At 62.7% G+C, this 56,080-nt stretch carries 54 protein-coding genes (1 of these 54 cut by a window edge); 34 read left to right on the plus strand and 20 right to left on the minus strand.

The annotated features are described in order from the left end of the window. Positions 1-21 precede the first annotated feature (21 nt). The 3 genes from CKO42_RS15145 to CKO42_RS15155 all read left to right on the plus strand — a co-directional run bounded on the left by CKO42_RS15145 (position 22) and on the right by CKO42_RS15155 (position 4,066). A complete protein-coding gene (locus CKO42_RS15145) occupies positions 22-2,427 on the plus strand; it encodes a sucrose synthase (protein WP_200245778.1) in 2,406 nt (801 codons plus the stop codon). 103 nt (positions 2,428-2,530) lie between these two features. After that, positions 2,531-3,457 carry a Uma2 family endonuclease gene (locus CKO42_RS15150; protein WP_200245780.1) on the plus strand — a complete coding sequence of 309 codons (927 nt, stop codon included), beginning with the start codon at positions 2,531-2,533 and terminating at the stop codon, positions 3,455-3,457. Between the two features lie 66 nt (positions 3,458-3,523). Then, the gene (locus CKO42_RS15155; protein WP_200245782.1) at positions 3,524-4,066 is read left to right on the plus strand and encodes a hypothetical protein; all 543 of its coding nucleotides are present in this window, start codon (positions 3,524-3,526) and stop codon (positions 4,064-4,066) included. Positions 4,067-4,270: 204 nt separating this feature from the next. Here CKO42_RS15155 and tsaA read toward each other — a convergent pair whose 3' ends face one another. Then, entirely contained in the window at positions 4,271-4,993 is a 723-nt protein-coding gene (tsaA, locus tag CKO42_RS15160) for a tRNA (N6-threonylcarbamoyladenosine(37)-N6)-methyltransferase TrmO (protein WP_200245788.1), read from the minus strand. Between the two features lie 171 nt (positions 4,994-5,164). On the opposite strand from tsaA, the gene purL reads away from it, so the two are divergent. Next, on the plus strand, positions 5,165-9,448 hold the full coding sequence (gene purL / locus CKO42_RS15165) for a phosphoribosylformylglycinamidine synthase (protein ID WP_200245790.1): 4,284 nt from the start codon (positions 5,165-5,167) through the stop codon (positions 9,446-9,448). Between the two features lie 3 nt (positions 9,449-9,451). Here the strand turns inward: purL and nifA are convergent, their stop codons facing one another. Further along, positions 9,452-11,080 (minus strand): nif-specific transcriptional activator NifA, encoded by a 1,629-nt coding sequence (nifA, locus tag CKO42_RS15170; protein WP_338034929.1) that lies wholly within the window; start codon positions 11,078-11,080, stop codon positions 9,452-9,454. An 85-nt stretch (positions 11,081-11,165) separates the two neighbouring features. Then, positions 11,166-12,917, minus strand: a complete 1,752-nt coding sequence (nifL, locus tag CKO42_RS15175; protein ID WP_242479419.1) for a nitrogen fixation negative regulator NifL — start codon at positions 12,915-12,917, stop codon at positions 11,166-11,168. A 544-nt stretch (positions 12,918-13,461) separates the two neighbouring features. Here nifL and rsxA point away from each other — a divergent pair. The 7 genes from rsxA (at position 13,462) to CKO42_RS15210 (ending at position 19,493) form a co-directional block, all read left to right on the plus strand. Further along, a complete protein-coding gene (rsxA, locus tag CKO42_RS15180; RefSeq protein WP_200245794.1) occupies positions 13,462-14,037 on the plus strand; it encodes an electron transport complex subunit RsxA in 576 nt (191 codons plus the stop codon). Positions 14,038-14,160: 123 nt separating this feature from the next. Next, the gene (locus CKO42_RS15185) at positions 14,161-14,688 is read left to right on the plus strand and encodes an RnfABCDGE type electron transport complex subunit B (protein ID WP_200245802.1); all 528 of its coding nucleotides are present in this window, start codon (positions 14,161-14,163) and stop codon (positions 14,686-14,688) included. Positions 14,689-14,761: 73 nt separating this feature from the next. Beyond that, the gene (gene rsxC / locus CKO42_RS15190; protein ID WP_200245811.1) at positions 14,762-16,423 is read left to right on the plus strand and encodes an electron transport complex subunit RsxC; all 1,662 of its coding nucleotides are present in this window, start codon (positions 14,762-14,764) and stop codon (positions 16,421-16,423) included. Next, complete coding sequence (locus CKO42_RS15195; protein WP_200245813.1) at positions 16,417-17,514, plus strand: RnfABCDGE type electron transport complex subunit D; 1,098 nt, start codon at positions 16,417-16,419, stop codon at positions 17,512-17,514. The genes rsxC and CKO42_RS15195 overlap by 7 nt, the downstream gene beginning before the upstream one ends. Beyond that, complete coding sequence (locus tag CKO42_RS15200) at positions 17,511-18,209, plus strand: RnfABCDGE type electron transport complex subunit G (RefSeq protein ID WP_200245821.1); 699 nt, start codon at positions 17,511-17,513, stop codon at positions 18,207-18,209. The genes CKO42_RS15195 and CKO42_RS15200 overlap by 4 nt, the downstream gene beginning before the upstream one ends. 167 nt (positions 18,210-18,376) lie before the next feature. Continuing rightward, positions 18,377-19,087 carry an electron transport complex subunit E gene (locus CKO42_RS15205; protein WP_200245823.1) on the plus strand — a complete coding sequence of 237 codons (711 nt, stop codon included), beginning with the start codon at positions 18,377-18,379 and terminating at the stop codon, positions 19,085-19,087. A 145-nt stretch (positions 19,088-19,232) separates the two neighbouring features. After that, the gene (locus CKO42_RS15210) at positions 19,233-19,493 is read left to right on the plus strand and encodes an RnfH family protein (RefSeq protein ID WP_200245825.1); all 261 of its coding nucleotides are present in this window, start codon (positions 19,233-19,235) and stop codon (positions 19,491-19,493) included. Between the two features lie 157 nt (positions 19,494-19,650). Here CKO42_RS15210 and nifM read toward each other — a convergent pair whose 3' ends face one another. The 6 genes from nifM to CKO42_RS15240 form a co-directional block, all read right to left on the minus strand. Then, positions 19,651-20,574: a nitrogen fixation protein NifM gene (gene nifM / locus CKO42_RS15215; protein WP_200245827.1), complete on the minus strand. Its 924-nt coding sequence runs from the start codon at positions 20,572-20,574 to the stop codon at positions 19,651-19,653. Continuing rightward, the gene (locus tag CKO42_RS15220; RefSeq protein ID WP_200245829.1) at positions 20,571-21,113 is read right to left on the minus strand and encodes a nitrogen fixation protein NifZ; all 543 of its coding nucleotides are present in this window, start codon (positions 21,111-21,113) and stop codon (positions 20,571-20,573) included. The genes nifM and CKO42_RS15220 overlap by 4 nt, the downstream gene beginning before the upstream one ends. Further along, positions 21,113-21,508 (minus strand): nitrogenase-stabilizing/protective protein NifW, encoded by a 396-nt coding sequence (nifW, locus tag CKO42_RS15225; RefSeq protein WP_200246011.1) that lies wholly within the window; start codon positions 21,506-21,508, stop codon positions 21,113-21,115. Before nifW ends, CKO42_RS15220 begins: the two co-directional genes overlap by 1 nt. Before the next feature lie 166 nt (positions 21,509-21,674). Next, positions 21,675-22,265 carry a hypothetical protein gene (locus CKO42_RS15230; protein WP_200245831.1) on the minus strand — a complete coding sequence of 197 codons (591 nt, stop codon included), beginning with the start codon at positions 22,263-22,265 and terminating at the stop codon, positions 21,675-21,677. Between the two features lie 26 nt (positions 22,266-22,291). Beyond that, positions 22,292-23,467 (minus strand): homocitrate synthase, encoded by a 1,176-nt coding sequence (gene nifV / locus CKO42_RS15235; RefSeq protein ID WP_200245839.1) that lies wholly within the window; start codon positions 23,465-23,467, stop codon positions 22,292-22,294. A gap of 94 nt (positions 23,468-23,561) precedes the next feature. Next, positions 23,562-23,834: a hypothetical protein gene (locus CKO42_RS15240; RefSeq protein ID WP_200245841.1), complete on the minus strand. Its 273-nt coding sequence runs from the start codon at positions 23,832-23,834 to the stop codon at positions 23,562-23,564. Between the two features lie 152 nt (positions 23,835-23,986). On the opposite strand from CKO42_RS15240, the gene CKO42_RS15245 reads away from it, so the two are divergent. The 21 genes from CKO42_RS15245 (at position 23,987) to CKO42_RS15345 (ending at position 44,942) form a co-directional block, all read left to right on the plus strand. Beyond that, positions 23,987-24,574 carry a hypothetical protein gene (locus tag CKO42_RS15245; RefSeq protein ID WP_200245843.1) on the plus strand — a complete coding sequence of 196 codons (588 nt, stop codon included), beginning with the start codon at positions 23,987-23,989 and terminating at the stop codon, positions 24,572-24,574. After that, complete coding sequence (locus CKO42_RS15250; protein ID WP_200245845.1) at positions 24,571-26,034, plus strand: sigma-54-dependent transcriptional regulator; 1,464 nt, start codon at positions 24,571-24,573, stop codon at positions 26,032-26,034. Before CKO42_RS15245 ends, CKO42_RS15250 begins: the two co-directional genes overlap by 4 nt. Before the next feature lie 8 nt (positions 26,035-26,042). After that, positions 26,043-26,561 carry an Hsp20/alpha crystallin family protein gene (locus tag CKO42_RS15255; protein WP_200245853.1) on the plus strand — a complete coding sequence of 173 codons (519 nt, stop codon included), beginning with the start codon at positions 26,043-26,045 and terminating at the stop codon, positions 26,559-26,561. A 60-nt stretch (positions 26,562-26,621) separates the two neighbouring features. Then, complete coding sequence (locus tag CKO42_RS15260; RefSeq protein ID WP_200245855.1) at positions 26,622-28,757, plus strand: CDC48 family AAA ATPase; 2,136 nt, start codon at positions 26,622-26,624, stop codon at positions 28,755-28,757. Next, positions 28,757-29,557: a GvpL/GvpF family gas vesicle protein gene (locus tag CKO42_RS15265; RefSeq protein ID WP_200245857.1), complete on the plus strand. Its 801-nt coding sequence runs from the start codon at positions 28,757-28,759 to the stop codon at positions 29,555-29,557. Before CKO42_RS15260 ends, CKO42_RS15265 begins: the two co-directional genes overlap by 1 nt. Before the next feature lie 7 nt (positions 29,558-29,564). Then, a complete protein-coding gene (locus CKO42_RS15270; RefSeq protein WP_200245859.1) occupies positions 29,565-30,455 on the plus strand; it encodes a GvpL/GvpF family gas vesicle protein in 891 nt (296 codons plus the stop codon). Continuing rightward, on the plus strand, positions 30,448-31,905 hold the full coding sequence (locus CKO42_RS15275) for a PAS domain-containing sensor histidine kinase (protein ID WP_200245861.1): 1,458 nt from the start codon (positions 30,448-30,450) through the stop codon (positions 31,903-31,905). Before CKO42_RS15270 ends, CKO42_RS15275 begins: the two co-directional genes overlap by 8 nt. 23 nt (positions 31,906-31,928) lie before the next feature. Then, complete coding sequence (locus CKO42_RS15280) at positions 31,929-32,336, plus strand: response regulator (protein WP_200245863.1); 408 nt, start codon at positions 31,929-31,931, stop codon at positions 32,334-32,336. A 246-nt stretch (positions 32,337-32,582) separates the two neighbouring features. Further along, positions 32,583-32,801: a gas vesicle structural protein GvpA gene (gene gvpA, locus CKO42_RS15285; RefSeq protein WP_200245878.1), complete on the plus strand. Its 219-nt coding sequence runs from the start codon at positions 32,583-32,585 to the stop codon at positions 32,799-32,801. Positions 32,802-32,941: 140 nt separating this feature from the next. After that, positions 32,942-33,751: a hypothetical protein gene (locus CKO42_RS15290; protein ID WP_200245881.1), complete on the plus strand. Its 810-nt coding sequence runs from the start codon at positions 32,942-32,944 to the stop codon at positions 33,749-33,751. 132 nt (positions 33,752-33,883) lie between these two features. Then, complete coding sequence (gvpN, locus tag CKO42_RS15295; RefSeq protein ID WP_200245883.1) at positions 33,884-34,933, plus strand: gas vesicle protein GvpN; 1,050 nt, start codon at positions 33,884-33,886, stop codon at positions 34,931-34,933. 2 nt (positions 34,934-34,935) lie between these two features. Next, complete coding sequence (locus CKO42_RS15300) at positions 34,936-35,301, plus strand: hypothetical protein (protein WP_200245885.1); 366 nt, start codon at positions 34,936-34,938, stop codon at positions 35,299-35,301. A 42-nt stretch (positions 35,302-35,343) separates the two neighbouring features. Then, positions 35,344-36,135: a GvpL/GvpF family gas vesicle protein gene (locus tag CKO42_RS15305; protein ID WP_200245887.1), complete on the plus strand. Its 792-nt coding sequence runs from the start codon at positions 35,344-35,346 to the stop codon at positions 36,133-36,135. Positions 36,136-36,183: 48 nt separating this feature from the next. Next, the gene (locus CKO42_RS15310; RefSeq protein ID WP_200245895.1) at positions 36,184-36,576 is read left to right on the plus strand and encodes a gas vesicle protein GvpG; all 393 of its coding nucleotides are present in this window, start codon (positions 36,184-36,186) and stop codon (positions 36,574-36,576) included. After that, the gene (locus CKO42_RS15315) at positions 36,573-38,528 is read left to right on the plus strand and encodes an ArsA family ATPase (protein ID WP_200245896.1); all 1,956 of its coding nucleotides are present in this window, start codon (positions 36,573-36,575) and stop codon (positions 38,526-38,528) included. The genes CKO42_RS15310 and CKO42_RS15315 overlap by 4 nt, the downstream gene beginning before the upstream one ends. Beyond that, the gene (locus CKO42_RS15320; RefSeq protein ID WP_200245898.1) at positions 38,525-38,887 is read left to right on the plus strand and encodes a gas vesicle protein; all 363 of its coding nucleotides are present in this window, start codon (positions 38,525-38,527) and stop codon (positions 38,885-38,887) included. Before CKO42_RS15315 ends, CKO42_RS15320 begins: the two co-directional genes overlap by 4 nt. After that, positions 38,853-39,236, plus strand: coding sequence for a gas vesicle protein K (locus CKO42_RS15325; protein WP_200245905.1), 384 nt, complete (start codon positions 38,853-38,855; stop codon positions 39,234-39,236). Before CKO42_RS15320 ends, CKO42_RS15325 begins: the two co-directional genes overlap by 35 nt. 9 nt (positions 39,237-39,245) lie before the next feature. Then, positions 39,246-39,563, plus strand: coding sequence for a gas vesicle protein (locus tag CKO42_RS15330; protein WP_200245908.1), 318 nt, complete (start codon positions 39,246-39,248; stop codon positions 39,561-39,563). A gap of 65 nt (positions 39,564-39,628) precedes the next feature. Further along, complete coding sequence (locus CKO42_RS15335; RefSeq protein ID WP_200245910.1) at positions 39,629-43,162, plus strand: response regulator; 3,534 nt, start codon at positions 39,629-39,631, stop codon at positions 43,160-43,162. A 177-nt stretch (positions 43,163-43,339) separates the two neighbouring features. Beyond that, positions 43,340-44,485 carry a response regulator gene (locus CKO42_RS15340; RefSeq protein WP_200246013.1) on the plus strand — a complete coding sequence of 382 codons (1,146 nt, stop codon included), beginning with the start codon at positions 43,340-43,342 and terminating at the stop codon, positions 44,483-44,485. Between the two features lie 127 nt (positions 44,486-44,612). Beyond that, positions 44,613-44,942, plus strand: a complete 330-nt coding sequence (locus CKO42_RS15345) for a gas vesicle protein (RefSeq protein ID WP_200245912.1) — start codon at positions 44,613-44,615, stop codon at positions 44,940-44,942. 214 nt (positions 44,943-45,156) lie between these two features. Here the strand turns inward: CKO42_RS15345 and nifS are convergent, their stop codons facing one another. From nifS to CKO42_RS15380, 6 genes are all read right to left on the minus strand, one after another. Continuing rightward, entirely contained in the window at positions 45,157-46,392 is a 1,236-nt protein-coding gene (nifS, locus tag CKO42_RS15350) for a cysteine desulfurase NifS (RefSeq protein ID WP_200245930.1), read from the minus strand. A gap of 93 nt (positions 46,393-46,485) precedes the next feature. After that, complete coding sequence (nifU, locus tag CKO42_RS27350; protein ID WP_242479421.1) at positions 46,486-47,601, minus strand: Fe-S cluster assembly protein NifU; 1,116 nt, start codon at positions 47,599-47,601, stop codon at positions 46,486-46,488. Between the two features lie 240 nt (positions 47,602-47,841). After that, positions 47,842-48,237, minus strand: coding sequence for a type II toxin-antitoxin system RelE/ParE family toxin (locus tag CKO42_RS28560; RefSeq protein ID WP_420844318.1), 396 nt, complete (start codon positions 48,235-48,237; stop codon positions 47,842-47,844). Further along, positions 48,132-48,356 carry an addiction module protein gene (locus CKO42_RS15370; protein WP_200245934.1) on the minus strand — a complete coding sequence of 75 codons (225 nt, stop codon included), beginning with the start codon at positions 48,354-48,356 and terminating at the stop codon, positions 48,132-48,134. The genes CKO42_RS28560 and CKO42_RS15370 overlap by 106 nt, the downstream gene beginning before the upstream one ends. A 78-nt stretch (positions 48,357-48,434) precedes the next feature. Further along, positions 48,435-48,722 (minus strand): DUF6129 family protein, encoded by a 288-nt coding sequence (locus CKO42_RS15375; protein ID WP_200245936.1) that lies wholly within the window; start codon positions 48,720-48,722, stop codon positions 48,435-48,437. An 87-nt stretch (positions 48,723-48,809) separates the two neighbouring features. After that, on the minus strand, positions 48,810-49,523 hold the full coding sequence (locus CKO42_RS15380; protein ID WP_200245938.1) for a dinitrogenase iron-molybdenum cofactor biosynthesis protein: 714 nt from the start codon (positions 49,521-49,523) through the stop codon (positions 48,810-48,812). A 14-nt stretch (positions 49,524-49,537) separates the two neighbouring features. On the opposite strand from CKO42_RS15380, the gene CKO42_RS15385 reads away from it, so the two are divergent. Beyond that, positions 49,538-49,699: a hypothetical protein gene (locus CKO42_RS15385; RefSeq protein ID WP_200245940.1), complete on the plus strand. Its 162-nt coding sequence runs from the start codon at positions 49,538-49,540 to the stop codon at positions 49,697-49,699. A gap of 186 nt (positions 49,700-49,885) precedes the next feature. On the opposite strand, the gene CKO42_RS15390 is transcribed toward CKO42_RS15385, so the two are convergent. From CKO42_RS15390 to nifH, 5 genes are all read right to left on the minus strand, one after another. Continuing rightward, the gene (locus tag CKO42_RS15390; RefSeq protein ID WP_200245942.1) at positions 49,886-50,074 is read right to left on the minus strand and encodes a 4Fe-4S dicluster domain-containing protein; all 189 of its coding nucleotides are present in this window, start codon (positions 50,072-50,074) and stop codon (positions 49,886-49,888) included. A gap of 119 nt (positions 50,075-50,193) precedes the next feature. Next, entirely contained in the window at positions 50,194-50,412 is a 219-nt protein-coding gene (nifT, locus tag CKO42_RS15395) for a putative nitrogen fixation protein NifT (protein ID WP_200245952.1), read from the minus strand. 357 nt (positions 50,413-50,769) lie between these two features. Beyond that, positions 50,770-52,341, minus strand: a complete 1,572-nt coding sequence (gene nifK / locus CKO42_RS15400; protein ID WP_200245958.1) for a nitrogenase molybdenum-iron protein subunit beta — start codon at positions 52,339-52,341, stop codon at positions 50,770-50,772. Positions 52,342-52,559: 218 nt separating this feature from the next. Beyond that, the gene (gene nifD / locus CKO42_RS15405; protein ID WP_200245961.1) at positions 52,560-54,047 is read right to left on the minus strand and encodes a nitrogenase molybdenum-iron protein alpha chain; all 1,488 of its coding nucleotides are present in this window, start codon (positions 54,045-54,047) and stop codon (positions 52,560-52,562) included. A 139-nt stretch (positions 54,048-54,186) separates the two neighbouring features. Next, positions 54,187-55,071 (minus strand): nitrogenase iron protein, encoded by an 885-nt coding sequence (gene nifH, locus CKO42_RS15410; protein WP_200245964.1) that lies wholly within the window; start codon positions 55,069-55,071, stop codon positions 54,187-54,189. A gap of 213 nt (positions 55,072-55,284) precedes the next feature. On the opposite strand from nifH, the gene CKO42_RS15415 reads away from it, so the two are divergent. Further along, on the plus strand, positions 55,285-56,080 hold the 5' portion of the coding sequence (locus tag CKO42_RS15415; protein ID WP_242479422.1) for an NAD(+)--dinitrogen-reductase ADP-D-ribosyltransferase. 164 nt of this gene lie beyond the right edge of the window; 796 of the gene's 960 nt are visible here — the first part of the coding sequence; its start codon is at positions 55,285-55,287; its stop codon lies beyond the right edge, outside the window.

Below are 56,080 nucleotides of genomic sequence, written 5' to 3' on the forward strand. Positions count from 1 at the left end.
GGGGGGGCTAGGGAGATGCCGATGCAAGCAGAGGTCCCCAATGCCCGCATCCCAGCGCTCGCCGCTTTTCTCGCCGAGAATCGCAGCAAGGCGCATCGGGTGATGCATCATCTGATCGGGCTGCAGCGCCCGTTCCTGCTGCAGAGCGATCTACAAGATGCGCTCGAGCAGTTGTGCCTCGACGATGACCAGATCGCGGACACTGCGCTAGCGCGCGCTCTGTTGCAGGCACAGGAGGCTGCGATCAATGCCTCTTGGGTCTATCTGGCGCTGCGCCGCCGGGTCGCGAAGTGGGATTACCTCCGTATCCATCTCGAGACCATGGACCTGAACGAGGTCACGGTCTCTGAGTTTCTACGCTTCAAGGAGCATCTGGCCACCGGTGGCAACGATGATCCATTCGGGCTGGAGATCGATCTGCGGCCGTTCTACCGCGAGCAGCAGACACTGAGCGAAGAGGGCTCGATTGGGCGTGGGGTCGAGTTCCTCAACCGACGTCTCTCGAGCCGCCTGTTCGATGAGCTGGGTAAGGGCGATCAGCGTCTCCTCGGCTTTCTGCGCATGCACAGCTACCGCGGCCATCAGCTGATGCTGAACGATGCCATCAGTAGCGTCGCCGAGCTGCGCAACGCCTTGCGCCAGGCGATGATCCCGCTGCGCCGTCGGCCGAGTCATACACCCTATGCTGAACTCTCAGCGGACCTGCGTGGGTTCGGCTTCGAGGCCGGCTGGGGCCATGACGCCGCGCGCATCCGCGAGACCATGGGGCTCTTGCTCGACATCCTCGAGGCGCCCTCGCCGCAGTCGCTCGAGAGCTTCCTGAGCCGGGTGCCGATGATCTTTTCGATCGCGATCGTCTCGCCCCATGGCTGGTTTGGCCAATCGAACGTGCTCGGGCGGCCAGACACCGGTGGCCAGGTCGTCTACATCCTGGATCAGGTGCGCGCGCTCGAGCGCGAGATGCATCAGCGGCTGGCCGAGCAGGGGATCGATATCGAGCCGCGCGTGGTGGTGCTGACCCGACTCATCCCCGAGTCTGAGGGCACCATGTGCAATGAGCGCCTCGAGCCGATTGCCGGGACTCGCAATGCGGTGATCCTGCGCGTGCCGTTCCGCAATGCCGCGGGTGAGGTGTTGCCGCACTGGGTCTCGCGCTTCCGCATCTGGCCCTACCTAGAGGGCTATGCACTCGATGCCGAGCGTGAGCTCTTGGCCGAGTTGGGCGGTCGGCCGGATCTGATCATCGGCAACTATTCCGATGGCAACCTAGTCGCCTCGCTGCTCTCTCAGCGATTGGGCGTCAGCCAATGCAACATCGCCCATGCGCTGGAGAAGACCAAATACCTGCTCTCGGACCTGTACTGGCGCGACAACGAGGAGCGTTATCATTTCTCGGCCCAGTTCACCGCTGATCTCATCGCGATCAACAGCGCCGACTTCGTCATTACCAGCACCTATCAGGAGATCGCCGGCACCGACGACAGCGTCGGTCAGTACGAGAGCTACACCAGCTTCACCATGCCGGGGCTGTATCGGGTGGTCTCCGGTGTCGATGTCTATGATCCCAAGTTCAACATCGTCTCGCCGGGTGCGGATGAAGACATCTATTTTCCCTACACCGATGGCGAGCGGCGATTGATCCATCTGCAGGATGAGATCGCGGATCTCATCTACGGAGGCCCGCGTGAGGGGGAATCACGCGGCCAGTTGGCCGATCATGAGCGGCCGCTGCTGTTTACCATGGCGCGCTTGGACCGAATCAAGAACATCACCGGCCTGGTGGACTGGTTTGGCAATAGCCCGGAGCTGCGCGAGCAGGCAAATCTGGTGGTGGTCGGTGGTCATGTCGATCCAGGCCGATCGGGTGATGACGAGGAGCGCGAACAGATCGAGGCGATGCATTACCTGTTCGACCATCATGGGCTCGATGGCCAGGTGCGCTGGCTTGGGATTCATCTCGAGAAGCCGCTCGCTGGCGAGCTTTATCGCAGCATCGCCGATCGCCGCGGTCTCTTTGTGCAGCCGGCGCTGTTCGAGGCCTTTGGGCTGACGGTGATCGAGGCCATGAGCTGTGGGCTGCCGGTGTTCGCGACCCGTTATGGCGGTCCGCTCGAGATCATCGAGGATGGAGTCTCAGGTTTTCATATCGACCCGAACCACGGCGAGGCCTCGGCGACGCTGATCGCCGACTTCTTGCGCCGCTGCGCTGAGGACGGCGATCAGTGGTTGGCGTTGTCCGACGGTGCCCTAGCGCGCGTCGAGGAGCGTTACACCTGGCGCCGTTATGCCGAGCGCATGATGACGCTGTCGCGGGTCTATGGCTTTTGGAAATATGTCAGCAACCTGGAGCGCACCGAGACGACTCGCTATCTGGAGATGTTCTACGGCTTGCAATATCGGCCGTTGGCGCGCTCAATCGCTCAGTGATCATGCCCCAACTGCCATGCAAGCGTTGCTCAATCACTTCAGTAGCAGGTCAGTAGCCGGTCAGTAGCCGGCTATGCTGGCCTGCATCCATAGGAGCCCCATGATGTCGCCCCGCGCATTTGCCGAGCATCCGCGGCCCGCCGCCCCCCTAGAGGGCGATGCCGAACGCCAACCGCTCATCGACCCGCCAGCAGGCACCCGCGTCAGCGAAGCCGACTACTGGGCCCAGTACTATGAACACGAAAACGGCTACGAATGGAATAACGGCGTACTGGAGGTCAAGCCGGTGTCCGATGCCCTCACCACCTGGATCTACCAATGGTTGCTCGGGCTGTTTCGGCTCTACCTCGACAGCCACCACAACGCCCGCCTGACCTGCCTGGAATTCGGTTTTCGCCTCAGCCTGCCGAACAAGGTCGCCATCCGCAAGCCCGACCTCGGCCTGGTGCTCGACAGCAATCCTCAGCCGCTCGCGGACCTGGACCGCTCCTACCAAGGCACCTTCGACCTCTGCGTCGAAGCCCTCTCCGACAGCAGCCCAGCCGAGATTCAGCGCGACACCGAGCAAAAGCACGACGAATATCAAGCCGCCGGCGTGCCCGAGTACTACATCATCCACCATGACCCGCGCTGGCAATTGTTCTATCGGCGCAACGCCTTCGGTCTCTACGAGCCCATCCCCCGCGAAGCCGGCCTCATCCGCTCAGCGATCCTGCCCGGCTTTCGCTTTCGGCTCGAGGATCTCAGTCGCCAGCCGAGCCCAGAGGCGATGCTCGAGGACCCAGTCTACGCGCCCTTCGTGCTGCCGAACTGGCAGCGGGATCGCCAGGCGCGCGCACAGGCCGAGCAAGCGCACCAGCAGGCCGAGCAAGCGCTTCAGCAGGCCGAGCAGCGAGCCACGACGGCCGAACGGCTCGCCGACCAGGAACGTCGTGAGAAAGCTCATGAACGCGCGGAAAAAGAACGTGAACGCGCCGAAAAAGAGGCACTGCTCGTCGAGCTGGCCCGACTTCGTGGTCAGCTGAGATAACCGGCGCTCGAATCCGCCGAGCGTTGTCCCTGATGATCGAGGATGATCTTTGTGTTGGAGGCATTGATGAACGAAACCGATCTTAGTCTGTCGTGGCGCACGCTTTCCTGCCTGCGCCCGGCTGTTCCTGCCTGTCCACTAGCGCCCGCGCTTGCGGCCTGCTTGTTGGGTTTGATGGCGCCCGTGGCGGCATTGTGGGCCGCTGACGGCTTTGAGCCGGAGCGGCTGGATCTGATCTGTGTCGAGCAGCCGATGCGCGCGGTGAGCTTTGGTGCGCCAGGCGAGCTGAGCTACGGCGAGCAGGAACCTAAGGAGTCTGACCCGGTTGATGTGCTGGTCACTAAGAGCAGGCCGGGTGAAGATTTCACCTATGACTTTGCCGTCATCGAGAGCAGCGCTGCCTATCTTCAGAACGAGGAGGCGATCTGGATGACCGGTAAGCAGATCGAGGCCCAACAGGGGCGCTTCAAGATCAATCTTTCCAACCTGATGATGACCCTGACCGAGACCGATCCGGACGGCAGCGCACGCTTCCGCCGCTTTGAGTGCGAGCAGCGCATCACAGGCAACGACGGCACCGATCAGGACGACTCGAACAAGAATCGCTGAGATCGCTGAGATCGCTGAGACGAAGGCAGCTGAGACAAAGATCGTCCAAACAAGCTCGTCCAAACAAGATCGACCCAAACAAGCCAGGCCGGGCTGATGGTGCCCGCGTTCCGGATCGAGACCTTCGGTCGTCATGTCGCCTTGTTGCTTGATCGCTTCGATGTCTGCGGCCTTGAGGGCCGGGGGCGTAGACACCGGCTCACATCAACCCGAGCTCGTCAGCGGGGTGATGCGAGTCACTCGCGCACAGTCGCCTTCGAGTCGCCATTGGATCTCCAGCGCGTAGAGCTGCAATACGAACTCACGCCGATCGGGATAGCGATCCATGTAGCCGGGGCGCGGGTCTTGTGCGATGACTTGCTCGATCAGCTCATGCAGGCGGAGCCGGTCTTGGGGATCCTGCTCGGCGATGGCCACGACTGCATGAGCGCTGAAGCGGACGACAAAGCGCGGTTCGGGCCGCGCCTGGGCGAAGCCGCCTTGAGCCTCTGGGATGGCATCGGCATAGGGCACATAAGGCTTGATATCGAGGATTGGCGTGCCATCGAGCAGATCAGCACCGGCAACTTTGAGCATCAGCCGCTTACCTTTTCGCTCAAGCCCGTGCTGGGCGACGGCTGAGATTCCAATCGGGTTCGGCCGATAGGGCGAGCGGCTGGCGAAGACGCCGACCTTGGTCTGGGCGCCGAGCCGTGGCGGACGCACCGTTGGACTCCAGTTCGCCTCAAGGCAATCGGCGTGGAAGATGAATACCAGCCAGACGTGGGAAAAGCCCTCAAGCGCCTGAAAGGCCTCTTCGCGATCATAGGGCGGCAGCAGCTCAATCTGCGCCTCGGCAGCGGTGACCAGCCTCGGCTGCCGCGGGATGCCGAATTTATCGGTGTAGGCTGAGCGGCAGATGCCGATTGGCTCGAACTCGAAACGCATGATTTTCGTTGTCTCATAAAGGACGATGGAAGCTGCGCTAGCCTATCGGAAACGGATCTGTAGATCCTGGCTTGGGCTCAGGTTCTCAACGCCTCGCCCAGACTCATTGCTCTAGGCTCGCGTATCATCTAGCCGTTGATTCCCGCGATCCCTGTTTTGGAGCTCGTTCTGATGCGCATACTGCGCGGCGCGCCCGCCTTGTCCGATTTTCGTCTGTCCAAGCTCAAGGCGCGTTTGCGCGCGGCTGGGCTACCTGAGTGCCGCTTGGCGGCTGAGTTTGTCCACTTCGTCGATCTGACGCGGACGCTCGAAGCCGATGAGGAGGCGGTGCTGACGCGGCTGCTTCGCTACGGACCGGCGGCTGAGGCTGCGCTGGGTCTTGCTGCCGAGTCGTCTTCCGCGATCGCTCAGGGCGACTTGGCTGGCGGCGGACAGCCGTTGGCTGAGGACGCATCCCGATCCGGTGGTGAGAGTTCACCCGCAGAAGGCAGCCTGCTGCTGGTTGTGCCGCGCCCCGGGACGATCTCGCCCTGGTCATCGAAGGCCACCGATATCGCTCAGCATTGTGGGCTGAACGCGGTCCGCCGGCTTGAGCGCGGCACGGCCTATCGTCTTCGGCCGATCTCTATGGATACCCATCTCGATGCCGATGCCGATCTCGACGCCAATGTCGATGTCGCGATCGATACGCTGGACGAGGCCGCGCTCGCGAGGGCTGCAGCGCTGCTCCACGACCGCATGACCGAGATCGTGCTGCGCGATCCGACCGAGGCCGAGTGTCTGTTCGCCCAAGCCGAGCCGCGGCCGCTTGCTCAGGTTGCGCTGCTGGCCGAGGGCCGATTGGCACTGGATCGGGCCAACAGTGAGCTTGGCCTCGCGCTCTCCGCCGATGAGATCGATTACCTGGCCGAGCGTTTTACCGCACTGGGACGCGATCCCACCGATGTCGAGCTGATGATGTTCGCGCAGGCCAACTCCGAGCATTGCCGGCACAAGATCTTCAATGCCGATTGGATCATCGACGGCGAGCCGCAGCCGCAGTCGCTGTTCGCGATGATCCGTAACACCACCGCCTGCTCGCCCGATCGTGTGCGCTCGGCCTACAAAGACAATGCGGCCGTGGTCACCGGCTGGACCGGAAAGCGCTTCGCCGCTGCCGCTGAGGACCATCGCTATCGACGCAGCGATGAGCCACTGCACATCCTATTCAAGGTCGAGACCCATAATCATCCAACCGCGATCGCCCCTGATCCCGGCGCGGCGACTGGCTCCGGCGGCGAGATCCGCGACGAAGGCGCGACCGGCCGCGGCGCGAAACCCAAGGCCGGCCTCTGTGGCTTTTCGGTCTCGAATCTGCGCATCCCCGGCGCCGAGCAGCCCTGGGAGCAGGACTGGGGTAAGCCGGCGCGGATCTGCTCGGCGCTTGAGATCATGCGCGACGGACCGATCGGCGCTGCCGCCTTCAACAACGAGTTCGGCCGCCCCAATCTGACCGGCTACTTCCGCAGCTTCGAGCAGCAGGTGCCACGGCCGGGTGGCGGTCTTGAGCTACGCGGCTATCACAAGCCGATCATGCTCGCCGGTGGTGTTGGCAGCCTGCGCGAGACCCATGTCGAGAAGGCCGGGTTCCCGGCGGGCGTGCCGCTGGTGGTGCTTGGCGGGCCGGCGATGCTGATCGGGCTCGGCGGTGGCGCGGCCTCGAGCATGACCAGCGGCGCCAGTGCCGAGGATCTGGACTTCGCCTCGGTTCAGCGTGCCAACCCGGAGATGCAGCGTCGCTGTCAAGAGGTGATCGACCGCTGTAATGAGTGCGGCGAGGCGAGCCCGATCCTGTTCATCCATGATGTCGGCGCCGGTGGCTTGTCGAATGCGCTGCCAGAATTGGTCCATGACGGCGGACGTGGCGGGCGCTTCGAGCTGCGCCGGGTGCCGAACGCCGACCCCGGCATGTCGCCGATGGAGATCTGGTGCAACGAGGCGCAGGAGCGCTATGTGCTGGCCATCGATCCGGCGCGGCTGGCCGAGTTCGAGGCGATCTGCGCGCGCGAGCGCTGCCCCTATGCGCTGGTTGGCGAGGCGACTGATGACGAGCAGCTGATCCTGAAGGACAGCCAGTTTGGCACAGTCCCCATCGAGATGCCGCTGTCGTTGCTGCTCGGCAAGCCGCCGCAGATGCTGCGCGATGTCCGCTCGGTCGAGGCCGTTGGCGACTCGCTTGATCTGGCGGCGATCGATCTGGCCGACGCGGTTGGCCGCGTGCTGCGGTTGCCGACCGTGGCCGCGAAGGGCTTCCTGATCACCATCGGCGATCGCAGCGTCGGCGGCCTGGTCAACCGCGATCAGATGGTCGGTCCCTGGCAGGTGCCGGTGGCCGATTGCGCGGTGACCTTGACCGATTTTGATGGCTTCAGCGGCGAGGCGATGGCGGTTGGTGAGCGTGCGCCAATCGCGCTGCTCGATGCCCCGGCGTCCGGGCGGATGGCGGTTGGCGAGGCGATCACCAACATCGCTGGCGCCAACATTCAGGGTGTCGAACAGCTGAGCCTCTCGGCGAACTGGATGGCCGCGGCCGGGCATCCCGGTGAGGACGCGCGTCTGTATGAGACCGTGCGCGCGGTTGGGCTTGAGCTGTGTCCAGCGCTGGGGATCGCGATTCCGGTGGGCAAGGACTCGATGAGCATGAAGACGGTCTGGGAGCGGCCGGTATCTCCAGTCGCTTCAGCCGACCGGTCTGTCGCAGAAAGTGCTGTCGTTGCTGCGAACCTAAGCGGTGAAGGAGATCCTGCTGTTGCGAAGGGTGCGAAGGCTGCGAATGGCTCGAAAGAGACGGCTGGCATTGCTGGCAGCGATGGCTGCACAGAGCCTGTCGAGATGGCCGCACCGCTCTCGCTTGTCGTCTCGGCGGTGGCGCCGGTGCGCGATCTGCGCCGCTGTGCGACGCCTTGGCTGCGACTCGATCGCGGTGAGACGGTGCTGGTGCTGGTCGATCTCGGGCGTGGGCAGGATCGTCTCGGCGGCTCGGCGCTGGCGCAGGTCTACGGGCGCATCGGCGCGGTGCCGCCCGATCTGGATGATCCGGCGCTGCTCAAGGCCTTCTTCTCTGCGATGCAGGCGCTGAAGGACGACGGTCTGCTGCTCGCCTATCATGATCGCTCCGATGGCGGCCTGCTCGCGACCCTCTGCGAGATGGCCTTTGCCGGGCGCTGCGGGGTCGACTGCGATCTCGGGATGCTGCCGGTGTTCAACCAAAGGGGCGCCGTTGATGGCGAGGACGAGGTTGATGGCAGCGCGAGGCAAGCACCACGAGGCGGTCGGCGTGATCCGATCGCGGCCTTGTTCGCTGAAGAGCTCGGTGCCGTCCTGCAGGTTCCCGCAGCCGAGATGGCGGCGGTCTTGGATCGACTGTACAGCCATGGACTCGGCGCCTGCAGCCATCCGCTCGGCCAGCCAAGCAGCGATGGGCTGATCCGCATCCGCCAGCGTGAACGACTGTTGTTCGAGGCAACCCACGCCGAGCTGCAGCAGGCCTGGTCCGAGACCAGCTGGCAGATGCAGCGCCTACGCGACAACCCCAACTGCGCCGATGAGGAATTTGCGCGAATCAGTGCCGATGAGCCGGGCCTGAGCGCCGCGCTGCCCTTCGATCCCGCCGAGGATATCGCCGCGCCGCTGATTGCGACTGGCGCCCGGCCTCGACTCGCGGTGTTGCGCGAGCAGGGCGTCAACGGTCAGATCGAGATGGCCGCTGCCTTCGACCGCGCCGGTTTCGACTGCATCGATGTGCACATGTCCGACCTGCTCGAGGGGCGTCTCGGGCTCGACGGCTTTCAGGGGCTGGCTGCTTGCGGTGGCTTCAGCTACGGCGACGTGCTCGGTGCGGGTGAGGGCTGGGCCAAAACTATCCTGTTCAACCCCCGCGCACGCGAGCAGTTCGAGGCCTTCTTTGCCCGTGCTGACAGCTTCGCGCTCGGTGTCTGTAACGGCTGCCAGATGCTCGCCAATCTGCGCGAGCTGATCCCCGGTACTGAGCACTGGCCGCATTTCGTGCGCAACCGCTCGGAGCAGTTCGAGGCGCGGTTGCTGATGGTCGAGGTGAGGCCCTCGCCATCGATCCTGCTGCAGGGGATGCAGGGTGCGAGGCTGCCGATCGTCGTCTCGCACGGCGAGGGTCGAGCTGAGTTCCGTGATACGGCACAGCAGCAGACCGCCGGCCCGATGACAGCGCTACGCTACATCGAGGCCGATGGCACAGCGGCCATCCGCTACCCGGCTAACCCGAATGGCTCGCCGGAGGGCATCACGGGCCTCTGCAACAGCGATGGGCGTGTCACCATCATGATGCCGCACCCGGAGCGCATCTTCCGGACCGTACAGCAGTCCTGGCATCCTGATGATTGGGGCGAAGACAGCCCCTGGATGCGGCTGTTTCGGAATGCGCGTGTTTGGGTAGGCTAAGCGTCAAAACTGCTTGACTTTGATATTCATCGTCTGAATCCGATAGGCGATCTGGCGCGGGGTCATGTTGAGTAGGCGCGCGGCCTTGGCCTGGACCCAGCCGGCTTGCTCGAGGGCGGCGATCACCCGCTCGCGCTCGTCGACGTCCGGATCGTCGAAGTCGATCGCGTCGTCTGTGGCACCGGCGCTAGAGCTTGCGCCCAAACCGGCCGCTGAGGAAAACGCCGCGCGCGGTTCCGGCAAGTTGCCGACATCGAGCCCGGTCAGGTCGATCACATCGCGGTCGATGATGCCGCATTCGCTCATCACCGCTGCACGCTCCATGCAGTTCTCGAGCTCGCGCACGTTGCCGGGCCAGTCGTAGCGCATCAGCACGCGCAGCGCGCTGTCGGTGATGGTGAGTTCGCGGCCCTGCTGCTTGGCGACCTTAGCGACCAGGAACTGGGCCAGCTCGGGCACGTCTTCGATGCGCTCGCGCAGTGCTGGCATCACGATCGGCATCACGTTGAGCCGGTAATAGAGGTCTTCGCGGAACTCGCCGGCCTTGACCTCTTGCTCCAGGTTGCGGTTGGTGGCGGCGATCACGCGCACATCGACCTTCATGGTGCGGCTGCCGCCGACGCGCTCGAACTCGCCCTCTTGCAACACGCGCAGCAGCTTGGCCTGGAAGGCCGGGCTGATCTCGCCGATCTCATCCAGGAACAGGGTGCCGCCGTCGGCCTGCTCGAAGCGGCCCTTGCGCAGGTTCACCGCGCCGGTGAAGGCGCCTTTTTCATGGCCGAACAGCTCGGATTCGAGCAGATTGTCGGGCAGCGCTGCACAGTTGAGTTTGACGAAGGTGCTCTGTGCGCGCGGTGAATTGTAATGGATGGCGTTGGCGATCAGCTCCTTACCGGTGCCGGATTCGCCACGCACCAAGACCGTGGTGTTCCATTTCGCGACCTGACGCACCTGCTCGAAGACGATGCGCATGCGCTGGGTGTGGCCGATGATGCTGTCGAAGCCATGGGTGCCTTTGACGTGACGCCGCAGGGCATCGCGCTCCTCGCGCAGCGCTCGCCGCTCGGCCTCGACCGAGCGTGCCAGCAGCACCGCCTGGCCGATGAGATTGGCGACCATCTCGGTGAAACGCGCGCGCTGCTGCAAGTGTTCATCGCGCACGGGTGGCTGGATGGCGAACACGCCTGCGGCGGGGCCATCGCCGATGCGGATCGGGACGCCGATGAAGGGCAGGTCACGGTTGAACATACCGAGCTTATCGAGAAAGCGCGGCTCATCGCTGACCCGCTCTAGCAGCCATTCTTGATTGGTCTCAAGGATGTGCCCGATGACCCCCTCGCCGCGGCGATAGCGCACCTTCTCGAACGGGGCGGCGTCGTCATCGTGCAGGGCGCTGATCAGCAGGTCGCCGGACTCTTCGTCGAGCAGGCTGACCATGCCCAGGCACAGACGCTCGCGCTCGTGCAATGTTTGCAGCACCGCGCGCAGCGTTTCGCGCAGTTGGAGTGAGCGACTCAGAATGCGGCTGACATCGAACAAGGCGGCGAGCTGCGCCTCAAGCAGATCGGCGCGTCGCGTATCCGTTCGCGAATCCGTTCGCGAATCCGTTCGCGTATCCGTTCGCGTATCCACTCGCATCTCTGTTCGCGTATCCGTTCCCGTTTCGGGGCGTGGCGATTCTGGTAGGTCCTTGTCGTACATTGGCACGGGGTCTAAGTCAGTCACGGGGCAGGGCGTTGGTTAAGGTCACCAGGATGCGGCAACCGTCGTTGTATTCCGGGTCGATCTCGATGCTGCCACCATGCTGGTTGGCAAGCTCCTGAGCGAGTGGCAGTCCCATGCCGGCACGGCCGCGACGGTTTCGCCAGCCGATATAGAAGGGCTCAAAGGCCTTGTAGCGATCGCCACTCGGAAAGCCGGGGCCGCTGTCCTGGATGCAGACCTCGACCGCGTCATCAAGCGCGCGGGTGCTGATATGCAGCTCGCGCTGGCTGCGCCCGGCTTCGCCTGTCGCTTGCAGCGCATTGTCGATCAGGTTCTTGAACAGCGAGCGCAGCTCGGTCTGGCGCGCGGTAATCTCAGGCAGGACATGCGCTGGACGCCAGTCGACGGTGACGCCGGCGGCGAGCAGCGCATCGGTCTCTAGGGCAAGCACGTGCCGCACCAGTTCGTTGACATTGACACTGACACAGGCCTCGGCGATCGCGTCCGGGAGCGCCGCTTGCAGTGTTTTCAGCGCCTGCTCGCTGGTCTCGGTGATCTGCGCCAGGGTCGGCGCGAAGCCCTCGAGGGTGCCGGCGCCATTGGCGAACATGGCGCTCGCCGCGCGCAGCAGGTTGAGCGGGGTCTGAATCTGGTAGCTCGCGGCGGCCAGCGCCTCGCGCATGCCTTGCGCCAGTCGTTGCTCGGCAATGCGCGCGCGCAGATGCTCTAGATGAGCGCGCTCGATTTCGCGATGGCGGGCGGTGACATCAGTGGCGAGCAGTAACAGACGGGCGTCGCCGCGATTGCCGCGACCGAAATAGCTGCGGGCGCTGCCGTCCTGTTCGCTGATGCGGGTGCCGGAGCAAGAGAACCAACGCGGACCGAGGCCGCCGGGCACCTCGAGGCTGACCTCGACGTTCTTGAAGTCTTCGCCATCGCCGGTGGCGGGGACGGTGCGCTCGATGGGGTCGAAACCAGCCTGCTGACGCAGCGCGGCACGGATCAACGGCAAGGGCTCGCGCCCGCGCAGGTCGCCGAACAGTTTTTTGTACTCCATGTTGTCGAGGATGATCTCGCCCTCGGCGTCGAGCAGCACCATCACCGTTGGCGCGGCGTCGAGCACATTCTCGATACGTGTCTTCTGCTGCCGAAGTGCGGTCGCGAGCTCATGTTCGCGCGTCACGTCGCGATGCATGCCGAGGAAATAGGCAATCTCGCCGCTGCTATCGAGGACCGGGGAGATGACCAGCTCGGCGAGGTATTCATCGCCCCCTTTACGCTGGTTCACCAGGGTTCCGGTCCAGGTTTTTTTGCGCTGGATGGTGCGCCAGAGCTGACGATAGATGCTGTCTGGCGTTGCGTTGCTGGACAGGATCGACTGGTTCTTGCCCAACAGTTCGTCGCGCAGATAGCCGCTGAGATGCTCGAACGCGGCGTTCGCGTAGAGGATGCTGGCGGTTGGATCGGTGATCGAGATCGCCACGGGTGCTTGTTCGACGGTCTCGAAATAGAGGCGCGGCGGTAATGGCTCGGAGGCGTTCCCTGCCATCAGTCGCAACGCGGTCAGCACCTCGGGCGGGGTGTCATCGGGTGGCTCGCGTAGGAATGCCGAGATGGCATTCTGCATGAGGGGCTGCGCGTTCTTCTTCAGACCGGCGCTGGCAGATGCGTTGAACGCGTGCGCTGGCGACTGACGCGGCGAGGTCGCACCCGGACTTGGATGCTGCGAAACTGGTGCGCTGCTCTCCGGGGATGATCGAGCCATGGGTGTCTCCTCTATCGTGACCTAATCTTTTTTCGTGACGAGTCATTGCTGTGTCATCAGCGCGGGCCATCAGCGCGGGCCATCAGCCTGTGCCATCAGCGCGGGTCGGGGCGTTGAGCCCTGACGTTGGCACTGTATTAAGCAGATATCATGCCGGCCCCAAGCTTGCACCATCCTGGCCGACACTGTCATGCCTCTATCAGGCTCCGGCTCTTGGCGCTGTCGGGATGTTTGACCGACAGGAAACGCAGATAGCCTTGTCGGTTTTACGACAATTTACTGTGGCCCAGCATGCTGGCTGTGTCGTCCGCGACAGCTGACCCGCGTGCTCGACGGCTGAGCACAGTCCACCTCGAGCCAGTCCAGCGTGGCCGAAGACCCCCGGTCTGATGAGGATTTCGGCTTAGGTCAGGGGTCGCTCACTCCGCTTTTCGCGCGGGCTGCGCAGCGCTGGCATTCAGTTTGCTAGATGCACCCAGTCTCGATTGCGCGCCGCCCCGGCTGTGCGTTGACTGCCCTCGCTGGAGAGCCCTGCTGAAGCCCCATGACTGAGTCTTTGATGTTGATCCTCGCGACCGCGCTGGTGAACAACGTGGTGCTCGTCAAATTCCTTGGCCTTTGCCCATTCATGGGGGTGTCTGGGAAGCTTGATACCGCACTTGGTATGGGTTTGGCGACGACCTTTGTGCTGACCCTGGCCGCGGCGGCCAGTTGGCTGTTGGAGCATTGGCTGCTGGCGCCGCTGGAGATCGGATTTTTGCGCATCCTGACCTTCATTCTCGTCATCGCTGCAGTGGTGCAGTTCACCGAGATGATGGTGCGCAAGGTCTCGCCGATGCTGTATCAAGTGCTTGGCATCTTCCTGCCGTTGATCACGACCAATTGCGCGGTCTTGGGCGTGGCCTTGCTGAACGTCCAGGAGCAGCACAGCTTTGTCGAGAGCCTGCTCTACGGATTTGGCTCGGCGCTCGGTTTCACCTTGGTGATGGTGCTGTTTGCCGGGCTACGCGAGCGCCTGGCACTGGCGCAGGTGCCGGCGACCTTCGCCGGGGCGCCGATTGCCTTCATCGTTGCCGGGCTGCTGTCGCTGGCCTTTATGGGTTTCGCGGGGCTGGCGTGAGGATGGTCGTTGCAGCTGATCGCCGGATGGAGACAGCCGGCAACCCTTTAGCCCCGCGCGCGAGCCGATTCCAGCGCTAACTTCAGTGCGAACCTCAGCGCTCACTTTGGAGCCTTCGACATCATGGTTTTTGCGATCCTGAGCTTGACCACACTTGGCCTCGGGCTGGGCGCGCTGCTCGGCGTTGCGGCGCGCTTCTTGAAGGTTGAGGAGAGTCCGCTGGTGGCCGAGATCGAGGCACTGTTGCCCGGCTCTCAATGTGGCCAATGTGGCTTTCCAGGCTGTGCACCAGCGGCAGCGGCGATCGCGGAGGGCAAGGCGCCAGTGACCCTCTGTCCGCCTGGAGGGCGAGCCTTGGCGCAGGCCTTGGCGCAGCGCCTCGGGGTGAGCATTGATCTTAGCGCGGTTGCCGAGCAGGCGCCGAAGGTAGCCTTTGTCCACGAGCGGCTCTGTGTCGGCTGCACCAAGTGCTTCAAGCGCTGCCCGACCGATGCCATCGTCGGCGCTAAGGATCAGATCCATGCCGTGTTCGAGGACGCCTGCATCGGCTGTGGCGATTGCGCCGAGGACTGCCCGACCGAGTGCATCGAGATGCGCAGCCCAACTCAGACCCCATCGAATTGGATCTGGCCGCAGCCGGTGGCGGCCTGACCCATCGATATGAAGCTTGATCCGCTCTGTTGACGCATGATCCATTCTACTCACGCTCGCTGAGGCCTGTTCGATGCAACTGTTCCGAATCCGTGGCGGCGTGCATCCCGACGACCGCAAGACCCTCGCCGCTGGTCGGCCGATCGAGCCTTTGCCGATGCCGAAGCTGCTGCATATCCCGTTACAGCAGCATATCGGCGCGATCGCCAATCCGCTGGTGCAGCGACGTCAGTATGTCGCCAAGGGCGAGCGCATCGCCCAGGCTCAGGGCGCGGTCTCGGCGCCGATCCATGCGCCGACCTCGGGTCGCATCGTTGGGCTGGGTCTGTATCCCGCCAATCACCCCTCCGGACTCTCGGTGCGCACCATCACCCTGCAGCCGGATGGCAAGGATCGCTGGCACAAGCGTATCGAAGGCGTCGCTGATCCCTTTGCGTTGGAGCCGGCTGAGATCGCGCAGCGAGTGGCGGATGCTGGCGTCGTCGGCATGGGGGGCGCGACCTTTCCATCGGCGGTCAAGCTTGGGCTCGGCAAGCGCTACAAGCTGTCGACCTTGGTCATCAATGGCTCCGAGTGCGAGCCCTATCTGACCTGTGACGATCAACTGATGCGCGAGCAGGCTGAGGCGATCGTTGATGGTGCGCGCATCATGGCGCGGGCGCTTGGCGTCGATCGCCTGCTCATCGGAATCGAGGGCAACAAGCCCGAGGCGCTGGCGGCGATGCAACGGGCCACGGCCGAACTCGATGGGGCCGATGTGGTGCGACTGCCGATGCGTTATCCGATGGGCTCAGAAAAGCATCTGGTGCAGACCCTGACCGGTCAGGAGACACCGGCACGGGGGCTGACCGCCGATATCGGGGTCGTGGTGCATAACCCGGCGACCGCCTTCGCCGTGCATGAGGCGCTACGCTTCGGTCAGCCGTTGGTCTCGCGCGTCATCAGCGTCACCGGCGGGGCGATCAGCGCGCCGAAGAACCTGCGGGTGCTGATCGGCACCAAGATCGAAGACCTGATCGAGCATTGCGGGCGCTTCCGCGAAGACCCCGACCGTTTGATCGCCGGCGGGCCGATGATGGGGCAGCCGATCCCGGAGCTACGGGTGCCGGTGATGAAGGGCACTAACGGCATCCTGGCGCTGACCGCGGCTGAGACCGGCAAGCGCGAGCCGCAACCCTGTATCCGCTGCGGTAGCTGTGTGCAGGCCTGTCCCTGTGGGCTGGTGCCGCTCGGTATGGCGGCGCATGTGCGCAGTGGCGATCTCGATGGCGCGGTCTCGACTGGGCTGATGGATTGCATCGGCTGCGGCTCCTGCGCCTATGTCTGTCCGGCGCACATCCCGCTGGTGCAGTTCTTCAATCACGCCAAGGGTGAGCTGGCCGCGCGTGGTCGGGCCAAGCAGAAGCAGACAGAGACCAAACGCCTTGCCGAGCATCGTGCGCAGCGGCTCGAGGCGCAGAAGCGTGCCAAGCGTGAGGCGATGGCCAAGCGCAAGCGCGAGGCCGAGGCGAAGAAACAGGCTGAAGCGAAGGCACAGGCCGAAGCAAAGGCGCAGGCCGAGGCGAAGGCGCAGGCCGAGGCGGAGAGGCAGGCCGTAGCACATCAGCAGGTCATAGCAGCCAATCAGGCTGAGGCCAAGATCGAGCCTCAGACTGAGCCGTCGGCCGAAAACGGGCTCGAGCAAGCGCCTGAGTCGAATCAAGACAAGGCGGTTGCGGAGGCGCAAGCATGCTAGACAGTTCACTCCTCGCCAGCCCGCACGCGCATGCGCCGGTCAGCATCAGCCGCACCATGGGGCTGGTCCTGCTGGCGCTGCTGCCGGCGACGCTGCTCGGCCTCTGGCAATTTGGCTGGCCGGCGATCCTGTTATTCGCCGCCACGCTGAGTGCCGCGCTCCTGTTCGAGGCGTTGGCGCTGATCCTCGGCGGTAAGCCGCTGCGACCGACCCTGATGGATGGCTCGGCACTGCTCACCGGCTGGCTGCTGGTGATGACCTTGCCGCCCTGGGCGCCTTGGTGGATCGGCGTGCTGGGCGCCTTTATCGCCATCATCGTCGGCAAGCAGGTGTTTGGTGGACTGGGCCAGAACCTGTTCAATCCCGCGATGGTGGCGCGGGTGGTGTTGCTGGTCTCGTTTCCGCTGGAGATGACGCAGTGGGTGGGTCCACAGCCGCTGTTCTTCGAGCAGACGCCGGGGCTCAGCGCCGGACTGGCGATTAGTCTGGACGGGCTAGCCGCGCCCTGGGATGCGATGAGCGGCGCCTCGATCCTGGGCCAGGTCGATCTGATCCTGCAGCAGGGTGGCGATCTGGCCGCGGCGACCCCCGAGCTGTTTGCGCCGTTGCGTGCCTTGCTGGGTGGTATCCCTGGCAGCCTCGGCGAGACCTCGGCGCTGCTGCTGCTGCTCGGCGGGCTCTTCCTGATCCGCAAGGGCGTGATCGACTGGGTGATCCCGGTCGCGGTCCTGCTCGGCGTTGCGGTTCCGGCCAGCCTGCTGCACCTGCTCGACCCCGCACGCTTTGCCGGCCCGCTGCTGCATTTGCTCGCCGGCGCGACCCTGCTGACGGCCTTTTTCATCGCCACAGATCCGGTGACTTCGCCGGTCTCGCGGCTCGGTCAGACGGTGTTCGGGGCAGGGATCGGGCTGCTGATCTATCTGATCCGGACCTTCGGCGCCTATCCCGAGGGGGCCGCCTTCGCCATCCTGCTGATGAATGCGGCGACGCCGATGATCGATCATTACATCAAGCCGCGTATCTTCGGCCGCGATCGGCGCGGGCGCCCGCTGCCGGTGGCTGGGGATACCGCCCAGGAGCGCCAGCGATGAGCCGATCTCTGCCACAAACCTTCACCGATCGGGATGGCATCGGTTATCAGGCACTGCTGCTGGCTGGATTCGCGCTCGCCGCCTCGGTGCTGCTGGTGGTCGGGAATCTGGTCACCAAGGGGCCGATCGCCGAGCGCAAGGCCGAGGATCTGCTGGCGTCGCTGGAGCAGGTGATTCCCGCGGAGCTGCATGACAACGACCTGCTCGCGAATCCGATGATGATTCCGCGTTCGAGCTTAAACTCGGGTTCGGGTTCGAGCCGAAGCCCGAGCCGTCATGGCGAGAACCCGATCATCGTCTACCGCGCGCTGCGGGGGTTGGACGTGACGGCGGTCGCCTTTGAGACCCTTGGCCAAGGCTATGCCGGCCCGATCCGCGTGCTGCTCGGGATCGGTGTCGATGGACGCATCCTCGGCGCCCGGGTGCTGGCGCACAGCGAGACCCCAGGGCTTGGCGACAAGATCGAGATTGCGCGTGACGCTTGGATCACCGATTTCAATGGCCGCGATCTCACCGATCCGCCGCCCGAGCAGTGGGCAGTGAAGAAGGATGGCGGCGTCTTCGATCAATTCAGTGGCGCGACCATTACCCCACGTGCGGTGGTCGCGGCGATCAAGGGCGGACTCGAGATCTTCGCCGCGCAGCGCGATGCCTTGATCGCCTCAGTCGTGATCACGACCGAGACCAGCCAATAATGGCTCTCGTTCTAAGCATGGCGATTAAACCGCGTCCAGAGACAGAAACGTCATTTTTCCGCAGCGGGTGCGGTCAACATTGCACATCCCAAAATGGACGTGGTTTAGAAGCTGGCTTGATACATGACCTCAGAACATGACCTCAGATCCAGTGGGAAGCGCTCGCGATGACCAAAGACCTTAACGAGACCGCCCGTGAACGCACCCCTTGGGGCCGCATCGCTCGCGATGGGCTTTGGGACAACAATGTGGTGCTGGCGCAGATGCTGGCACTCTGCCCGTTGCTCGCGGTCACCGGCACTGCCACCAATGGGCTTGGCCTTGGACTGGCGTCGCTGGTGGTGATGGTTGCTTCGGGGCTTCTGGTCTCGAGTCTGCGCGGGCTGATCACACCGCAGGTGCGCATCCCGGTGTTCGTGCTGATCATCGCCACCTTGGTGACGTTGGTCGATCTGGCGATGAATGCCTGGCTGCACGATCTGCACAAGGTGCTCGGGCTATTCATTCCGTTGATCGTGACCAACTGCGCCATCCTCGGTCGCGCCGAGTCCTTCGCCTCGCGCAATCGGATTGCGCCGGCGGTGTTCGACGGGCTGATGATGGGCGTCGGCTTCACGCTGGTCCTCGTCACGCTCGGCGCGATGCGCGAGCTGATTGGCTCTGGAACCCTGTTCGCGAATGCCTCCTTGCTGCTCGGCGAGGCGATGGGCTTCTTGGAGGTGACGCTGATTTCGGACTATCGCGGCTTCTTGCTGATGATCTTGCCGCCGGGTGGTTTCCTAGCCCTAGGGTTCTTGCTGGCTGGCCAGCGACTGCTAAAACGGTTGCCGAACATCAAGCGCCGTGCACAGTCGGCCTCGCTTGCATCGCCAGGGTGATTGGCTGCTTTGGCTTGACGCTGATGCCTGTGGCCAAGTGTCGCTGCCGAGCCAGGCGAGATCCTCAGGCGAAACCTCCAGGCGAGATCCTGGTTGTTGACTGCTTTTCCATCCCATCAATTCAGCTCAACAAGAGGCTTGATCCATGCACATCGGTGTCGCCTACGCAGACAAGTTCAAACACACCTGGTTGAACCTTGACGTTCCGGACGGCAGCACGGTGCGCGAGGCGATTGAGCACTCGGGGCTGCTGCGCCAATATCCGGATATCGACCTCGACATCCAGCGTGTCGGCATCTTCGGCAAGCTCAGCAAGCTCGACGCCAAGGTCAACGACGGTGATCGGGTCGAGATCTACCGGCCTATCACTGTCGATCCCGAGACCGTTGAACGGCGTGATCGGTGAGGGTAGCGGTTGCCGTGTTTGTTGCACTCAGTCGTGAGTCTGGTCTTTGGGATTGAGCAGCGCAATCCAGTAGCCGGTGTCGGCGAAGACAGCTCGCATCAGACGGTTTTTTCGGCAGCTTAGAGAGACTGATCCGGATTGATCGGCTTTGTAATCTTCAAGCCTTCAAGCTCGCTAGCCATTGCCGCTGCTGCTCCTTGCGGCGGCGCTGTTCGAGCGCGCTGTGGATACGCGGCCGAACCGAATCGAACGGCAGCGTCTTGGCGGGATGGATGGCCTCGCAAAGCAGCAGGTGAAAGCCGAGCTCGGACTCGAGCACGCCGCTGAGCTGGCCTGCTGCAAGCGCGAACAACGCGGCATCGAGGGCGGGGTAGAGCTGGCCGCGGTTGAGCCTGCCAAGCTGACCGCCTTCCATCGCGGTTGGGCATTCGGAGCCTTTGCGGGCTTCATCGATAAAGGCGTTGAGCAGGGCGGCCGCTGGGGCATCGGCCTGGACGCTGGCCTGTGCTTGCAGGCGCTCGCTGATGGCGTCGATGCGTGCGCGTGCGGCACTGCGGCAATTTTCGGGATAGTCGTCGTTGATCGTGATCAGGATGTGGCGTGCGCTGCGGGTCTCGGGGGTGTCGAAGCGCTCGCGATGCAGCTCGTAGAAGAGCCGTTCATCGGCGTCGGTGATCGGCGCATGGCGCGCACCGACGCGCTGCATCACGGCATCGAAGATCAGCTCGCGGCGCAAGGCTTGGCGCAGCTCACGGCTGTTGAGACCATTACGCTTAAGGTCGGCCTCGAGCTCGCTTTGGCTCTCGTAGCGCTGCTTGACTGCTTGATAGGCGCGTTGGACCTGGGTATCGGGGATCAACACATCCAACGCTTCGGTACTCTTCAAGACCTGCTCTTCGAGGGCGAAGCTGCGCTGGGCCTGACGCTCGGCTTCAGCCAACTCGTCGCGAGACAGGGCAGGGATGTTGCGTTGAAAGCGAGCCGTTGCGGCGCGCAGCAGATGGTAGCGGTAGTGCTCGGGCTCGGCGTCCTGTTGACCGGACGCTGTGGGGTTGGGGGCAATGGCCTGCGATGCGCTCATGGGCTCTGCTCCGCGATGGCGGTCTGATTGCTGCGACTGAGGTCGTGCGTTGCGGTGACCGTAGACGACGAGAAGGACTCTGGGGGTGGAGCGGGCTCGAGCGCGGACTCCGGAACCTGCAACAGGCTGCAACCTGGGAAGAGGACATGGTAGGCGACCTCGCCGGTCTGCTCGGCCGTGGCTGGCCCGCGCAACACCTTGATCACCTCGCCGATGCGGCCTTGCTCGACCAGCACGCGCCCGCCGCGGCCGAGCGCAATCCGGGCGGCGACCTTTTCGCGCGACTCGAAACGGCTCGGCGTCCAGGGATCGCTGGCCGGCTGCAGTTCTTCCTCACGGCAGCCGACGATGCGATCACCGTCGAGGAAATGCACGCTGTAGATGATCTGGTCCTGCAGAAAGGTGCCGACATCGCGGACATAGCCGGTGCTGCCGCGGCGCACCAGCAGAGTGCCGGTTGATTGGCCAGGGAAGGTGCCATCGTTGCGCAGATTGCGCAGTACCCGCACCTCGTCGCCGTAGTCGTAGAGCGGCCGCATCAGAGGGGTTGCTCCGTCAGTGAAGCAGGCGCATTGCGGCTAGCGCTCGCGAGGAGCTGATCGAGGCCGACATTGACCTGCCGCGGCGCGCGCATCTTGAAGACGCGGAAGACCTTTTCGGTGCGCGCATCGGAGCCGACGAAATCTTGGTAGGCGCCGTGCAGGAGGTCGGCATAGAGCCGATAGCGGGCAGCGGCGCTATCTGGCGGCTCGTCGATCTCGCCGAGGTAGTCGTGGAAGCGTTGCAGGATGTGTAACCGATTCACATGCACGATGCTCGGCTCGAAGGTGACGCCGAAGTAGTCCAAAAAGTCTTCGGCGGTTTCGAGCTCGTCGAGATCAACCTCGAAGGCATCGATCGAGTCCGGGATCGGATGATTGAGCGTATCGGGCATCGGATTGGTCCTCGAATTCGTCATCGAATTCGTGCTCGAATACAACGGTGTCGATGTGTTGAGGTCAGCCATGGCGGTCTCCGTTATCGGGTCAAGGTCACTCTGGAATCGCGTGGTATCGGCTGCGCTCCATGCGCGGCGGTCTCAATCGCTCAATCTCAATCGCTCAATCGCCGAGCAGATGGACATTGCCACCGGCGTTGCTGATCTCTTCGCGCCGCAACGCCTTTTCGGCCCAGCTCAGCAGTTCGCTCGTGCCGAGCTGGTCCTTTTGATCGAAGGCGCGCACCGGGGCCAGTCGCTCGATCGCGGCCTGTGGTTGATGTTGGCGCAGGAGCAGCCAAGCTGCGCCCTTAAGCGCTAGGAGCAGAAATCGGGTGCTGGTCATCGAGTGCTGCGCTGCCCGCTCCAGGTCGGCCTGTCTGAGCTGGCGCCAATCCTCGGTCAGACCGAGCTGTCGGCTGCTCAGCAGGATCGCGCGATCGGCCATCATCACCGCCTCGGCATAGCGGTGGCGGTAATAGAAGAACCGATAGAGCGCGACGATCACCGAGAGATGCTCTGGGGCCTTGAGGTAGGCGCGCAGCAGGGCCCATTCCGCACTGTCGACGGAGGTCAGCTCCAGATCATCCTCGGATGAGCCGTCGAGTGCCTGTGAGCGATACTGTTGGCCGCTCTCGTCGAGCAGCTGCTGGACATCGTCCGGTAGCGACGTCTCGAAATACATCGCCTCGTTGTCGAGATCGAGCAGATCCATGAGGGTGCCTTGGTCTCGGTGTTGGCTCAGGCTAACCGTCTCTGGCCGGTCGCCGCTGGGCTTGTGGTCTGTTCCAAGAACCGCCGCAGGTCGGTGCTGGCCGGGGCGCGCTTGGTTTCGGTGACAAAGCGGCGCAGCAGTGGTAGCACCCGCTCCGCCTGCATGGCGTTGATATCGAGCTGCAGCAGTTGCTCGTAGGCGAGCCGAATCGCCTGGCGGCCAGAATGTTTGCCGAGCACGATCTGATGCTGGCGACCGACCTCTGCGGGGTCGATCCCCTGATAGTTCAGTGGGTCTTTGAGCAGGCCGTCGACATGGATGCCCGCCTCGTGGGTGAAGACACCATCGCCGACCAGGCTCTTGTGCCAGCCGATGGCATGGCCGGAGGCCTGCTCGACGAGCTTGGATAAGGCCTCGAACCGGGTCAGGTCAACGCCGGTTGCGATCTTCTGCACATGCTTGAGCCCCATCACGACCTCTTCGAGCGCGGCGTTACCCGCGCGCTCGCCAAGACCGTGCACGGTGGTGTTCACATGGGTGGCGCCGGCACGCACCGCGGCCAAGGTGTTCGCCGTGGCCAGGCCAAGGTCGTCATGCGCGTGCATCTCGATCTCGCAGTCGCAGACGCTGGCCAGATCGCGGATGCGCTCGAAGGTGCCGAAGGGGTCGAGTAGGCCGACGGTGTCGGCGAAGCGCAGCCGGCGTGCACCAGCCTGCTGCGCGGCCTCGGCGACCTGCTTGAGCCAGTCGGGATCGGCCCGCGAGGCATCCTCACAGCCGATACCGACCTCGAGCCCTTGCTCACGCGCGATACGGACCTCCCGGGCGATGCAGTCCAGTACCCAGGGGCGGTCGCGGCCGAGCTTGCGTGTGATCTGCTGATCGGAGACCGGGATCGAGAGATCGACTAGGTCGACGCCGAGATCGATGCAGGCATCGATATCCGCACTGCACATGCGTCCCCAGACCATCAGGCGCGCGTTGAGCCCAAGGTCAGCGACGGCCCGGATCGAGTCACGCTCGTCTTCGCCCATGGCCGGGATGCCGACCTCCAGCTCGGGCACGCCGAGGGCATCGAGCCCGCGTGCGATCGCCAGCTTCTCATCAAGCGAGAAGGCGACACCGGCCGACTGCTCGCCATCGCGCAGCGTGGTGTCGTTGATGCAGACCCATGGGGGCGTCGAAGTCTCGGTCAGCGACATCGGTCTGAACTCCAATGGCGGATTGTACCGGAGGCACTGTCGGAGCAGCGTCGATCGTGCTGCTTCGGCATCGCCGGTTGCGCGTTATTGGCTTTTAAGCAAACTCTGGGCCAGATTTGATAGGATTTAAAATCAATGGCTTATCGATGAGGGCCGAGGTTTTTGGAGCGGCTCCGACCCGATGTGGCTCAGGGCGTGTCGCAGATCCGACAGGAAAAATCGTCACAAGGCCGATCAAGATCGGCGAATAGAGCACCCATGACGGCAGCACGCCCGCGAAGATCGCAAACTCCAGTACCGGCTCGCAGGAGATTCTCAGCATGCAGCGCCTGGCACGGTCAGGCTTCGAACGGCGTAGCTTCTTCATGAAGAAGTGTCAAGTTCGGTTGCGCGTAATCCATGAAGGGTCCATGGTGATCATTGACCCTTTCCAGTCAGCCTGCCTGTTTCACAGCTGACGGTTCGACATCACTTGAACGCAACGGCTCCGCAGGCGGGTTGCTCGTCAGGATGAACAGGATGCGCATACTGATCTATCTACCGATTATTCATACCGCAGAAGATTTGGGCGGGCTCGCCGGGGCTGTGGCTCAGGCTCGGACAAGCGAGGCCGCGCGGCAACAGCATGAACAGACCATCAGTCTGGTCTGGGATCAGATCGAGCAGGTGTTGGAGTCGCTTCCAATTGGCCCTTCAGGCTGGCGTCTCTACCAAGACGGCCTGCCGGTGTGTGAGCAGGAAAAGGCGATCGTCGACGAGCTTGCTGCCGGTGGCAGTCGCAATCACCGGCTCCTACAGCAGCTGATCGAGCGCGGTGCTGAGCTCATGGGCACCGAGTCTGGCGACCTGTTAGTTGACGAATATCAACTGCAAAAACAGCTGCTTGCGATTAAAGCGCCGGATGCCGAGAAGGATGTCACGGCAGCAGCCTTATTGAGCCAGCGTGATGCCTGGATCGGTCATCGGATCAATCAAACACTGCAGCAGGGCGAGGTGGGCATTCTCTTCATCGGGCTGCTGCATAACGTCGAAGCCCACCTCGATGCCGATATCCAGCTGCGGTATCCGGTTGGCAAGCCAGCGCTCAGTTCGGCGGAGGTTCAATGACCGCGGCTGCAGGCCCCGTCGAGGCCAGTCCAGAGGCCTTGATCGTCGATGACGATCAGGATCTTTGCGGCATGCTGAGCCTGGTGCTCAGCCGTGGTGGCTTCGATGTGCGTACAACCCACGACGGCAACAGTGCGCTGAGCTGTGTTAACCAGCGCATGCCCGACGTGATGTTGATGGATGTGAAGATGCCGGGGCCGGATGGGATGGAGGTGCTGCGGCGTGTACACAGCAGCCATCCACAGCTGCCGGTGGTGATGATGACCTCGTTTGCCGGGGTGTCGCAGGCGGTCGAGGCCATCAAGGCCGGGGCCGCGGATTACCTGGCGAAGCCGTTTGATAACCGGCACGCGGTAAGCGTGTTGAAGCAGGTGGTCAAGCAGGCTGAGGACAGTGTGCTTGCAGGTGCCCAGGCATCAAGTGCCGGTACTCAGGCTCATACCAACGCCACCAAAGCGACCTCGCTGCAGAGCCACCTCAGGGCGACGATGGGATCGAGCCCCCGGGTGCAGCGGCTGGTGCGGGACATGGCGGCGGTTGCTGAGAGCAATTTCTCGGTGATCATCCAGGGCGAGACCGGGACCGGTAAGGAGCTTGTCGCGCGTACCCTGCATACGTTTAGCGCCCGCTCGGAGGGGCCGTTTATCGCGGTCGACTGCGGTGCCATCGCGGCGTCGCTGCTCGAGAGCGAGCTGTTTGGGCATGAGAAAGGCGCCTTCACCAGCGCCGATAGCCGCAGTATCGGCAAATTCGAGGCGGCCGCCGGGGGCACGCTGTTCTTGGATGAGATCGGCAACATGCCACTGCAGGCGCAGGCCTCGATGCTGCGGGTGCTGCAGGAGCGGGTGCTCTACCGGGTGGGCGGTCAGCAGCCGATCAAGATCGATTGCCGGGTGCTGGTGGCTACTCATGAGGATCTGCAGCAGGCCGTCGAGGACGGTCGTTTTCGCGAGGATCTCTGGTATCGGCTGAATGAGTTTCAGCTCTGTGTGCCGCCGCTACGTGAGCGGCGTGAAGACATCCTGCACCTCGCGGAGCAGTTTCGCCGGCAGGCCGAGATCGATCTGGCGAAGCCGGTGCCGAGCTTCTCCGCGGCCGCGCAGCAGCGCCTGCTGGCCTTCGATTGGCCCGGCAATGTGCGCGAATTGCGAGCGGTAGTCAGGCGCGCCGCGCTGCTCGCCGAGGAGCAGATCGATGTTGAGCATATCCAGCTGCGGAGCCGGGACCGCTCGGTGCTGGCAGCGGCCGGTGCGCCGGTGACCGCTGCGCAGGCGCTGCCTGTCGGTGAGCGCTCGATGCGCGAGATCTTGTTAGACAGCAAGCAGCAATTGGAGCGCGCGCTCTTGGATAAGGCCCTGGGATTGGCGCATGGCAATAAGGCCGAGGCCGCACGGCTGCTGCAGGTCGATTACAAGACGATCCATAACAAATTGAAACAATTCGGACTACAGCATCAGTGAGGTGAATGATGAGTGATCGATCGCAGGCGGGTGGCGGTATCGAAGGTGTGCTGCATGGTCTTGGTGACCTGGTTGAGAAGCTAGGGCAACTGGCCGAGACCGGCGAGCAGCTCAAGCGCAGTGGTCAGTTCGATCTGCAGTCCGATAGTGGTCAGGACATGAAGGCCGTCTATGGGTTTTCGGTCAGGTTTGGTGCTGGCGGCGACGGCGCTACCGCCAGCGAGCCGAAGGTAGAGCCGTTTGGCAATGTGCGCCGCGATGAGCACACCGGTGTCTCGGTGGTGCAGGAGGTGACTGAGCCGATGATCGATGTCTTCGACGAGCAGGATCACATCAAGGTGGTCGCAGAGCTGCCGGGCATTGCCGATGAAGATGTCAAGCTGGAACTGGACGAGGACATCCTGTTGCTGCAGGCCGAGCGCGGCGAGAAGAAGTATCGCAAAGAGATCCTGCTGCCGCGGGTCTGCGATCCGAACAAGCTGGCCTATAGCTGCCGCAACGGCATCCTCGAAGTTCGTTTGACCTAATTGGGCACCTAATTGGGCGTGCGAGCGCGCTGACGACCATACTGCTACTAGGAGAGACCGATGTCCGAGCCACTGAAGCTCAAGGTTGCCGAGGCCTTGCCAAAGGACGCCGGGCGCGGTTATGCGCGCCTCGATCCGGTCGATATCGACCGACTGGGTTTGGAGCTGGGCGATATCGTGCAGATCAAGGGTGCTGCAGCGAGCGTTGCGAAGGTGATGCCGGCCTATCCGCAGATGCGTGGCAAGGGTTGCGTTCAGCTCGACGGCATCACGCGCAAGAATGCCGAGGTGGCGGTGGATGAGCAGGCGCTGGTGCAGCCGCTGCCCTGGCAGCCGGCCCGACAGGTGGTGCTTATCCCGACGACGGTGACGCCTGGAAAGCGCGATCTCGACTACATCGGGGGCCTATTGGATGGGCTGCCGGTGGTGAAGGGTGATCTGGTGCGCGCCTCGCTGTTCGGCAGTCGGTCGGCAGATTTTACGGTGGCCGATTGCGATCCACGCGGGGCGGTGGTGATCAACCCCACCACCTCGCTGGTGATTGGCAAGCGCAGCGAGCATGCGAAAGCAGCACCGCCCAGCACCACCATGACCTATGAGGATGTCGGTGGCCTGCGCAGCCAGGTGCAGCGTATTCGCGAGATGATCGAGCTGCCGCTGCGCCATCCGCAGGTGTTCGAGCGGCTTGGCATCGATGCGCCCAAGGGCATCTTGCTGCATGGCCCGCCCGGCTGCGGTAAGACCCTGATTGCGCGCATCATTGCCCAGGAGAGCCACGCTAACTTCTTCAGCGTGAGCGGGCCGGAGATCGTGCATAAGTTCTATGGCGAGAGTGAGGCCCATCTGCGCAAGATCTTCGAGGAGGCCGCGCGCAAGGGGCCGAGCATCATCTTCATGGATGAGATCGACGCCATTGCGCCGCGTCGCGATAAGGTGGTCGGCGATGTCGAGAAGCGCATCGTGGCGCAGCTGTTGGCGCTGATGGATGGCTTGACGCGGCGCCAGAATCTGATCGTGATCGCGGCGACCAACCTGCCGAATGCGATCGATCCGGCCTTGCGTCGGCCCGGGCGCTTCGATCGCGAGCTGGCGATCCCGATCCCGGATCGCGTTGGACGCCGCGAGATCCTCGAGATCCATAGTCGCGGCATGCCGCTGAATGAGGATGTGGCGCTGGCGCAGCTGGCGGAGATCACCCATGGCTTCGTCGGGGCGGATCTCGAGGCGCTGTGTCGCGAGGCGGCGATGAGCACCTTGCGCCGCCTGCTGCCGGATATCGGCGTCTCGCTGGCGGAGATGCCGATCGATCGGCTCACCGGTGTGACCGTTGATATGGAGGATTTCGTCACCGCGCTGCGCGAGGTCGAGCCCTCGGCGATCCGTGAGCTGTTCGTCGAGGTGCCCGATGTCCACTGGGACGATGTCGGCGGGTTGGATGCGATTCGACAGCGTTTGGTGGAGGCGGTCGAGTGGCCGCTGAGCTATCCGCAGCTGTTTGAGCAGGCGGGCGTTCGACCCCCGAAGGGGCTGTTGTTGGCGGGTCCGCCTGGGGTGGGCAAGACCATGATCGCGAAGGCGGTGGCGAATGAGAGCGGGGTCAATGTCATCGCCGTGAAGGGTCCGGAGCTGATGTCGCGCTACGTCGGTGAGTCTGAGGCCGGGGTGCGGGAGCTGTTTCATAAGGCGCGTCAGGCGGCACCCTGCATCATCTTCTTGGATGAGGTGGATGCGGTGGTGCCGGCGCGCGGTGCGGGCGCGACCGATTCGCATGTGGCAGAGCGGGTGTTGAGTCAGTTCCTGGCCGAGCTGGACGGGCTGGAGGAGCTGAAGGGCGTGTTCGTACTGGGTGCCACCAACCGCGCTGATCTGATCGATGCGGCCATGTTGCGCCCCGGCCGCTTCGATGAGGTGGTGGAGATTCCGCTGCCGACCGAGCTGGATCGGCGCGCCATCCTGGCTGTGCATCTGCGGGGTAAGCCGGGGGCTGAGGCGGTGGATGTCGAACAGCTCGCGATCAGTACCGATGGCACCAGTGGTGCTGAGCTGGCAGCGCTCTGCAATCGCGCGGCGCTGCGGGCGATTCGCCGGGCCGTTGCGCAGGGCGGTGGTGATCCGCTGGCGGTGGCGGCGGTGCAGCTGGAGCTGGACGATATCAACAGCGCGCTGCAGGAGCTGATGGGCCCGGATATCTGCTGATGGCTGTTGACGCTGTCACTGAGCTGAAGGATGGCGAGGCGCTGTATCTCTATGCCGTGGTGCGCAGCGCCGAGCCGATGCGGTTGGATGTGCCGGGCATTGATGCCGCACGACCGCTGATGGCGCTGCACCATGCCGGCTTGACGGCGATTGTGAGTGCGGTGTTGCTGACAGCGTTTCGTGGGCCGCAGGGCGAGCAGAATCTTGCCGATCTGGGCTGGCTGGGGCCGCGCGCCTTGGCGCATGAGGCGGTGATCGAGCGGTTGATGGCACAGTGCACCGTCTTTCCGCTGCCGCTCGGTACCCTGTTTTCATCGAGACAGGCGTTACGCGAGGCCTTGGATGCTCGGCGCGAGCAGATTGAGTCGGCCTTGGAGCGGCTGCGGGGCTGTCGCGAGTGGGCGGTCCAGGGGCACTTGGATCGGGAGGCAGCACTGGATGCGCGCATGGATGAGGCGATCGCGAGTGGGCGTTATGTGCCGGCGGTGTCATTGGGGCGGCAGCATCTGGAGAAGCAGCGCCTGCGGCGTGAGCTGGCGCGCGATCTCGATGCCTGGCTGTTGATGCGCACCGCGCCCCTGGCCGAGACCTTGCGTCGGCAGTGTGCGGGTTTTTGCGAGCGGCAGCTGCAGGCCGATCAGGGATGGGTCTTCAATTGGGCGGTGCTGGTGAGGCAGCAAGAGACGGCGCACTTTCACCAGATCCTCGACGAGGCGCGAGCTGTGCAGGCGGTTCGGGGCTTGCGCTTGGCCTGTAAGGGGCCTTTCGCGCCCTATAGTTTCTGTGGAAAGGCGCCCTGAGTCGGTCATGGGGCTCATGCTCTATTGCATTGGCGCTGATCGCGGCTCGATGCCGCCGCGGGGGTTGGTCGCGGATGAGACGGATGAGACGGATGAGGCGAATAGCGCGATTGATGCCGCGACCGATGCAGCGACCGATGCACTGGATACCCCCTTGCAGGCGGTCTCGGCGCATGGCTTGACGGCCTGGGTCGGCGAGAACGCAGAGGCTTCACAAAATGCGCAAGATGCGCAAGCGGCACTCGCCTTTGGCCGTGCGATCGAGGCCTTGCATCGGACGATGACCGTGATCCCGTTGCGTTATGGCTGCGTGTTTGCTGATACCGCAGCTGTAGAGGCGCACCTAGGCGAACAGCAGCATCGTTATCGGGCGCTGCTCGAGGAGCTCGAGGACTGCGTCGAGCTGAGTCTGCGGATTCCTGTGGTGGCTGCGGAGACTGGCTTGGGCTCAGGCTTGAGCTCAGGTTTGGGCTCAGGTTTGGGTGCAGCAGGCTTGGCTGTAGGCTTGGAAATGGACTTGGAGCCGGTCACGGACTCAGCGCCGTCGGGCGCTGAGCTGCGCCGTGGACGCTCCTATCTGCTCGGGCGCAAGCAGAGGCTTGCCGCGGAGCAGGCGGCAGTGCGCGCGGCCGAGGCGCTCGATCAGCCGCTGACTGGACTGGTGCGGCGGCGCGACATCGAGTCGGGCTGGTTTGCGGGGCAGGCGATGGTCTCGGCACATTATCTGGTGCCGCGGGAACAGTTGGAGCAGGTGGATGCAGTGCTGCATGAGGCCGCGCTGAGCCGCGCTGCAGAGACCGCCTCCGCGCCCTGGCTGTTGAGCGGGCCTTGGCCCCCTTTTCATTTTGCTGCGCTCGCGGAGCTCCCGCCTGCAGATTCAGCGGATCATCATGTCTGACCCCAGCGATCACGACAACCTACCCCTTGGCTATCAACAACTGCTCGATGGGATTCCCTCGACCGTCTTGTTGGTCAGTGAATCCTTGCGCATTTGCGCCGTCAATCAGCATTTTTTGGAGAAGAGCCGTCGTCGTGAGCGCGATACCCTCGGGCGCCGGATTACCGAGGTCTTTCCGCGTGTCATCCTAGAGCGCACCGACCTGCAGGCCAACATCGAGCAGGTCTTCCGCAGCGGCCAGCCGATGCGCGGGGAGCAGATGAGCTATCGTGCGCCGGGCATTTCCAGGCGGGTCTATTTCTACTCGATCGTGCCCTTGTCTTGTGAGAACGGATCGAAGCGGGTGATGCTGTTCGTGGAGGATGTCAGCGAGCGGGCTCGCCTATCGGAAGAGGTGCGCCGGGTCGAGCGACGTCTGGCGTCGGTGGTCGAAAGCGCCAGTGATATCGTGCTGTCGACCGATAACGAGGGCCGCATCCGAACCTGGAATCCGGCGGCTGAGACCCTGTCAGGATTATCGGCTGCTGATGTGTCCGGTCGCTGGTTTGCGCAGCTCTGCGCCGAAGAAGACATCGATGAGGCCTCAAGAGTGCTGGCGCAGATCAAGGCCGGCAGCCAGTCGCAGACGGCGGAATGGCGATTGCCGACCGGCTCGGGACAGTCGCTGTTGGTGTCTTGGGTGTTCTCGGCGATGCGCGATGACTATGGCGAGATGATCGGCATGGTGGCGGTAGGGCGTGATCTCACCGAGCGGCGAGAGCTGGAGATGCATCTGCGCCAATCGCAAAAGCTGGCGGCGCTTGGGGTGATGGCCGGTGGCATCGCGCACGAGATCCGCAATCCCTTGTCAACCTGCTACTCCGCCGTGCAGTTTCTGGATGATCCGGATCTGGATGCGGATCTGCGCCGTGAATGCATCGATAAGATCAAGGCCAGTGTCGAGAAGGCCTCGGGCATCATTGAGAATCTGCTGCGCTTTGCGCGGCCTTCGGCCGATGACGAGATGCAGGAAACCGATTTATGTGCTGTGCTGAAGGATACGACCGAATTAGTGGCCAATCAGGTCAAGGTCCAGCAGATCAGTTTGACATTGAGCCTCGAGGTTCCTCATCTGCAGCTGCGGGCGATCCCGAATCTGCTGCAGCAGGTGTTCTTGAATCTGCTCTTGAATGCCATTAACGCCATGCCGGATGGCGGCGAGCTACGGGTTGAGCTGCGTCAGGTGCAGAACCTGGCGCTTGTTGATGTGACTGACACCGGTGTCGGCATTCCGAGCAGCGAGCTACAGAAGATCTTCGACCCTTTCCATACCAGTCGACAGACGCCAAACGGCACCGGACTCGGGCTGTCGATCTGCTATTCCATCATCCAGCGCCATCTTGGCTCGATCAGTGTGACCAGTCGAGTGGGTGAGGGAAGTACCTTCCGTGTTCAGCTGCCGATCCTGTGATAAGGGTCACAGCGGCTTGAGCAATGCGCGAGGTCAGCGTCCTACTGGTCGATGACGAGCCCAATATTTGCTGGGCCATCAAGGCGCTCTTACGTCCTCCGCGTTATCGGCTATTGAGTCTGAACAGCGGCTCGGAGGCCCTGTCGCGACTTCAGCACGAGTCCTTCGAGCGCATCATTGTGGATGCCAAGCTCCAGGATATGAATGGGCTGGACTTGGCACGGCGCATTCGCCTGCTCAATCCTGAGGCCTGGATTGTACTGATCTCGGCCTTCTATTACAGCGATGATCAGACCGTGACCGCGGCCTTGAGCGAGGGCAGCATTCAGCGCTTCGTGGCCAAGCCTTTCTCGCATCAAGCACTGCTGGACGCCCTCGATCCTGAGCCGCCAGTGGCAGAGGGGTCTGACGACCCACTTGCTAGCCGTTAATAATTCTCAATCACTATGGCTTGGTTACCATACCTATGGAATCTGTTCCATGGTTTATCGATCAGAATATTAGCCAAGACGATTTTTCTGGACAAGCCAAGCTGATCTTTTGGCAATATAAATCAATAGCTTGGACTTTTTTTCTTCCTGTCGTCGATCTTGGCCCATGAGTTGCAACCTTATCACTGACAGCGCAACCGCACTGTCTCTGAAGTTAAATGCGCTTTGCCGCATAGGAGTAGATACATGGCTAACATCGCAAAATCCACTGACTCCTCAAGTCTGGCCGAAGTTGTTGATCGCATCCTCGACAAAGGCATCGTGGTTGATGCGTGGGTTAAGGTCTCGCTGGTTGGTATCGAGCTGCTCTCGGTTGAGGCCCGCGTGGTCGTGGCTTCGGTTGAGACCTACCTGAAGTATGCTGAGGCCATTGGCCTGACCGCCAGCGCTGCAGCGCCCGCCTGAATGACATGAAGTCATGGCAGCCTCGGGGTTAACTGATCACTTTGATGAGTCCTCGAGGAGGTTCCGCCTGTTGGCTTGCCAACAGGCGGGACTTGTTGGTCTTAGATTGGCCTGAGGAGATAGGTTAGAGGAGACAGATGATGGGCAAGATTTTAGATGATATGACGCATTTGCGCGGCGATATCGATCGCGCGCGCGAGGTCCGCGCGCAGGCTCAACAGGGGCGCTCCGAGCAGCTTGCGGATCGTGCATCAATGGTTGAGCGCATGCTCACCGGCTTTGCCGCGACGCGAGCCAACCAGGGTGCGGCTGACCGAGCCTCGCGTCAGCAGTTTCTCGCCGGCTTGGAGCAAGATATCAACGCTTTGAACCAAGGTGTGCGCGACAGGATGCAAACCCTGCATCAAACCAGGGTCGAGCAGGCGGCGGCTGCGGCCGGTGAGCGTCGCGCGCAGGTCGAGGCGATCGCTGACGACATCCGCGGGACGCTTGGCGACTTCAAACAGAAGATGAGCGCGTTTCGCTCCGATTACCTGGCGTCTGTCAATGAGGATGCCTTTGCGCGTGCTGGATTCGTCGCCAATACCGGGCGTCAGGTTGCTGAACTGGTTGGTGGCTTCAGGCGGGAGCGCAGCGAACAGGCTGCGACGGATGCTCAGGCGCGAATCGCTTTCATCAAGGAACTGGGCAGCCAGGTCGCTGAGATCCAGAGCTCGGTGGCTAAGGATCTGGATGGGGTGAGGCAATTGTTCGGCAGTGGCAACTTTAGTGATCCGATTGGCCGGCGACCAGCGGCTCCTAGCAAGCCAAGCAAGCCCACAGCGATGCATGCACAGGCTCAGCCTCAGCCTGCTGCGAAAGAGAGCAAGCCTTCGGCAGCTGAGCGCGACACGAAGAAGCCAAACGCTCAGCAAGCAGCAAAGGCGAAGGAGCCGAAAACGGGCGACTAAGAAAGGGATCAATGCCTGAGCGCTGGTTGCGACCTGAGCGGGTCGCCAAGATCAGCGCTCGGTCTTGTTCCGACCCGATTGAGTTAGCTGCTTTAATGATGTCGCGATGTGCGCAGAGCCTGGAATTGAATTATGACGCTGGAAAGTCTTCGACCCGATGTTGGTCTTAATGATGAAGACCTCGTTGTCCCTGAAGCAAGCGAGAGCTTTGTCTCCACGCCCTATGTAGAAGAGGTGACAAATCGGGCGCTGGTCTATCTGCGGGCCGGTTATCCGGTGCATCTTGCTGGCCCTTCCGGGACTGGCAAGACCACCATGGCCTTCCATCTGGCCGCGCTCTGGGGCCGGCCGGTGACGCTGATTCATGGCAATGATGAGTTTAGCGTCTCTGACCTCATCGGCACCAATGATGCCGGCTATCGGCGCAGTAAGGTGGTTGATAATTACATCCACTCGGTGGTACGCACCGAGGAAGAGATGCGGCAGATGTGGGTTGATAATCGGTTGACGACGGCCTGTCGCAATGGCGATACGCTGATCTACGATGAATTCAACCGCTCACGGCCAGAGGCGAACAATGTGCTGCTCTCGGTGATGTCGGAGGGGATCTTGAACCTGCCGGGATTACGCACAGCGGGTGAAGGCTATCTCGATGTCGGCGGCGATTTTCGCGCCATCTTTACCTCTAATCCAGAGGAATACGCTGGCACGCACAAGACCCAGGATGCGCTTGCAGATCGGATGATCACGATCCGTCTGAATCCGCCGGATCGTGATACCGAGATCGAGATCGTCAAGGCGAAGGCAGGCATTGATGAGCTTGAGGCTGGTCATATTGTCGACATCATTCGCGAACTGCGGGGCAGTGGCGAGAATAAGACGCGACCGACCCTGCGCGCGGGTATTGCGATTGGCAAGATCCTTGGCATGGTTGATGGCCGCGCTCGCTTTGGTGATCGCTTCTTTCATGGTGTCTGCTATGACGTGGTCAGCACCGAAAGCGCGAAGGTCCTGCATGATGGGCAGTCGATCTTCCATCAACTGGTCGACAGCGTGATCAAACAGGTCTGCCCGCCGGTTGGCGCGCAGCCAGGGGATGAGGGTACTCGCGCTCAAGTCCAAGCAAAGGTGAAGGCTGTCAACGCTTCTTTTGCGACAAAATTGAATACGTTTAGGAGTTGATGATGGCGATCAAGACAACGCGCCCGCCGCGCACGTTGGGTGATATCAAGACGGTTGCTGGGCGGAGCTCGAACAAGAATCAACGCCGCTATGCCAGCTATTTTCAATTGGGTGCGCTGGAGCTCGAGCGGTATCGCCGAGGGCTTGAGCGAGACGCGGCTCAAGGCCGGATCGATGGCATTAATCAGCGCCTGGGTGAGATCGAGGGCGAAATGCAGGGCCTGCTGGTCGAGGCGGGAGCGGAGGGCGTGCAAAGGCCAACCAAACAGGGTGAGCGGGCGCGCGTAGGCAGTCGCTCGGAGACCCGTAGTACAGTCACCTCGAATGAGCCAACAGGCCAGCCTCGTGGGCTGCGAATTCGCTATTGAGATGCAAGATCGAACCGCTATTGGACAATCCGTAGGATCATCATGGCTCGTAATGTGAAATCGCAGGGCGGAAAGTTTATCTATGCACTGGTTGATGTTGGTGAAGAGAGCCCCGCCTATCGTGTGACCGGGCTGAATAAGGAACGGGTCTACGGCATCAATGTGGGTAACATTGGTGCCGTCGTCAGTGATATCCAAAGCGGACGTGTGCGTCCGGAACGACGCCATCTGATGGCGCATCGGGCCGTACTGGCTCATCTTTTGGAACTCGGTAGCGTGTTGCCAATGCGTTTCGGCACCATCGCTTCGAGTTCACCTGCGGTCCAAGCGCTCCTGAGCAGCAATCGCGTGGCGATCGAGGAGCAGTTACAGCGGGTGCGGCAGCGCGTCGAAATGGGGCTCCGCGTCTCTTGGGACGTCGGTAACATCTATGAGTATTTCGTCAGCATGCATCCAATCCTCCGCGAGATGCGCGATTACGTGATGCAAGAAGAGCATAACCGACGCGAAGAGAAGATCGAGCTAGGGCGGATGTTCGACCGCTTGGTTCAGGAAGAGCGCGAGCGGCATACTGCAGCGGTCATCGAGGTGTTACGCGGCTATTGTGAAGAAGTGGTCGCGAATCCCACAAAGCATGAAAAAGAGGTGATGAATCTGGCTTGTCTTGTCGACAAAGCCGGACAGGCCGAGTTCGAGAAAGGTGTCTTTCAGGCGTCTAAGCGGTTCAATAACGACTTTCTGTTCGATTACAACGGTCCTTGGGCTCCCCACAATTTCGTCGGTCTCGATCTGCAGACACCCTCTCAGTCAGCGAATCGAGCGGCGGTCGGCTAGGCAGTCGCTGCGTGACAGCCCGGCCAGTCACAGGATGAGGCCGGTGATGTGCTTCTAATCGATGACCTCCTCCTCAGCCCCTATCGCGGTCTGCTCTGGGTGTTTAAGGAGATCCATAACGCTGCGCTCGAAGAGGTGGAGGGCGAGGCGGCCCGAATTCGCAACGAGCTTACTGACCTTTATATGATGCTCGAGACCGAGCAGATCGATGAGGAGGAGTTCGACCGCCGCGAGGGACCGCTGCTTGACCGGCTCGATGAGCTCGAGGCGGATGAAGCGCCAGATGAGGACTATGCGGATGAGGACGATGCGGAAGATGAAGATCTGGATGATACGGATGCGGATGCGGTTAATGAGGTTTCGGAGGCGAATGATGAGGATTCGGAGGATAACGAGGCCGACAGCGAGGATGGCGAGGATGACTGGGAAGGCCGCGAATGACTGTGACGACACAACCTGAATTCTTGCATAACCCCGCATTGGCGCTGCTCTATTTCGGCGGCAAAGGTGGGGTGGGTAAGACCAGCTGCGCCTGTGCCGCAGCCTTACAGATCGCCGAGCAGCGGCCCACGGAGTCAATGCTGCTGCTGTCGACCGACCCTGCCCATTCGCTCAATGATGCGCTGGCTGGAATGTCGCTTCCGGCCAATCTCGAGGCCCTTGAGCTGGATGCTGTTGCCTCGCTCGCGCGCTTCAAGCAACAGCATCGCGCCAAGCTGGAAGAGATCTCGAGCCGTGGCACGCTGTTCGACGAGGAGGACATTCATGCGCTGATGGAAATGGCGCTGCCGGGCATGGATGAGCTAGCGGCCTATCTGGAGATGGCCGATTGGATCGAGCAGCAGCGTTACGATTGCATCATCGTCGATACGGCACCGACCGGACATACCCTGCGCCTGCTGGAGATGCCGGAGCTGATCAGTCGCTGGATCAGGGCATTGGATGCGCTGTTGGCAAAACATCGTTATCTGCGTCGGCGCTTCAAGCAGGATCAGAGCCAAGATCATCTTGATCGCTTCCTGCTCGCGCTTGATGGCAGCCGTCGTGCTATGGCGGCGCTGATCGAGGATGGCAGGCGCTGTCGCTTTATCCCGGTGATGCTCGCCGAGTCGATGAGTGTGGAGGAGACCGCGGATCTGCTGCGGCTGCTCGATGCGCAGGGTATCGGAACCCAAGAGCTGGTAGTCAATCGGCTGCTGCCGGAAACCGATTGTGCGCTCTGTCGGCTGGAACGGCGTCGTCAATTGCGCGCGCTAGCGGCCTTCGATCAGCTTGGCCGCGAGGTCAGGCTCTGGGCGCTACCGCTGCTTGCTGATGAGCCCCGCGGGCAAGCCCTGACGGGGCTCTGGTCGCAGGTGCAACTGCTGGCGCAGGGCGAGCGAACCGATGCTGCGCGCGCAGCCGAGGCGCTAGCGACCGAGACCGAGCTGCCGACGCAAGTGGTCGCGCCAGCGCCGTTGCCGCCGGCAAGCCTGCGCCTGCTGATGCTGACGGGCAAGGGCGGCGTGGGTAAGACCACCCTCGCCAGCGCGACGGCGTTGCGGCTGCTGGCGGAGCAGCCCGAGCAGCGCATCCTGTTGTTTTCGACCGATCCGGCGCATTCGCTAGCAGACTGTCTTGGGCAAGCGCTGGGTCCGGAGCCGGTCTCGGTCTGTGCCGGTCTCGATGCCCAGGAGCTCTCGGCGGAGCAGGCCTTTTTGTCGCTGCGACAGCGGTATCAAGATGAGCTGCGCGGCTTCCTTGCCGACACATTGAACAATTTGGACATCACCTTTGATCGCGAGGCGATGGAGCATCTACTGGACCTGGCGCCACCGGGACTCGATGAGCTGATGGCCCTGACCCGAGTGATGGACCACCTTGATGGCGGTCACTACGATCTTGTGGTCCTCGACACCGCGCCCAGCGGCCATACGCTGCGTCTGCTTGAGCTGCCGGAGTTGATCCATGACTGGCTGAAACTGTTTTTCCAGCTGCTGCTGAAGTATCGCCAGGTGTTGCGCGTGCCCGCGCTGTCACAGGATCTGGTGGAGCTAGCGAAGGCGGTCAAGCGGCTGCGCGCACTGCTGGCCGACCCGCAACAGGCGGCCTGTTATCTGGTCACCGTGCCGACGGCGCTTGGGCTGGCCGAGACCGAAGATCTGATCATGGGCTTCAAGCGCCTGCAGATCCAGGTCGCGGCACTGTTTGTCAACCAGCTCACGCCGGCCGCCGGCGACTGCTCCCTCTGCGCTGCGTTGCAGGCACGGGAGGCGCGCGAGCTGGCGCATGCGCGGCGACGCTTTCCAGACTTGCAGCAAACGCTGGTCTATCGGCAGGCGGAGCCAGTGGGGCTTGAGGCGCTTAAGCGTCTGGGTGATGCCCTCTATCGCCCAACGCGGGGGCCGGCATGAGCACGCCGAGCGACGAGGGTCGAGCCGCCGAGCCTGGCGTGAGCGGCGCAAGCATCGGCATCGCTGCTGGCACCACGAGCGGTGGCAGTCAGGGGCTGGGTCAAGATCAAGATCTCGTTAATGGCACTGGCGGGGCGAGGACGCCCGGAGCCGATCAGCAGCACATCTCGCTGTGCGAGGCGCTGGATCGCATCCTCAACAAGGGCGCTGTGGTGGTGGCTGATCTGACCATCTCGGTTGCCGATATTGATCTCATTTACATCAATCTGCAGGCGTTGATCACCTCGGTCGAGACCGGGCGGCGGTTGCAGCAAGAGGCGGCTCATGAACGACAAACAGCCGACGGCGGCAAATCCTAAACAACCTCAGGGGGTGCTGCCGGATGCGCTGGACAGGTCGCTGCAGGCGTCTACCCGATTCTCAGGGACCGGCTCAGTAGGCGGTCGCAAGCGCCTGGAGATCGATGGCGAGCGCGTGCGTGATGGCTTGGCGCAATTGGTGCTGACGCTGATCAAGCTGCTGCACGAGCTTCTGGAGCGACAAGCGATTGCACGGATGGACTCCGGTTCGCTCGATGACGAGGAGATTGAGCGTCTTGGGCTCACGCTGATGCGTCAGGCCGAGGAGCTTGCACGCGTGCGCGAGGCCTTTGGCCTACGCGACGAGGACTTGAACATCGATCTCGGCCCGCTGGGCCGACTGCTCTAAGGAAACATCATGGCCACCAATCAACGCAATCTGACCCATTCGACCGACAGCACCACAGTCGCCGACCTGCTCGAGCGCTTGCTGGATAAGGGGGTTGTGATTGCGGGCGATATCCGCGTCAAACTGGTCGAGGTGGAACTGCTGACGATCGAGGTCCGACTGTTGATCTGCTCCGTCGATCGCGCCGTCGAGATGGGCGTCGACTGGTGGCGTGGCAACCCGACCTTCGACACCAAGGCGCGCGATCCGCAACTGAACACCCCCGGGCTTGAAGAACGGCTCGCCCGGCTAGAGGCAAAGCTCGAGCCCCCGCCGTCGACAGAGTGAAGCTGCCCGAGATCCGAAGAAGCCGTGTATCGGAGCTTGAGGAACTCGTCAGCACGACAGCCGAGATGGCCGTCACCTTGAATGCCAGTTTCAGCGCGCTCGACGAGAATGAATGCCGCCTGTCCGACATCATCCGCGGCACCAAGGTGGGGACCTGGGAGTGGCGCATCGATACCGGCGAAACCCACTTCAACGAGCGCTGGGCCGAGATCCTTGGCTACTCGCTCAAGGAACTGTCCCCGGTCAGCATCGAAACCTGGCTGTCGCTGGCGCATCCGGACGACTTGACGGAGTCGCAAGCGCTGCTGGAACGGCATTTTCGTGGTGAAAGCGACCTGTACGAGTGTGAGGCCCGGATGCGCCACAAGGACGGTCACTGGGTCTGGGTCCTCGACATTGGGAAGGTGGCGCGCTGGAGTAAAGACGGTCAGCCGTTGAGCATGTCCGGCATCCATCTGGACATCACGCAGCGCAAGCAAGCTGAGATCGCGGTTGCCCAGTACCGGCGCCAGTTGGAAACCTTGATCGGTAATCTTCCGGGCATCGCCTTTCGCTGCCGTAATGATGACGACTGGACCATGGAGTTCATGAGTGAGCAGACGCAGGCCCTCACAGGCTATGCCCCGGCCGAGCTGATCGGCAATCGGCAGACATCCTTTGCCGCGTTGATCGAGCCCGATGATCGGGAGCGGGTTTGGTCGCAAGTGCAGCAGGCGCTGGCGGCCCGGCAGGCCCATGACATCGAGTATCGAATCCGCGATCGTGAACAGCAAGTCCACTGGGTCATGGAGCGCGGTATCGGGATCTGGGCCGCGGATGGCTCGCTCGAGGCCCTGGAGGGCTTCATCACCGACATGACCGAGCGTTATCAGGCTCAGGCACGTCTCACCCGCAGCGAGGCCCGGCTCAGCGCCCTTATCGACAATGCCCCCATCGGCATCGCCTTAGTCGGCGCCGATCGCCGCGCTGTCCTGGTGAACCGCGCCCTGACAGAGTTCCTGGGCCGCAGTGCGGCAGAACTGGCCGACCTGCGCTTTGAGGAATTCACCCACCCCGAGGATCGGGAAAAGGACGTACAGCTGTTCGGAGAGCTGATGCGTGGTGAGCGAACGTTCTACGCCCTGTCCAAACGCTACCTGCGACCGGACGGCTCCGAAGTGCGAGGAAGCCTGCGCGTCACCCTGGTGCCCGCTGCCGAGGGCGAGCCCTTTCTGCCGCTGGCCATGGTCGAGGACATTCGCGAGCAGCAGCGTGCTGAGGAAGAGCGCATTGCGCGCGAGAGCGCCGAATCAGCCAACCGCGCCAAGTCGGAATTCCTGGCCAACATGAGCCACGAGGTCCGCACGTCGATGAACGCCATCCTTGGCATGACGCACCTGGCGCTGCAGACCGCGCTCGATACCAAGCAGCGCAACTACATCGAGAAGGCGTATCGCTCGGCCGAGGCGCTGCTCGGCATCCTCAACGATATCCTGGATTTCTCCAAGATCGAGGCCGGTAGGCTGACCCTTGAGCAGGTCGAGCTCAGTCTCGACGAGGTGTTTGGCAACCTGGCGACGGTGATTGGTTTCAAGGCCGAGCACAAGGGGCTGGAGCTGATCTTTGACCTACCGCCCGAGCTGCCGAGCGCCCTGGTCGGCGACCCGCTGCGTCTGAGCCAGATCCTGACCAATCTCGCCAACAACGCGGTCAAGTTCACCGAGCAGGGCGAGATCATCATTGGTGCCGAGGTGCTCGCGCAGGACGCCGAGACCTGCCGCCTGCACTTTATCGTGCGCGACACCGGCATCGGACTCAGTGCCGAGCAGCAGGCCAAGCTGTATCAGCCCTTCAGCCAGGCCGACACCTCGACCACACGCCGCTACGGCGGCACCGGCCTGGGGCTGACCATCTCCAAGGACCTTTGCGAGCTGATGGGCGGAGCGATTTGGGTCGAGAGCAGGCTCGGGGTTGGCAGCAGCTTCCATTTCACCGCCCAGCTTGGCAAACAGCAGGGCATCCCCCGGCAGGCGCCCATCGCGCTGCACGAACTCGCCGCCCTGCGGGTATTGGTCGTGGACGACAACGCCAGCGCCCGTGAGACCCTCAGCGCCATGCTCACCAGCCTAGGGTTGCACGTGGAGAGCGTCGCCAGCGGTGATGAGGCATTACAGAGGCTGCGTGAGACCACCGACCTGCATGACCTGATGCTATTGGATTGGAAGATGCCGGGGCTCGATGGCTTGGCCACGGCGCGGGCGATCCTGGCGCGCACCGACAGCACCCCGCCACCGGCCCTGCTCATGGTCACTGCTTACGGTCGCGAGGAGGCTATGGCCGCTGCCGAGGACCTCGACATCCGTGGGTTCCTGACCAAGCCCGCCACCCCCTCGGAACTGCTCGATGCGATCTCGCATGCGCTCGGTCGCCCGCTAACGCCGGCGCCGCGTCCGCGCAAGCGTCACGACCGCGGCGCGTCGGCCGCGGATATCGCCCGGCTGCAGGGGGCCAAGGTGCTGCTGGTGGAGGACAACGCGATCAACCAAGAGCTGGCGCTCGAGCTATTGACCAGCAACGGGCTCCGGGTGGAGGTCGTCAACGATGGGCAAGAGGCCCTGGCGCGGCTCGAGCAGGAGTCCTTCGACGGGGTGCTCATGGACTGCCAGATGCCGGTCATGGACGGCTACGAAGCCACCCGCCGGCTGCGCCAGGACCCGCGCTTTGCGGAGCTGCCCGTGATCGCCATGACCGCCAATGCCTTGGCCGGCGATCGCGAGAAGGTGCTTGCCGCCGGCATGAACGATTATGTCGCCAAGCCGGTCAACGTCAGCGTCCTGTTCCAGACCCTGGCGCACTGGGTGCGCCCAGGTCTGCCGGACCCGGGGGCTTCCGCCCAGAGTAGCGGGCCTGAATCCGTGCCAGAGGCCGGGTCCGGGTCCTTGGCCACGGCTGCGCCCGCACCAGCCGTGCCCGGCCCCTCGGAGGCTGAAGCGCCGGCACTGCTGGCGCTAGATGGCTTCGACACCGCCGCCGGGCTGGAGCGCGTACAGGGCAATCGCGCGCTGTATCTAAAGCTGCTGCACAAGGTCGCACAGACCCATGGTGAGGATCTCACAGGGATCGACGCTGCCGTGGCCGGTGGCAACTGGGAGCAGGCCCAGTGCCTGATCCACCGGCTCAAAGGCGTCGCCGGCAACCTCGGCGCTGAGGCGCTGCAACGGGCCTGCACACGCCTGGAAGCCAGCGCCAAGCAGCGAACTGCCGACCCCGATGCGCAGGCCGCCGTAGAGCGCGAGCTCGCCCGCGTGCTCGCCGCAATCGCAACCCTGCCCGCCGCAATGCCCACACCGCGCGCAGCCTCGCCGGCAACGCCAGCATCACCGGCCAATGCGATGGAGTCGCCGCAACCCGAGCAGGTGCTCGCCGAGCTGGCGGTCTTGATCGAGGATTCAAGCTTCGCGGCCGGCTCGCGTCTGGAGGCCGAACGCTTGCTGCTCGAGCGCGCCGGCTTGCGCCACGAGGCTCAACAGCTGCAAGCTGCCCTAGAGGACTTCGACTTCGAGACGGCGCAGACACTGCTCGAAGAGATCAGGACCGCTGAGGCGGCGGATCAGCCATGAGCTCACCACCGGCGCGCCGCGGGCACAATGAGAGCCACGTCACAGCAGATGAGACCTATTTTCAGCGATGGAGGCAATCAGTCGAGGCCATGGTTAGGCTTTCGAGCGCTGCCTCTTGGTAGGCGAGGTCGACCTCTTCGACATGAGCCCAAACGCAGGAGCTTGATTGTGACCACAATGCCTAGTGTCCTTGAGCCGACCCGGCACAGTATCCTGATCGTCGATGATGCGCCCGAGAATCTCACCGTACTCGGAGAGCTCCTGCAGCCGCTCTACCACGTGCGGGTCGGCACTTCCGGCGAGCGCGCCTTGCGGATGGTCGAAAGGCCACCCTTGCCGGATCTCATCCTGCTCGACGTCATGATGCCGGGCATGGACGGCTACGAGGTGATGCGGCGCCTGCATGCCGATGAAGACCTGCGCAAGATTCCGGTGATCTTCATCACTGCAACGAACAGCAGCGAGAATGAGGAGATTGGCCTCTCGCTTGGCGCGGTGGATTACATTACCAAACCCATCAATCCGGTCATCCTGCGGGCACGCGTCAAGGCCCATCTGGAGTTCAAAGAGGCTCGCGACCGCCTCGCGAATGAAAACGAATGGCTGGAGGCCGAGGTCGCTCGCCGGATGCGCGACAACCTCCTGATTCAGGAGCTCAGCATCCGCGCCCTGGCTAACCTGGCCGAGGCCCGCGATAACGAGACCGGGCTGCACATCATGCGCACCCAAGCCTATGTCGAGGTGCTGGCCCGGCACCTGGCCGAGCATCCCAAGTTCGCCCCGGCGCTCGCCGGGCAGCGGCTCGAGCACATCATCAAAGCGGCCCCGCTGCACGACATCGGCAAGGTCGGCATCCCCGACGCGATCCTGTTCAAGCGCGGCCGCCTCGATGCGCACGAATACGAGATCATGAAGACCCACGCGCGGATCGGCGCCGAGGCCATCGAACACGCCATACGGTCCAGTGCCGCAGGAGCGGATCCCGAGGCGGCAGACAAGGTGCCGGATGCCTTCGCCTTCCTCGAGGTCGCGGCCGAGATCGCCGACAGCCATCACGAGAAATGGGATTGCTCCGGCTATCCCAACGGGCTGGCTGGTGAGGCGATCCCGGTCTCGGGCCGCCAGATGGCGCTGGCCGATGTGTTCGACGCCCTGCTCAACAAGCGCGTCTACAAGCCTCCGCTGACGCTGGACGAGACGACGCAGATCATCCTCGAGGACCGCGGTCGCCACTTCGATCCGGACGTCGTTGATGCCTTCCTGGCCTGCCACGAGCGGTTCGCTGAGATCGCCGCATCCCATCCCGACCCCGTGGCCGCCTGAAGGTCCCAGCGGCACCAGGAATGCGGTCGGATCAGGCAGCACTTTCTCCCGCGAGGCCTTTGGCCTACGCGACGAGGATTTGAATCTCGACCTCGGCCCGCTGGGCCGACTGCTCTAAGGAGGCATCATGGCCACCAATCAACGCAATCTGACCCATTCGACCGACAGCACGACAGTCGCCGACCTGCTCGAGCGCTTGCTGGATAAGGGGGTTGTGATTGCGGGCGATATCCGCGTCAAACTGGTCGAGGTGGAACTGCTGACGATCGAGGTCCGGCTGTTGATCTGCTCGGTCGATCGCGCTGTCGAGATGGGCGTCGACTGGTGGCGTGGCAACCCGACCTTCGACACCAAGGCGCGTGACCCACAGCTAAACACCCCAGGGCTAGAAGAACGGCTGGCTCGGCTGGAGGAAAAGCTCGAGATGCCAGCGTCGTCCGACCCGGAATCTCGATAGGGAATCTGATTCCCTGTTGCATCGGCACAGGATCTTGGTTGATAAGCTACAGCCTCCGACTACACTTCGACGTCACTACAACGTGACAACATTGGGGGCCTGATGGCTGCATGATACCCTTGATCGGCGCCGAGCCATTGTTCAATGAGCGGTTATCGCAGCAGTGAGGCCGCAAGATAAGACTCGATTTGGCGCCGACGCGGGTTGGTAGGCATCAGGCATAAGCGGGCTGAAAGCTGGCTTGATGCCCCTGGCCCTCGGTTGCTGGGCGGTCTTGATCCCAGTAGGGCGAGAGCTTGCGCAGTTGGGCGACGACCGGTGGCACGGCTTCGATGACGCGCTCGATCTCCTCAGCCGTGGTGTAGCGCGAGAGCGAGAAGCGGGTGGTGCCATGGGCAGCGGTGAAGGGGATGCCCATCGCGCGCATCACGTGGCTTGGCTCGAGCGAGCCCGAGGTGCAGGCGGAGCCACTGGAGGCGGCGATGCCGAGCTTGTTGAGCAGCAACAGGATGGCCTCGCCCTCGATGAACTCGAAGGCGATATTGCTGGTGTTTGGCAGTCGATTGCTGGGGTCACCCGTGACGAAGCTGTTTGGGACCACATCAAGAATGCCTTGCTCAAGCCGATCGCGCAGCGCGGCGACCTGGGTGCGCTCGGTCTCGAGATGGGCTTGGGCCAGCTCACAGGCTTTGCCCAGCGCGACGATCGAGGCGCTGTTCTCGGTGCCAGCGCGTCGACCGCGCTCTTGGTGACCGCCGCGCAGCAGCGGGCGGAAGCGGGTGCCGCGACGCAGATAGAGCACGCCGATGCCTTTGGGCGCATGCAGCTTGTGCCCGGACAGCGAGAGCATGTCGATGGCCGTCGTCTTGAGATCGATCGGCAGCTTGCCGACGGCTTGGACTGCGTCGGTATGGAACATCACACCGGCTTCTTGGGCCATCTCGGCCATCTGCTCGACCGGAAACAGGGTGCCGGTCTCATTGTTGGCCCACATCACCGAGACGATGGCGACCTGCTCGCTGAGCAGTGATTGGTAGTGCGCGAGATCGAGACGCCCCTGTCCATCGACCTCGAGCCTGTGAACGCTATAGCCGTCCTTCTCCAGATGCTCGCAGAGGCTCAGCACTGCCGGATGTTCGACCACTGTGGTGATGATCTCGCGGCGCTCCGGCTGGGCCTTGATCGCGGACAAGATGGCAGTCGAATCGGACTCGGTGCCGCAAGAGGTGAAAACGATCTCGGAGTCGAGCTCGGCGCCAAGCAAGGCTTGCACCTGCTGGCGCGCGGTCTTGATGGCGCGCCCGACCCGATCGCCGAACTGATGCATCGAGGAGGCATTACCGAACTGCTCGCTGAAGTAGGGCAGCATGGCCTCGACCACTTCGGGTGAGACCATAGTGGTGGCGTTGTTGTCGAGATAGATACCGGTGTTGGGCTGATCGCTAGACATGCTGGTTGGGCTCATGGTGTTCATCGTCTGTATCTCGCGAAGCCGATCAATGTGTCACGCTGCTCCGCCACGGGCTCATGGTCGCGCCGAAGCTCAGGCGCGTTGAGCGAAGGCCATCGCCTGTTCTGGCAGCACGCGAACCAGCTCGCCGAGATCCTCGCAGATGCGCTCCTGAATGCCTTCCAGCGTCACCGCAGCAAGCTGGCAGCCGGAGCAGGCGCCGACCATCTTGACGAAGACGTTCTTGCCGTCGACATCAATCAGCTCGATATCACCATGGTCGCGCTGCAGATTCGGCCGAATCGACTCGATGGTCTGCTCGATGCGGCGGATGCGGGCCAGGTTGCTCAATTGGGGGCGAGCCTTTGCGCCGGACTCCGCCTTGTTCGCTGTTGCCGCAGCTGGCGATGTGGCGGCTGGCGATGCAGCGGCCAATGCGGCGCTGCCCGGAGGCGGTGCGACGCTTGCTGATATGGCTGGCGGCGCTGTTGCGACCGCTGCAACGACTGTCGCGCTCGCCGACGGCTGCTCCGCCGGTGCAGATGTTTGGTCGCGCTTCGGCATCAGCGGCATACCAATGGCAACCCGCTGGCGCTCCGGTGCTTTAGCGGGAGGAGCAGACGGCTGAAAGCTGCGCCCCTGCTCCGTGAGCACCCGCGCAAGGATCGTTTCGATGCCTTCGTGGCAGGCCGAGCAGCCGCCCCCGGCCTTGGTGTAGTTCGACACCTCTTCGACGCTGCTGAGACTGTTTGCGCGGATGGTCTCCTCGATCAGCACCTCATCGACGGCGAAGCACTTGCAGATCATGGCGCCTTCTGCATGATCGTCGCTCCAGACCTCGCCGCGGTAGTTGGCGACTGCCGATTGCAAGGCCTCGCGGCCCATCACCGAGCAGTGCATCTTCTCTGGCGGCAGGCCGTCGAGATAGTCGGCGATGTCTTGGTTGCTGACCTTTAGGGCCTGATCGAGGGTCATGCCCTTGATGATCTCGGTCAGTGCCGAGCTGGAGGCGATCGCCGAGCCGCAGCCGAAGGTCTGGAAGCCAGCATCGAGGATGGTCTCGCTCGCTGGGTCGACCTTGAGGGTCAGGCGCAGCGCATCGCCACAGGAGAGGGAGCCGACCTCGCCGATCGCATTGGAATCAGCGACGGCGCCGGCATTGCGCGGGTTGAAGAAGTGCTCTTTGACGGTGTCTGAGTAATCCCACATGGTCTGGCTCCAGGCTCGAGTTGAAGACGGCTGCTAGCGCTGAGAGAGGGCGCCGGGCGGTGCGATTGAGAATCCGCATGGATATATCGGCTAGCAAATCTCGGGCCTAGAGCGGGATGGCTATTAGTTTATTGATTATCAAAGATATTAATGATGCTCTGGCAGGCTGATGTCGGGCTTGTGACAGAGGGATTGTCGTCTGCGCAACGGTGAAAGACTCCATGGGATTACCGCAGCGGGTTAGTGGCGGGCGTCGCCATGGGTCGGATGCCGGTGCTGGTGCCTGACGACTAGGATACGAATGCCCGTTTCCAACGGCCGATAGATGACAGAATAAGGGAATCCTCGCAGCGGGAAACTGCGGCGAGATGCATTTGTTGATGCGCCTAGGCTTGGATTCTCTGCAATGAGTGTGGTCGCTTGCTCAAATGCGTCGATGAAGCGAGCGGCGACCGCTCGACCGGCCTCCTGCTGATAGAATTGCAAGGCATCTAAGAGGTCTCGCTCTGCATCAGGGTGCAGCTGATCGGTTATTTCAAACGCGCACGAAGACGCGCGATGACGTCGGGACCCGGGATCTCCTGCTGCGATCCGCCCTCGATGCTGGCGTCGCGCTGCGCGGCAAGTTGATCCCAGGCAGCATCTCTAGCCCTGTCTGAATCCAGGCTGGCAACGAGGCGATCCAGCAACCGAGTCCGCTCCTCAGTGGGGAGCTGCAGGACTGCAATCTCTAAGGCTTCAGTGGATTGAGACATCGTTGCTCCCCTTGTTTCTATCAGTGAAAGCATCTCTGTTTACCAGCGGAAATGCAACCTGGATGCTTTGGGAAGACGTCATCCGATCGCGACTTCATCCTCGTCGCTGACCTCGGCGAGGACCAGGCCGGTGGCGCTGTCGAGGTCGCGGGTGAAGCGCAGGCAGTGCTCGCTGGCGTCGATGAGGTAGAGGTTGAAGCCGTCGGATTCCCGCACCGGCTCGATGCCGGCACTGATGTCGTCATCGAGGCAGTGGGTGAAGTGATGGTCTGGGAAGGCGTCGCGCAAGGCTGCGACCGAGTCGGCGCTGAGGCCGGCGCGGTTGAGGATGGTCTCGATCTGATCGAGAAAGACTGGAGTGATCATGCTGTGTGTTGGCTCCAGGCTGCCGCCGTGCTGCCGGTGGTGCGCGAGCAAGCGTCCGTGCCAGTCTCGAGCGGGTCTTGGGGTTCCTTATGCTTCTTCAGCGGATCGCTCGAAGTGGACGCGGTCTTCGGTTGCAGTGCCCATGATCTTGGCGAGCCAGGGTGGTGTTTTCGCGGCGAGCGTGCGCGAGAGTTCGGCGATGTGCTCGCGGGCGTTGCCCATCTGCGGGCGTTTGATCGGGTGGATGTCGCGCTTGACGACCTTGGCCGCGGCCGGGCCGCCGATGGAGGCGACGTAGAGGACCTGGCAGTCGGCGATCAGTGAGGCGCGATAGCTGTTTTTATCGTCTTGTAGCTCGCCGGCGGTCGGGTCGATGTCGCGGCAGTCGATGAGCTTGTAGCTGTCGGCGGAGACCTGATAGACCAGAAAGCGCTGGCAGGAGCCGAAGTGGCCGTCGAGCAGCTCGCCGCCGTTGGAGGCGCAGGCGACGCGGATCGAGTTGGGCAGCTCGTCGTCGCTGTAGGACTCGGGCTCGGGTGCGGGCTCGATGTCGGTGCTGCCTTGGCCTTTGAGGCGGGCTAGGGCCTCTTTGAGGGAGGTGCTGTCGATGTCGGCGAGTTCGCCGTCGGCGGCCTGTTTGAGCTCTTTGACGGTGAGTTTGTCGAGATTGGCGGCGGTTGGAGGGAGGCCGACGGCGTCGGCGAGCACGCGCAGGAGCCGGGCGATGTCGGTATCTGGGAGGGCGCGGGCGGCGAGGCCGATGCGCAGCGCGATCTCGTCGGATAAGGTCGTTTGGGTCATCGGTGGCTCCTTTCTTGTCTTACCGGATTGGCTTTGGCTGGGTCTTGGCGTCTTGGCGTCTTGGCGTCTTGGCGTTGGGCTTGAGCCTTGGTGTTGAGACTGGGACCCTGTTGTCGCGCTTGGCGTTGGTGGTGGCCGAGACTGCGGGTTGGGTGCAGGCAGCGTCTGCCGGGTAGCGCCCGCCGGGGGACGCCGTGAATCCGTCCTTGGAGGCTCGAGCGCAGCATCCTTGCTGCGCACGCCCCCGGCGGGCGCCACCCGACAGACTCTGCTCGCGCTTTGGCTGTTTGCGGACGTCCGGCGACGTTTGCTGCTGGCTCACGGACAGCCTTTAGTTGCCTGCGCTTTTCGCTCGACCCTTCTTAGGCGGGGACGATGCAGTCGTCTTCCATGCAGACGTCGAGGCACTGCGGATCGGCGTCGTCGCACTCGGTACAGGTGTTCGGGTCGATCTTGTAGGTGCCTTTGAACGGGGTGATGCTGTCGGTCGGGCAGACGGATACGCAGTCGCCGCAGGCGGTGCAGAGGTCGCGGATGATTTGCAAGGCCATGGTGTACCTCCGGTTGGGGCGTTGTGATGGCGGCTATGTCGGATGTTGGTCATGCATTGCCGCGGGAACTGGATTGGGGCGTCGCTGCAGTAGCAGGTTTGCTGACTTCTGTGACTCGCTCAGCTCTCGGCGCGCTTGAAGCGCAGGGTGGTTGGGAAGCTGGGCGGTGGGCTGACTGGGTCGATGTACCAGCGCGAGCCATCGGTCAGCTCGACAGCGCCACCCCAGGCGTCGCTGGTGTCGGTCTCAACGCTGGCGATGGTCTCCTCCATGTCCTTCTTGGCGACATAGAACAGCAGTCCACCGCTGTCGTTCTTTCGGATCATCACGTTGGGCATCTTGTGCTATCTCTTTGTTTTGGCTAGTCGGCGGTGCTTGTGACTCAGTGGTGTCGATCGCCCGCATGCCGGTCGCCGGGCCACCAGGGACTGGATTCATGCCGCCCTCTGCCGTCCGGTGTTCCTGAGGCGCGAGTCGGGGTCCTGGTGCCCCCGGTCAGCGGCGTCGATCGCCCGGATGGCGATCGCCGAGCCTCCAAGGACGGATTCACGGCGTCCGCTGACCGGGGACACCAGGGCCGCGACGGGACCTTTGGCACTGAGTAGGCGTTCCATGTCGCCTGAGCTTGCAGACAGTCCCACCCCGGCCCGACAAGAGGAGGAAGCCGCTTGTCGGGCCGAAAGCCACCTTCGCGGTTACCGAACCAGGTCGTAACCGAAGTCGGTAACGCCCATCTCGTTGGTCTCGCGATCGAGCTGCTCGAGCACAGCGTTGACCAAGGTGGTCAGCATGTACATCGCGCCTTCGTAGCCGAGCGTGGTCATCCGATGCAGGTGATGACGATCGAAGATCGGGAAGCCGAGGCGGATCAGCGGGACTTCATGCTCCTTGCCCTTGTGCAGGGTGTCGCGCTGGATGAACTTGCCGTAGCTGTTGCCGATCAGGAAGTCCGGCTTGTCGGTGAAGCACAGTGAGCGCAGGTGCCAGAGGTCTTTGCTCATGTAGACGGTCGAGTTCTGACCGTAGGGCGAATCGGCCAGCATCGCATCCATCGCCTTCTTCCAACGCTTGTTGGCGTGATGGCAGAGGATGTGCTTCGGCTCGGCACCCAGCTCGAGCAGGAACTTGGTCAGGCCCATGACGAAATCGGCATCGCCGTAGAGCGCGAAGCTCTTGCCGTGCAGCCACTGATGGCTGTCGGTCATCATGTCGACCAGGCGGCCACGCTCCTTCGCCAGGGAGGCCGGGATCTCCTTGCCGGTCAGCTCCGAGACCTTCATCAGGAAGTCGTCGGTCCATTCGAGGCCCATGGGGATGTCGATCTTCGAGGCTGGCTGATGCCAGACGGTGTCGAGATACTTCTTGGTCTTCGGTAGCTGCCAGGGTTGTAGCAGCAGGGTGTCGATCGCGTTCGGGGCGTCTTTGATCTCGTCGATCGTGGTGCCGCCGTCGTACATCCGGTATTCGCCATCGGCTGGCGTGTCGAGCACGTCGGTTGGATCGCTGAGCATGCTGTAGTCAACGCCCATCTCCTGCATCATCCGGTGCATGACGCGGAAGTTGCCGAGGTAGGTCTCGAAGCCCGGCACCAGATTGATCTTGCCGTTGCTGCCAACCGCTTTGTCTTCCATGGTGTTGAGGGTGAAGTAGCGCATGGTGCCTTCGAACATGTTGTCCCAGCCGGTGGTGTGGCTGCCGACGAAGCTCGGGGTGTGCGCAAAGGGAGTCGGGAACTCTTGGGGGATGTGCCCTTCCTTCTTGGAGTTGCCGATGAAGGCGTTGAGGTCGTCACCGATGACCTCGGCCATGCAGGTGGTGGAGACCGCGATCATCTCCGGCTTGTAGAGGGCCTTGGCGTTCTCGAGCCCGTCGAACATGTTCTTCTGGCCGCCAAAGACTGCCGCGTCCTCGGTCATCGAGTCGGAGACGCAGGCGATCGGCTCCTTGAAGTGGCGGTTGAAGTAGGTGCGGAAGTAGGCGACGCAGCCTTGGGAGCCATGCACGTAGGGCAGGGTCTTCTCGAAGCCGAGCGCGCAGAGTACGGCGCCGAGTGGCTGGCAGGCCTTGGCCGGATTGATGGTCAGGGACTCACGGGCGAAGTTGAGCTCCTGGTATTCCTTGGTCGTGGTCCACTCGAAGACCTCGTCGAGCTTGGCCTGATCAACACGCTCCTCGGAGGTCTCGCGCTTGCTGGTGATGCTAGCCTGGTAGTCTTCGTCAAGGAACAGCGGGTAGCCGGGCTTGATCTTGTCGGCGGTCTGGGTCATGAGAGTGCTCCTGCCGCGCCGCTTATCTGCGGACGGACGGCGAGTGAAAACGGGTCGTTAGGTTCTGGCGATGGCGTTGACTGAGGGCCGGTGCCGCACTCACGGCCGGCGGACGCCGTGAATCCATCCTTGGAGGCTCGGCGATCGCCATCCGGGCGATCGACGCCGCCGCCCGCGAGCGCGGCACTGGCCCTTGGGTCGTTCTCAGCGTCAGCCGATCAAGCGCTCGCAGCCATCGGTGCTTCGCTCTCGCCCTCGGCGGGCTTGAGCCAAGGCGCCTGCATGCTGTTCCAGCAGGGGTTGTTGATGGTCATGTCCATGTCGCGGGCGAAGATGGCGAAGCCGTCGTAGCCGTGATACGGGCCTGAGTAATCCCAGGAGTGCATCTGCCGGAAGGGGATGCCCATCTTCTGGAAGATGTACTTCTCCTTGATGCCGGAGCCGACCAGGTCAGGCTTGATGGCCTTGGTGAATTCCTCGAATTCGTAGCCGGTGACGTCGTCGTAGAGCAGGGTCGAATCGCCCATCTCCTTGACCGTGCGATCGTAGTCGTCGTTATGGGCGAACTCATAACCAGTGCCGACCACTTCCATGCCGAGGTCTTCATAGGCGCCGATGATGTGGCGCGGACGCAGACCGCCGACATAGAGCATGACCTTCTTGCCTTCCAGACGCGGGCGGTACTTGGCGATGATGGCGTCGTACTCGGCCTGGTACTTGGCGATGACCTTCTCGGCGTTGGCCTGGATGGTCTCGTCGAAGAACTCGGCGATCTTGCGCAGCGATTCGGCGATCTTGGTCGGCCCGAACAGGTTGTATTCCATCCAAGGCACACCGTAGCGCTCTTCCATGTGCCGGCTGATGTAGTTCATCGAGCGGTAGCAGTGGATGAGGTTGAGCTTGACCTTCGGGGTCAGTTCCATCTCGGAGAGGGTGCCGTCGCCAGACCATTGTGCGACCACCCGCAGGCCCATCTCTTCGAGCAGGATGCGTGAGGACCAGGCATCGCCGCCGATGTTGTAATCGCCGATGATGGCGACATCGTAAGGCGTGGTCTCGAAGCTGTCGTCATTGTCGCGGTTGTGCACGACGTGATCGCGGATCGAGTCGTTGGCGATGTGATGGCCGAGCGACTGCGAGACGCCGCGGAAGCCTTCGCAGCGGACTGGGATGATCGGCTTGTTGTGTTCCTTGGTCTTCTGCTTCGATACCGATTCGATATCGTCGCCGATGAGGCCGATCGGGCATTCAGACTGCACCGAGACGCCCTTTGAGAGCGGGAACAGCTGCTCGATCTCGTCGAGCATCTTCGCCAGCTTCTTATCGCCGCCGAAGACGATGTCCTTCTCCTGGAAGTCAGAGGTGAAGTTCATCGTGCCGAAGGTGTTCACGCCGGTCATGCCGGTGTAGTAATTGCGACGTCCGGCGCGCGAATATTGACCGCAGCCGACCGGGCCGTGGGAGATGTGGATCATGTCCTTGATCGGACCCCAGACGACGCCCTTGGAGCCGGCGTAGGCGCAACCGCGAACGGTCATCACGCCAGGCTGAGACTTGCGGTTGGAGGTGATGCACTTCTTCGATTGCTCGACCGATGGGTCATTGACAGCTAAATGCTTGGCGCGATCTTTCTTCGCCTTCTCGGGGTAGACCTCCAGCACCTCTTGGATCAGGGCCTGGGTCTCGTCACGGGTCATTGTTGCCATGTTGGCGTTCCTCTCGTCGTCGCCGCCGCTAATCTGCGGACCGACGCGCGTTGAAGCATCGATTCAGAGCCCCTCGCTGCCGTTCTATGCAAGAGCGGCCTGAGGGACCAGGGAGATGGGCAAAGTGCTCGGGCGCGGTTTAGGCCGCGGCGGCCTCCTCAACCGCTTTCTTACCGACGATGCTCTCGTCTTCTTCTTCCATTAGGCCGAAGTCCATCAGCAGGTCTTCGAGGGCATCCATCGTGATCGGCGTCGGGATGACGAAATTCTTGTTGTCGATGATCTTCTGTGCCAACTGACGGTACTCGTCCGCTTGCTTGGCGGTCGGGTCATACTCGATCACCGTCATGCGGCGGATCTCGGCACGCTGCACGACGTTGTCACGCGGTACGAAATGGATCATGTGAGTGCCGAGCTGACGCGCGAGCTCGATGATCAGCTCATCCTCGCGGGCGGTGTTGCGGCTGTTGCAGATCAGGCCGGCTAGGCGCACACCGCCGGAGCTGGCGTACTTCACGATGCCCTTGGAGATGTTATTGGCCGCATACATGGCCATCATCTCGCCAGAGCAGACGATGTAGATCTCCTGCGCCTTGTTCTCGCGAATTGGCATGGCGAAGCCGCCGCAGACCACATCGCCGAGGACGTCGTAGAAGACGAAGTCGAGCTCTTCGTCATAGGCGCCTTCTTCTTCGAGGAAGTTGATCGCGGTGATGACACCACGGCCAGCGCAACCGACGCCTGGCTCTGGGCCGCCAGACTCGACGCACTTGATGCCGGCATAACCGGCGCGCAACACATCTTCTAGCTCGAGGTCTTCGACCGAGCCAGCATCCGCCGCAAGGTGCATAATGGTTTCCTGCGCCTTAGCGTGCAGGATCAAACGGGTGGAGTCGGCCTTCGGGTCACAGCCAACGATCATGACCTTCTTGCCGAGCTCAGCGAGACCAGCAACGAGATTCTGAGTGGTAGTGGACTTGCCGATTCCGCCTTTGCCGTAGATGGCGCATTGACGCAGTGCCATGAGATTCTCCCGGTTGAATGCCCTGTGGGGCGATGAACAGATGGTTCGCTCACCGGGGGAGTAAGCACGGCCTGTGCCAAACAAAAAAAATTTCGTCAATATACTGAAATTAAAGCTAAAAATAACTCTGTGGCCGGTTTGTCATCTTCGTAGCATAGGCAACAAGGTCCCAGTCTTTGTGTGTCTAGCGACAGCCGACGTTCTAACTCCGACATGCCCCAGCTCCAGCCCACAGACCGGCCTAGGTCTCATCCATCCTTGCCGGCGAATGCGCGCCTGCCCATCAATCGTTGCAACCTTCCAGCCGTCATCCTTGGCGGGCTCACCTACCAGGCGCATCCGGTCTCACTCGAGATCGACGGCATCCGTGCCTTTCATCAAGACCTGTTCCGGCTTCTTGCGCCGATCGACAACAGTCGCGAGCGCGCCGAACGCTTCGTCGACTATCTGGCCGCACACTTCTGTCTGGATGATCTAGAAGCCGCTGGCCTGGCCGCAGAGCGCGTCAAGAAGTACCGGCGCAACGCCAACTACCTGCGGATGGTGCGAGGCTGGTCGTTCGACGCCGACGGGCGCGAAGGCGCCGTGCTCAAACACTGGGTCGAGACGCGCTTTGGTCTGCTCGCCCGTTATCACGCGGGGCCGCTCGACGGTGCTGATCCGGATGCCTATCACCTCTACCTCGCGCAGGGGGCCAAGGGGCTTTATGCGACCAATGCGCTCGAGGCTCAGCTCGATCTGCTCTATACCTATTGCCAATACGAGCTGGTGCGCCAGCACCCTGAAGAGACCCACCTGACGCTCTACCGGGGCATCAACCGGATTGGCGAGCATGAGCTGTTGGATGACAAGCCCGAGTCCGGCACCACCATGGGGGCAGCCAGCGCCGCTCAACCGCCGGTGCGGGACGATCGGAGTGACCCTGGGCAGGGCAGCAGCCGGTTCTGCAGTGGCTCGACGACTCCCGGCTGGCGGCGGGTCTTGCTGAATAATCTCAGTAGCTTCACCA

Origin of the sequence: Lamprobacter modestohalophilus, assembly GCF_016583905.1 — a bacterium.
Taxonomy (GTDB): domain Bacteria; phylum Pseudomonadota; class Gammaproteobacteria; order Chromatiales; family Chromatiaceae; genus Lamprobacter; species Lamprobacter modestohalophilus.

Excerpts from the sequence above, each read along its gene's own strand:
- CKO42_RS15290 (WP_200245881.1), top strand. The coding sequence starts at position 32,942 with ATGGGCAAGATTTTAGATGATATGACGCATTTGCGCGGCGATATCGAT.
- rsxA (WP_200245794.1), top strand. The coding sequence starts at position 13,462 with ATGACTGAGTCTTTGATGTTGATCCTCGCGACCGCGCTGGTGAACAAC.
- CKO42_RS15270 (WP_200245859.1), top strand. The coding sequence starts at position 29,565 with ATGGGGCTCATGCTCTATTGCATTGGCGCTGATCGCGGCTCGATGCCG.
- CKO42_RS15320 (WP_200245898.1), top strand. The coding sequence starts at position 38,525 with ATGAGCACGCCGAGCGACGAGGGTCGAGCCGCCGAGCCTGGCGTGAGC.
- CKO42_RS15280 (WP_200245863.1), top strand. The coding sequence starts at position 31,929 with ATGCGCGAGGTCAGCGTCCTACTGGTCGATGACGAGCCCAATATTTGC.
- CKO42_RS15250 (WP_200245845.1), top strand. The coding sequence starts at position 24,571 with ATGACCGCGGCTGCAGGCCCCGTCGAGGCCAGTCCAGAGGCCTTGATC.
- nifK (WP_200245958.1), bottom strand. The coding sequence starts at position 52,341 with ATGACCCAGACCGCCGACAAGATCAAGCCCGGCTACCCGCTGTTCCTT.
- CKO42_RS15330 (WP_200245908.1), top strand. The coding sequence starts at position 39,246 with ATGGCCACCAATCAACGCAATCTGACCCATTCGACCGACAGCACCACA.
- CKO42_RS15205 (WP_200245823.1), top strand. The coding sequence starts at position 18,377 with ATGACCAAAGACCTTAACGAGACCGCCCGTGAACGCACCCCTTGGGGC.
- CKO42_RS15230 (WP_200245831.1), bottom strand. The coding sequence starts at position 22,265 with ATGGATCTGCTCGATCTCGACAACGAGGCGATGTATTTCGAGACGTCG.
- nifW (WP_200246011.1), bottom strand. The coding sequence starts at position 21,508 with ATGCCCGATACGCTCAATCATCCGATCCCGGACTCGATCGATGCCTTC.
- nifL (WP_242479419.1), bottom strand. The coding sequence starts at position 12,917 with ATGGCTCGATCATCCCCGGAGAGCAGCGCACCAGTTTCGCAGCATCCA.
- CKO42_RS15220 (WP_200245829.1), bottom strand. The coding sequence starts at position 21,113 with ATGCGGCCGCTCTACGACTACGGCGACGAGGTGCGGGTACTGCGCAAT.
- purL (WP_200245790.1), top strand. The coding sequence starts at position 5,165 with ATGCGCATACTGCGCGGCGCGCCCGCCTTGTCCGATTTTCGTCTGTCC.
- nifU (WP_242479421.1), bottom strand. The coding sequence starts at position 47,601 with ATGTGGGATTACTCAGACACCGTCAAAGAGCACTTCTTCAACCCGCGC.
- CKO42_RS15200 (WP_200245821.1), top strand. The coding sequence starts at position 17,511 with ATGAGCCGATCTCTGCCACAAACCTTCACCGATCGGGATGGCATCGGT.
- CKO42_RS15275 (WP_200245861.1), top strand. The coding sequence starts at position 30,448 with ATGTCTGACCCCAGCGATCACGACAACCTACCCCTTGGCTATCAACAA.
- gvpN (WP_200245883.1), top strand. The coding sequence starts at position 33,884 with ATGACGCTGGAAAGTCTTCGACCCGATGTTGGTCTTAATGATGAAGAC.
- tsaA (WP_200245788.1), bottom strand. The coding sequence starts at position 4,993 with ATGCGTTTCGAGTTCGAGCCAATCGGCATCTGCCGCTCAGCCTACACC.
- gvpA (WP_200245878.1), top strand. The coding sequence starts at position 32,583 with ATGGCTAACATCGCAAAATCCACTGACTCCTCAAGTCTGGCCGAAGTT.
- CKO42_RS15260 (WP_200245855.1), top strand. The coding sequence starts at position 26,622 with ATGTCCGAGCCACTGAAGCTCAAGGTTGCCGAGGCCTTGCCAAAGGAC.
- CKO42_RS15380 (WP_200245938.1), bottom strand. The coding sequence starts at position 49,523 with ATGACCCAAACGACCTTATCCGACGAGATCGCGCTGCGCATCGGCCTC.
- CKO42_RS15145 (WP_200245778.1), top strand. The coding sequence starts at position 22 with ATGCAAGCAGAGGTCCCCAATGCCCGCATCCCAGCGCTCGCCGCTTTT.
- CKO42_RS15210 (WP_200245825.1), top strand. The coding sequence starts at position 19,233 with ATGCACATCGGTGTCGCCTACGCAGACAAGTTCAAACACACCTGGTTG.
- CKO42_RS15255 (WP_200245853.1), top strand. The coding sequence starts at position 26,043 with ATGAGTGATCGATCGCAGGCGGGTGGCGGTATCGAAGGTGTGCTGCAT.
- nifH (WP_200245964.1), bottom strand. The coding sequence starts at position 55,071 with ATGGCACTGCGTCAATGCGCCATCTACGGCAAAGGCGGAATCGGCAAG.
- CKO42_RS15240 (WP_200245841.1), bottom strand. The coding sequence starts at position 23,834 with ATGAAGAAGCTACGCCGTTCGAAGCCTGACCGTGCCAGGCGCTGCATG.
- CKO42_RS15300 (WP_200245885.1), top strand. The coding sequence starts at position 34,936 with ATGGCGATCAAGACAACGCGCCCGCCGCGCACGTTGGGTGATATCAAG.
- CKO42_RS15375 (WP_200245936.1), bottom strand. The coding sequence starts at position 48,722 with ATGATCACTCCAGTCTTTCTCGATCAGATCGAGACCATCCTCAACCGC.
- CKO42_RS15315 (WP_200245896.1), top strand. The coding sequence starts at position 36,573 with ATGACTGTGACGACACAACCTGAATTCTTGCATAACCCCGCATTGGCG.
- nifV (WP_200245839.1), bottom strand. The coding sequence starts at position 23,467 with ATGTCGCTGACCGAGACTTCGACGCCCCCATGGGTCTGCATCAACGAC.
- nifM (WP_200245827.1), bottom strand. The coding sequence starts at position 20,574 with ATGAGCGCATCGCAGGCCATTGCCCCCAACCCCACAGCGTCCGGTCAA.
- CKO42_RS15345 (WP_200245912.1), top strand. The coding sequence starts at position 44,613 with ATGGCCACCAATCAACGCAATCTGACCCATTCGACCGACAGCACGACA.
- CKO42_RS15185 (WP_200245802.1), top strand. The coding sequence starts at position 14,161 with ATGGTTTTTGCGATCCTGAGCTTGACCACACTTGGCCTCGGGCTGGGC.
- CKO42_RS15245 (WP_200245843.1), top strand. The coding sequence starts at position 23,987 with ATGCGCATACTGATCTATCTACCGATTATTCATACCGCAGAAGATTTG.
- CKO42_RS15305 (WP_200245887.1), top strand. The coding sequence starts at position 35,344 with ATGGCTCGTAATGTGAAATCGCAGGGCGGAAAGTTTATCTATGCACTG.
- CKO42_RS15265 (WP_200245857.1), top strand. The coding sequence starts at position 28,757 with ATGGCTGTTGACGCTGTCACTGAGCTGAAGGATGGCGAGGCGCTGTAT.
- CKO42_RS15150 (WP_200245780.1), top strand. The coding sequence starts at position 2,531 with ATGTCGCCCCGCGCATTTGCCGAGCATCCGCGGCCCGCCGCCCCCCTA.
- CKO42_RS15370 (WP_200245934.1), bottom strand. The coding sequence starts at position 48,356 with ATGTCTCAATCCACTGAAGCCTTAGAGATTGCAGTCCTGCAGCTCCCC.
- CKO42_RS15195 (WP_200245813.1), top strand. The coding sequence starts at position 16,417 with ATGCTAGACAGTTCACTCCTCGCCAGCCCGCACGCGCATGCGCCGGTC.
- CKO42_RS15335 (WP_200245910.1), top strand. The coding sequence starts at position 39,629 with ATGGCCGTCACCTTGAATGCCAGTTTCAGCGCGCTCGACGAGAATGAA.
- nifT (WP_200245952.1), bottom strand. The coding sequence starts at position 50,412 with ATGCCCAACGTGATGATCCGAAAGAACGACAGCGGTGGACTGCTGTTC.
- CKO42_RS15340 (WP_200246013.1), top strand. The coding sequence starts at position 43,340 with ATGCCTAGTGTCCTTGAGCCGACCCGGCACAGTATCCTGATCGTCGAT.
- rsxC (WP_200245811.1), top strand. The coding sequence starts at position 14,762 with ATGCAACTGTTCCGAATCCGTGGCGGCGTGCATCCCGACGACCGCAAG.
- nifS (WP_200245930.1), bottom strand. The coding sequence starts at position 46,392 with ATGTCTAGCGATCAGCCCAACACCGGTATCTATCTCGACAACAACGCC.
- CKO42_RS15390 (WP_200245942.1), bottom strand. The coding sequence starts at position 50,074 with ATGGCCTTGCAAATCATCCGCGACCTCTGCACCGCCTGCGGCGACTGC.
- CKO42_RS15325 (WP_200245905.1), top strand. The coding sequence starts at position 38,853 with ATGAACGACAAACAGCCGACGGCGGCAAATCCTAAACAACCTCAGGGG.
- CKO42_RS15155 (WP_200245782.1), top strand. The coding sequence starts at position 3,524 with ATGAACGAAACCGATCTTAGTCTGTCGTGGCGCACGCTTTCCTGCCTG.
- nifD (WP_200245961.1), bottom strand. The coding sequence starts at position 54,047 with ATGGCAACAATGACCCGTGACGAGACCCAGGCCCTGATCCAAGAGGTG.